The sequence below is a fragment of the Tenacibaculum geojense genome (assembly GCF_042676005.1).
Taxonomy (GTDB): Bacteria; Bacteroidota; Bacteroidia; order Flavobacteriales; family Flavobacteriaceae; genus Polaribacter; species Polaribacter geojense.
This window is the reverse complement of record NZ_JBHTJR010000037.1, coordinates 1-57,671: the sequence shown is the minus strand read 5'-3', so window position 1 is coordinate 57,671 and position 57,671 is coordinate 1. Positions and strand designations below refer to the sequence as shown.

Annotated in this window: 48 protein-coding genes (1 of these 48 running past the window's edge); 19 read left to right on the top strand and 29 right to left on the bottom strand. The window is 30.6% G+C overall.

Annotation, left to right across the window (positions count from 1 at the left end; genetic code table 11):
- Together ACFQ1U_RS06665 and ACFQ1U_RS06660 are read left to right on the top strand one after the other, a co-directional pair.
- Positions 1–402 carry the 3' portion of a tetratricopeptide repeat protein gene (locus ACFQ1U_RS06665; RefSeq protein ID WP_386106607.1) on the top strand. Its footprint begins 279 nt before the window's first position, so only the last 402 of its 681 coding nucleotides appear in the window; the start codon falls outside the window, past its left edge; it ends in the stop codon at positions 400–402.
- Between the two features lie 117 nt (positions 403–519).
- On the top strand, positions 520–993 hold the full coding sequence (locus tag ACFQ1U_RS06660; protein WP_386106605.1) for an Hsp20/alpha crystallin family protein: 474 nt from the start codon (positions 520–522) through the stop codon (positions 991–993).
- 36 nt (positions 994–1,029) lie between these two features.
- On the opposite strand, the gene ACFQ1U_RS06655 is transcribed toward ACFQ1U_RS06660, so the two are convergent.
- From ACFQ1U_RS06655 to pheT, 3 genes are all read right to left on the bottom strand, one after another.
- Entirely contained in the window at positions 1,030–1,647 is a 618-nt protein-coding gene (locus ACFQ1U_RS06655; RefSeq protein ID WP_386106603.1) for a LysE family translocator, read from the bottom strand.
- Positions 1,648–1,699: 52 nt separating this feature from the next.
- Complete coding sequence (locus ACFQ1U_RS06650) at positions 1,700–2,731, bottom strand: quinone-dependent dihydroorotate dehydrogenase (protein ID WP_386106601.1); 1,032 nt, start codon at positions 2,729–2,731, stop codon at positions 1,700–1,702.
- Positions 2,732–2,833: 102 nt separating this feature from the next.
- On the bottom strand, positions 2,834–5,260 hold the full coding sequence (pheT, locus tag ACFQ1U_RS06645; RefSeq protein ID WP_386106599.1) for a phenylalanine--tRNA ligase subunit beta: 2,427 nt from the start codon (positions 5,258–5,260) through the stop codon (positions 2,834–2,836).
- 162 nt (positions 5,261–5,422) lie between these two features.
- Here pheT and ACFQ1U_RS06640 point away from each other — a divergent pair, with 162 nt between their 5' ends.
- Complete coding sequence (locus ACFQ1U_RS06640; protein WP_386106597.1) at positions 5,423–7,738, top strand: endonuclease; 2,316 nt, start codon at positions 5,423–5,425, stop codon at positions 7,736–7,738.
- A 95-nt stretch (positions 7,739–7,833) separates the two neighbouring features.
- Positions 7,834–9,048 carry a peroxiredoxin family protein gene (locus ACFQ1U_RS06635; RefSeq protein ID WP_386106595.1) on the top strand — a complete coding sequence of 405 codons (1,215 nt, stop codon included), beginning with the start codon at positions 7,834–7,836 and terminating at the stop codon, positions 9,046–9,048.
- Here the strand turns inward: ACFQ1U_RS06635 and ACFQ1U_RS06630 are convergent, their stop codons facing one another.
- From ACFQ1U_RS06630 to guaB, 4 genes are all read right to left on the bottom strand, one after another.
- The gene (locus tag ACFQ1U_RS06630; RefSeq protein ID WP_386106593.1) at positions 9,049–9,906 is read right to left on the bottom strand and encodes a mechanosensitive ion channel family protein; all 858 of its coding nucleotides are present in this window, start codon (positions 9,904–9,906) and stop codon (positions 9,049–9,051) included.
- A 4-nt stretch (positions 9,907–9,910) separates the two neighbouring features.
- The gene (locus ACFQ1U_RS06625) at positions 9,911–12,616 is read right to left on the bottom strand and encodes a DNA gyrase/topoisomerase IV subunit A (protein WP_386106591.1); all 2,706 of its coding nucleotides are present in this window, start codon (positions 12,614–12,616) and stop codon (positions 9,911–9,913) included.
- A 45-nt stretch (positions 12,617–12,661) separates the two neighbouring features.
- Positions 12,662–14,524 carry a DNA topoisomerase IV subunit B gene (locus tag ACFQ1U_RS06620; RefSeq protein WP_386106589.1) on the bottom strand — a complete coding sequence of 621 codons (1,863 nt, stop codon included), beginning with the start codon at positions 14,522–14,524 and terminating at the stop codon, positions 12,662–12,664.
- Positions 14,525–14,637: 113 nt separating this feature from the next.
- Positions 14,638–16,113 carry an IMP dehydrogenase gene (gene guaB, locus ACFQ1U_RS06615; RefSeq protein ID WP_386106587.1) on the bottom strand — a complete coding sequence of 492 codons (1,476 nt, stop codon included), beginning with the start codon at positions 16,111–16,113 and terminating at the stop codon, positions 14,638–14,640.
- A gap of 225 nt (positions 16,114–16,338) precedes the next feature.
- Between guaB and ACFQ1U_RS06610 the strand changes: the two genes are divergently transcribed.
- Both ACFQ1U_RS06610 and ACFQ1U_RS06605 read left to right on the top strand, forming a co-directional pair.
- Positions 16,339–16,743 carry a DUF1842 domain-containing protein gene (locus tag ACFQ1U_RS06610; RefSeq protein WP_386106585.1) on the top strand — a complete coding sequence of 135 codons (405 nt, stop codon included), beginning with the start codon at positions 16,339–16,341 and terminating at the stop codon, positions 16,741–16,743.
- Between the two features lie 269 nt (positions 16,744–17,012).
- A complete protein-coding gene (locus ACFQ1U_RS06605) occupies positions 17,013–17,282 on the top strand; it encodes a hypothetical protein (protein WP_386106584.1) in 270 nt (89 codons plus the stop codon).
- 44 nt (positions 17,283–17,326) lie between these two features.
- Here ACFQ1U_RS06605 and ACFQ1U_RS06600 read toward each other — a convergent pair whose 3' ends face one another.
- The 10 genes from ACFQ1U_RS06600 to ACFQ1U_RS06555 all read right to left on the bottom strand — a co-directional run bounded on the left by ACFQ1U_RS06600 (position 17,327) and on the right by ACFQ1U_RS06555 (position 29,320).
- On the bottom strand, positions 17,327–18,070 hold the full coding sequence (locus tag ACFQ1U_RS06600) for a LytR/AlgR family response regulator transcription factor (protein WP_386106582.1): 744 nt from the start codon (positions 18,068–18,070) through the stop codon (positions 17,327–17,329).
- 4 nt (positions 18,071–18,074) lie between these two features.
- Complete coding sequence (locus ACFQ1U_RS06595; protein ID WP_386106580.1) at positions 18,075–19,775, bottom strand: tetratricopeptide repeat-containing sensor histidine kinase; 1,701 nt, start codon at positions 19,773–19,775, stop codon at positions 18,075–18,077.
- 11 nt (positions 19,776–19,786) lie between these two features.
- Positions 19,787–20,314, bottom strand: a complete 528-nt coding sequence (locus ACFQ1U_RS06590) for a hypothetical protein (protein WP_386106578.1) — start codon at positions 20,312–20,314, stop codon at positions 19,787–19,789.
- A 160-nt stretch (positions 20,315–20,474) separates the two neighbouring features.
- The gene (locus ACFQ1U_RS06585) at positions 20,475–21,194 is read right to left on the bottom strand and encodes a hypothetical protein (protein WP_386106576.1); all 720 of its coding nucleotides are present in this window, start codon (positions 21,192–21,194) and stop codon (positions 20,475–20,477) included.
- Positions 21,195–21,276: 82 nt separating this feature from the next.
- Complete coding sequence (locus ACFQ1U_RS06580; protein ID WP_386106574.1) at positions 21,277–23,703, bottom strand: TonB-dependent receptor family protein; 2,427 nt, start codon at positions 23,701–23,703, stop codon at positions 21,277–21,279.
- Entirely contained in the window at positions 23,678–25,027 is a 1,350-nt protein-coding gene (locus ACFQ1U_RS06575) for an HTTM domain-containing protein (RefSeq protein WP_386106572.1), read from the bottom strand. The genes ACFQ1U_RS06580 and ACFQ1U_RS06575 overlap by 26 nt, the downstream gene beginning before the upstream one ends.
- Before the next feature lie 56 nt (positions 25,028–25,083).
- The gene (locus tag ACFQ1U_RS06570) at positions 25,084–26,193 is read right to left on the bottom strand and encodes an imelysin family protein (protein WP_386106570.1); all 1,110 of its coding nucleotides are present in this window, start codon (positions 26,191–26,193) and stop codon (positions 25,084–25,086) included.
- A gap of 101 nt (positions 26,194–26,294) precedes the next feature.
- A complete protein-coding gene (locus tag ACFQ1U_RS06565; protein ID WP_386106568.1) occupies positions 26,295–27,488 on the bottom strand; it encodes a DUF4856 domain-containing protein in 1,194 nt (397 codons plus the stop codon).
- A 143-nt stretch (positions 27,489–27,631) separates the two neighbouring features.
- Positions 27,632–28,456, bottom strand: coding sequence for a hypothetical protein (locus ACFQ1U_RS06560; protein WP_386106566.1), 825 nt, complete (start codon positions 28,454–28,456; stop codon positions 27,632–27,634).
- Positions 28,457–28,459: 3 nt separating this feature from the next.
- Positions 28,460–29,320 carry a hydroxymethylglutaryl-CoA lyase gene (locus tag ACFQ1U_RS06555; RefSeq protein WP_386106612.1) on the bottom strand — a complete coding sequence of 287 codons (861 nt, stop codon included), beginning with the start codon at positions 29,318–29,320 and terminating at the stop codon, positions 28,460–28,462.
- Between the two features lie 180 nt (positions 29,321–29,500).
- Between ACFQ1U_RS06555 and ACFQ1U_RS06550 the strand changes: the two genes are divergently transcribed.
- Genes ACFQ1U_RS06550 through ACFQ1U_RS06535 form a run of 4 tightly spaced genes read left to right on the top strand, consistent with a single transcriptional unit; the run spans position 29,501 to position 32,376 of the window.
- Positions 29,501–30,067, top strand: a complete 567-nt coding sequence (locus ACFQ1U_RS06550) for an RNA polymerase sigma factor (RefSeq protein WP_386106565.1) — start codon at positions 29,501–29,503, stop codon at positions 30,065–30,067.
- Positions 30,057–30,575 carry a hypothetical protein gene (locus ACFQ1U_RS06545; protein ID WP_386106563.1) on the top strand — a complete coding sequence of 173 codons (519 nt, stop codon included), beginning with the start codon at positions 30,057–30,059 and terminating at the stop codon, positions 30,573–30,575. Before ACFQ1U_RS06550 ends, ACFQ1U_RS06545 begins: the two co-directional genes overlap by 11 nt.
- The gene (locus tag ACFQ1U_RS06540) at positions 30,562–31,638 is read left to right on the top strand and encodes a hypothetical protein (RefSeq protein WP_386106561.1); all 1,077 of its coding nucleotides are present in this window, start codon (positions 30,562–30,564) and stop codon (positions 31,636–31,638) included. Before ACFQ1U_RS06545 ends, ACFQ1U_RS06540 begins: the two co-directional genes overlap by 14 nt.
- Positions 31,639–31,650: 12 nt before the next feature.
- Positions 31,651–32,376 (top strand): head GIN domain-containing protein, encoded by a 726-nt coding sequence (locus ACFQ1U_RS06535; RefSeq protein WP_386106559.1) that lies wholly within the window; start codon positions 31,651–31,653, stop codon positions 32,374–32,376.
- A 37-nt stretch (positions 32,377–32,413) separates the two neighbouring features.
- Here ACFQ1U_RS06535 and ACFQ1U_RS06530 read toward each other — a convergent pair whose 3' ends face one another.
- On the bottom strand, positions 32,414–35,053 hold the full coding sequence (locus tag ACFQ1U_RS06530; RefSeq protein WP_386106557.1) for a valine--tRNA ligase: 2,640 nt from the start codon (positions 35,051–35,053) through the stop codon (positions 32,414–32,416).
- Positions 35,054–35,196: 143 nt separating this feature from the next.
- Between ACFQ1U_RS06530 and ACFQ1U_RS06525 the strand changes: the two genes are divergently transcribed.
- Positions 35,197–35,601, top strand: a complete 405-nt coding sequence (locus tag ACFQ1U_RS06525) for a DUF1573 domain-containing protein (RefSeq protein WP_386106555.1) — start codon at positions 35,197–35,199, stop codon at positions 35,599–35,601.
- 45 nt (positions 35,602–35,646) lie between these two features.
- Here the strand turns inward: ACFQ1U_RS06525 and ACFQ1U_RS06520 are convergent, their stop codons facing one another.
- Positions 35,647–36,987 (bottom strand): aspartyl protease family protein, encoded by a 1,341-nt coding sequence (locus tag ACFQ1U_RS06520; RefSeq protein ID WP_386106553.1) that lies wholly within the window; start codon positions 36,985–36,987, stop codon positions 35,647–35,649.
- Positions 36,988–37,159: 172 nt separating this feature from the next.
- Between ACFQ1U_RS06520 and ACFQ1U_RS06515 the strand changes: the two genes are divergently transcribed.
- The 6 genes from ACFQ1U_RS06515 (at position 37,160) to lipA (ending at position 41,897) form a co-directional block, all read left to right on the top strand.
- On the top strand, positions 37,160–38,350 hold the full coding sequence (locus ACFQ1U_RS06515) for a pyridoxal phosphate-dependent aminotransferase (protein ID WP_386106551.1): 1,191 nt from the start codon (positions 37,160–37,162) through the stop codon (positions 38,348–38,350).
- Between the two features lie 3 nt (positions 38,351–38,353).
- Entirely contained in the window at positions 38,354–39,361 is a 1,008-nt protein-coding gene (murB, locus tag ACFQ1U_RS06510) for a UDP-N-acetylmuramate dehydrogenase (protein WP_386106549.1), read from the top strand.
- Positions 39,362–39,587: 226 nt separating this feature from the next.
- Positions 39,588–39,794 carry a membrane or secreted protein gene (locus ACFQ1U_RS06505; RefSeq protein ID WP_386106547.1) on the top strand — a complete coding sequence of 69 codons (207 nt, stop codon included), beginning with the start codon at positions 39,588–39,590 and terminating at the stop codon, positions 39,792–39,794.
- 79 nt (positions 39,795–39,873) lie between these two features.
- On the top strand, positions 39,874–40,437 hold the full coding sequence (locus ACFQ1U_RS06500) for an RNA polymerase sigma factor (protein WP_386106545.1): 564 nt from the start codon (positions 39,874–39,876) through the stop codon (positions 40,435–40,437).
- A gap of 79 nt (positions 40,438–40,516) precedes the next feature.
- Positions 40,517–40,984 (top strand): hypothetical protein, encoded by a 468-nt coding sequence (locus tag ACFQ1U_RS06495; protein WP_386106543.1) that lies wholly within the window; start codon positions 40,517–40,519, stop codon positions 40,982–40,984.
- 37 nt (positions 40,985–41,021) lie between these two features.
- A complete protein-coding gene (gene lipA / locus ACFQ1U_RS06490; protein ID WP_386106541.1) occupies positions 41,022–41,897 on the top strand; it encodes a lipoyl synthase in 876 nt (291 codons plus the stop codon).
- A 242-nt stretch (positions 41,898–42,139) separates the two neighbouring features.
- On the opposite strand, the gene ACFQ1U_RS06485 is transcribed toward lipA, so the two are convergent.
- From ACFQ1U_RS06485 to ACFQ1U_RS06475, 3 genes are all read right to left on the bottom strand, one after another.
- On the bottom strand, positions 42,140–43,120 hold the full coding sequence (locus tag ACFQ1U_RS06485; RefSeq protein ID WP_386106539.1) for a PLP-dependent cysteine synthase family protein: 981 nt from the start codon (positions 43,118–43,120) through the stop codon (positions 42,140–42,142).
- 88 nt (positions 43,121–43,208) lie between these two features.
- Positions 43,209–43,769, bottom strand: a complete 561-nt coding sequence (locus ACFQ1U_RS06480; RefSeq protein ID WP_386106537.1) for a hypothetical protein — start codon at positions 43,767–43,769, stop codon at positions 43,209–43,211.
- Between the two features lie 43 nt (positions 43,770–43,812).
- On the bottom strand, positions 43,813–45,330 hold the full coding sequence (locus ACFQ1U_RS06475) for a helicase HerA-like domain-containing protein (RefSeq protein ID WP_386106535.1): 1,518 nt from the start codon (positions 45,328–45,330) through the stop codon (positions 43,813–43,815).
- A 114-nt stretch (positions 45,331–45,444) separates the two neighbouring features.
- Between ACFQ1U_RS06475 and ACFQ1U_RS06470 the strand changes: the two genes are divergently transcribed.
- Together ACFQ1U_RS06470 and ACFQ1U_RS06465 are read left to right on the top strand one after the other, a co-directional pair.
- A complete protein-coding gene (locus tag ACFQ1U_RS06470; RefSeq protein WP_386106533.1) occupies positions 45,445–45,939 on the top strand; it encodes a RidA family protein in 495 nt (164 codons plus the stop codon).
- Entirely contained in the window at positions 45,911–46,540 is a 630-nt protein-coding gene (locus ACFQ1U_RS06465) for a 7-carboxy-7-deazaguanine synthase QueE (RefSeq protein WP_386106531.1), read from the top strand. Before ACFQ1U_RS06470 ends, ACFQ1U_RS06465 begins: the two co-directional genes overlap by 29 nt.
- 52 nt (positions 46,541–46,592) lie before the next feature.
- On the opposite strand, the gene ACFQ1U_RS06460 is transcribed toward ACFQ1U_RS06465, so the two are convergent.
- The 7 genes from ACFQ1U_RS06460 to ACFQ1U_RS06430 all read right to left on the bottom strand — a co-directional run.
- The gene (locus tag ACFQ1U_RS06460) at positions 46,593–47,546 is read right to left on the bottom strand and encodes an acetyl-CoA carboxylase carboxyltransferase subunit alpha (RefSeq protein ID WP_386106529.1); all 954 of its coding nucleotides are present in this window, start codon (positions 47,544–47,546) and stop codon (positions 46,593–46,595) included.
- Positions 47,547–47,606: 60 nt separating this feature from the next.
- Positions 47,607–48,503 carry a DMT family transporter gene (locus tag ACFQ1U_RS06455; protein ID WP_386106527.1) on the bottom strand — a complete coding sequence of 299 codons (897 nt, stop codon included), beginning with the start codon at positions 48,501–48,503 and terminating at the stop codon, positions 47,607–47,609.
- Positions 48,490–49,581, bottom strand: a complete 1,092-nt coding sequence (locus tag ACFQ1U_RS06450) for an LptF/LptG family permease (protein WP_386106525.1) — start codon at positions 49,579–49,581, stop codon at positions 48,490–48,492. The genes ACFQ1U_RS06455 and ACFQ1U_RS06450 overlap by 14 nt, the downstream gene beginning before the upstream one ends.
- 1 nt (position 49,582) lies before the next feature.
- Positions 49,583–50,713, bottom strand: a complete 1,131-nt coding sequence (gene tgt / locus ACFQ1U_RS06445) for a tRNA guanosine(34) transglycosylase Tgt (RefSeq protein ID WP_386106523.1) — start codon at positions 50,711–50,713, stop codon at positions 49,583–49,585.
- A gap of 55 nt (positions 50,714–50,768) precedes the next feature.
- Positions 50,769–51,659, bottom strand: a complete 891-nt coding sequence (gene rluF / locus ACFQ1U_RS06440) for a 23S rRNA pseudouridine(2604) synthase RluF (protein ID WP_386106521.1) — start codon at positions 51,657–51,659, stop codon at positions 50,769–50,771.
- Between the two features lie 71 nt (positions 51,660–51,730).
- Positions 51,731–52,675 (bottom strand): PorP/SprF family type IX secretion system membrane protein, encoded by a 945-nt coding sequence (locus ACFQ1U_RS06435; RefSeq protein ID WP_386106519.1) that lies wholly within the window; start codon positions 52,673–52,675, stop codon positions 51,731–51,733.
- A 5-nt stretch (positions 52,676–52,680) separates the two neighbouring features.
- Positions 52,681–57,671: T9SS type B sorting domain-containing protein (locus tag ACFQ1U_RS06430; RefSeq protein WP_386106517.1), on the bottom strand; the 4,991-nt coding region annotated here is incomplete at its 5' end.

The window sequence follows — 57,671 nt, the reverse complement described above, 5'->3', positions numbered from 1 at the left end:
AGAGAACATCACGGTAAAACATACTTTTTTAATAAACTTGATAAAAATGAAAAAACACCAAGTGAATATTTAGCCGATAATAATTTTGAAAAAGCACTTGAAGGGTACTTAGCTATTAAAGAAAAAGATAGTTTAAGTAAAATAATAAGAGAACGTAATTTAAATAGCTTAGGATATAGATACTTAAGAAATGATAGTGTTCAGAAAGCGATTCAGGTTTTCACCATCAATACTAAATTATATCCTAATAGCTCCAATGTATATGATAGTTTGGGTGATGCATATTTAAAAGCTAAAGACACAACAAATGCTAAAGAAAATTATAAAAAAGCCCTTAGCATTAATGCTGAAAATGAAAACGCTAAAAGAAATCTTGAAGATTTAACAAAAAATGACAAATAGTAAGTGTCATTCTGAAAAAATGTCATTATAAACAACTAAATGCTAGCATTTTAAACAATGGTATTTTATTTGATAAATATTTAAATAAATATTGTTTAACTAAAATTGTTTTATGTTATGAGTAATTTAGTATCAACATCAAGTAATGGAAGTTTAACAAAAAGAAAAGAACAAACAAACTTCCCAAATTTTTCATCTTTACTAGATGATTTTTTTACTAATGATTTATCTAATATTATTAACACAAGTATTCACAAAGTGCATACACCTATGGTTAATATTTTAGAAAATGATGAATCTTATGTTGTAGAAATGGCTGCTCCAGGAAAGCAGAAGAGTGATTTTGAAATTGATTTAAATGATAATGTTTTATCAATTTCATCTGAACTTAAAAAAGAAACTGAGAGTAATAATTTTAATTATGCACGAAAAGAATTTGAATTCACCTCTTTTAAAAGATCATTTACGTTACCCGATACTGTAGATGATTCTAAAATTAAAGCTAACTACACTAACGGACTGTTAACCATAACACTCCCTAAAAAAGAAGAAGCTAAAAAGAAGCCACCACGAAGAATAGACATATCTTAACAACAAATAAAGAGCAATTTTAAAATTGCTCTTTTTTTAACTTATTAAAATATATACTGCAATACTAATAAACACAACTATTTGCATCCATTTTAAAAATGCTCCTATATTACTATTCTTTTTAATGTAACTAGATATTTCTCCTGCTAAAAGAGCAATTCCAGAAAATATCACAAAAGAAACAAGTATAAAAATACAGCCTAATACATAAAACTGATATACTGAATTTAACTTTTCAGAAAATAAAAACTGTGGAAAAAAAGCTAAAAAAAAGATGGTTACTTTCGGATTTAATACATTCATCCAAAAACCAGTTTTAAAAAGCGAAAATGTTGATTTTTTTTCTATTGTATTTGTAGAAAAAGTAATAGTTGAATCACTTTTAAAAACCATATAAGCCAAATACAGTAAATAACAAGCACCAAAAAGTTTAATTACAAAAAATAAATTCGGATTTCTTTTAATTACTTCAGAAACACCAAAGGCAACTAAAGTTGTATGAATAATACATCCTGTCATTAAACCTAAAACAGTGGCCAATCCATAGTTTTTTCCATTAACTATGCTTTGAGTGAGTACAAAAATGTTATCTGGTCCGGGTGAAATAGCTAGCGTAGCTGTGGCTAACGCAAATGATAAAAGTGTTTCAATCATTACTTATAAATAAATCTTATATCAATAAATTTAAAAAGAAAGATTTTAAAAACTATCTTTTTAAAATTGCTTTATTTATTTTTTTGATCAAGCTAGGCCCTTCATATATAAAACCTGTATAAACTTGAACTAAATCTGCCCCAGCTTCAATTTTTTCTAAAGCATCTGCAGCAGAATGAATACCTCCTACTCCAATAATTGGAAAAGACTTGTTAGAATTGTCTGCTAAATATTTTATAACCTTAGTACTTCTATTTTTAATAGGTTGACCACTTAAACCACCATTACCAATTTCTTGTAAACGACTATTGGAAATTAGTAAACCTTCTCTATTCACAGACGTATTAGAAGCTATTACACCATCAATTTTAGTAGTTGCAACTAAATCTATAATTTCATCTAATTGCTGGTTGTTTAAATCTGGTGCTATTTTTAATAAAATAGGTTTCTGAACAGTTTCTTTTGCATTTAATTGTTGAACTTCAGTAATTAATTCTTTTAAATAATCTGCATCTTCTAATTTAGCATGGCTACTAACATTTGGACAACTTACATTTAATACAAAATAATCTACATATGGATGTAAACCTTTAAAACACTCAACATAGTCTTCTGTATAGTTTTCAGGTGCCGTAGCTGTATTTTTTCCAATGTTTCCACCAATAATTACTTTTCCTTTATTCTTTTTAAGTTGTTGAATGGCCATTTGTAATCCTTCATTATTAAAGCCCATCCTGTTAATAATTCCTTGATCTTCTTTTAAACGAAATAATCGTTGTTTTGGGTTCCCTTCTTGTCCTTTAGGAGTAACGGTGCCTATTTCTATAAAACCAAAACCAAAATCAGCTAATTCATTATATAAAACAGCGTTTTTATCGAAACCTGCTGCTAATCCTACTGGATTTTTAAATGTTAGACCAAATAAGTTTCTTTTTAATCGTTTATCGTTAACTTGATATAAACTTTTAAACAATATTGAAACACCAGGAATTTTTGATATAAATTTTATCAATGAAAAGGTAAAATGGTGAATTTTTTCTGGGTCAAAAAGAAAAAAAATTGGACGAATAATTAATTTGTACATGTTTGCTTTTAGATGATTTTAAGTAGCTTTTTAAATACTTGTTATTATTTTTGATGGTAGATATTTATATAAAAAATGCCTCCTAAAAAGGAAGCATTTATATTATCTTAATTCTGCACCAACATTTTTTTCGAATGTTTGTTGTAATTTCTGCATTATTTTATCAATTTGCTTGTCATTTAATGTTTTCCCTTCATCTTGTAACACAAAACTAACAGCGTATGATTTTTTACCTTCTGGTAACTTATCTCCTTGATATACATCAAATAAATCAACCTCTTTCAATAATTTTCTTTCTGATTGAAAAGCTAAGTTATAAATTTCTTTAAAGGCAACAGTATTGTCAACTAATAAAGCTAAATCTCTTTTTACTGCAGGGAATTTTGGTAAATCTGCTACTTTAATTTTCTTATTACCTGATAAACTTAAAATATTTTCCCAATTAAAATCTGCAAATAATACTTCTTGTTTTATAGAAAACTCTTTTAAAACTTTACGGGTAACAACACCAAAATCTACCAATTTAGTTTTTCCTAAACTTAAACTAATACCTTCAGCAAAAACATCAGATTTTACAGGTGCAGATTTAAATTTAGTAATTCCTAAACGAGTTAATACAGCCTCTACTACTCCTTTTAAATAGAAAAAGTCTGAAGTTTGTGTAGGTACTTTCCAACTATCTTTTGTTCTGTTTCCTGAAACAAATAACGTTAAATGCTTATCTTCTTGATAACCACTTTCATATTTGTGGTATGTCTTTCCAAATTCAAAAAACTGTAAAGAACTATTTTTTCTATTAATATTATAGGCAACGCTTTCTAAACCACTGAATAATAATGATTGACGCATTACTTTTAAGTCATTACTTAATGGGTTTAACATTTCTACGTTAAACTCTTCTTTTAATGTTTCTGATAATTGTGTGTATTCTGGTTTTGTTAATGAATTTGCCATGGTTTCATTAAAACCTAAACCTACCAACTGATCTCCAACAACATTTTCTATTTTCACAAACACATCATTATCAAAGGAGATTGATGTGTTTAATTTATGAGAAAATTCAATGTTATTATATCCATAAACTCTTAATATTTCTTCAATAACATCTGCTTCACGCTGAACATCCACACGGTAAGAAGGAATAACTAAACCTAAGCCTGCTTCAGTAACGCTGTTTATCTTGATTTCTAAAGAAGCTAAAATATTTTTGATAGTTTCTTTCGGAATTTCTTGACCAATTAATTTATAAACACTGTCAAAAGATAAGAAAACTTCAAAGTCTTCTGTTTTCTCAGGATAAAAATCCATAATATCTGATGACATTTTACCGCCAGCATATTCTTCTATTAATAATGCCGCTCTTTTTAAAGCATATTTGGTTAAATTTATATCAATACCTCTTTCAAAACGGAAAGATGCATCTGTATTTAAACCATGGCGTTTAGCTGTTTTTCTTATAGAAACTGGATTAAAATATGCGCTTTCTAAAAATACAGTTGTGGTACTTTCGGTAACTCCTGATTTTAAACCTCCAAAAACACCTCCTATACATAAAGGGTTATCTTCAGCATCACAAATCATAATATCTTCTGACGAAAGCTCACGTTCAACTTCATCTAACGTAACAAACTTAGTTCCTTCTGGTAATGTTTTAACAACTACTTTACCTCCTTTGATCTTTCCTCCATCAAAAGCGTGTAAAGGTTGACCTAATTCATGTAATACATAATTAGTAATATCAACAACATTGTTTTTTGGAGCAATTCCAATGGCCTTTAATCTGTTTTGAATCCACTCTGGTGAATCTTTTACTTCAACATCGGTTATAGTTATTCCACAATAACGCGGAGTTAAATCTTTATCTAAAACTTCAATATCAGTTTTTAATCTTCGTTCATCAACATGAAAATCAGAAACAGATGGTGAAATTAATTCTAAATTTATATTCTGTTGTAATAAACCGGCACGCAAATCTCTGGCAACACCAAAATGACTCATCGCATCTGCACGGTTAGGCGTTAAACCGATTTCGAAAACATAATCAGTTTCTATATTAAAAACTTCAGCAGCAGGAGTACCTGGAACTAAGCTTTCATCTAAAATCATAATCCCATCATGACTGCTACCTAAACCTAATTCGTCTTCAGCACAAATCATTCCATGACTCTCTTCTCCTCTTATTTTTCCTTTCTTAATTTTAAATCCTTCACCTTTCTCATCATACAGCATAGTACCAATTGTTGCTACAGGAACTTTTTGACCAGCATCTACATTAGGTGCACCGCATACTATTTGAACAGGTGTTTCTCCTCCAATATTTACAGTAGTAACTTTAAGCTTATCTGCATTAGGATGTTTCACACAAGTTAAAACTTCACCTATAACTACACCTTTAAGGCTTCCTTTAATACTCTCAATGGTTTCAATTCCTTCAACTTCTAATCCTAAATCAGTTAAAAGTTCTCCTGTTTTTTCAGGATTCCAATCTAGCTGTAAAAATTGTTGTAACCAGTTGTATGATATTTTCATTTTAAGTGTTTGATTTAGCCTGCAAATTTACATAAAAACAAACGAATAAATCAATTGAAATTTATTTGCTCATTAACAACCATTTGTTAACAATTTGATAATATTAACCTATGTTAATTTTTTGTTAATTTGCAAACTGAAAACCCAAAACAACCCAATTAAATGAAAAAAACATTACTTTTTATTGCGCTTTTAGCATGTTTTAATGTGTTTGCGCAAATTCCTTCATATTATAACAATGTGAATTTAAATTTATCAGGTAATTCTCTAAAAAATGAGTTAGCTACCAAAATAATTAGTACACACACTACTAATTTATCTTATACACCTGGTGTTTGGGAGGCACTAAAACAAACTGATTTAGACCCTAATAACCCATCTAAAGTATTATTAATTTATGGTTATAGTGATTCTGATGGTAATTATGTTACTGACAGGTCTCGTAGTAAAGACGCTAACGGTGGTACTGCTGGCTCTCAATGGAATAGAGAACATGTATATCCAAAATCTTTAGGAAATCCTAACCTAGGTACATCAGGGGCTGGATCTGATGCACATAGTTTAAGAGCTGCTGATATCAGCTTTAACTCACAAAGAAGTAGCAAAAAATTTGCTGACGGTAGCGGTAATGCTGGAAATGTTTCTGGAGGATGGTATCCTGGAGATGAATGGAAAGGTGACGTTGCTCGTATGATGATGTATATGTATTTACGATATGGAAGCCAATGCTTACCTACTGGAGTTGGTGTTGGAAGTACAGTTGCTTCTGATAATAACATGCTTTTATTATTTTTAGAATGGAACGCTGAAGATCCTGTTTCTGAATTTGAAAAACAACGTAATCCTATTTTAGAAAATTTACAAGGAAATAGAAATCCTTTCATAGACAATCCTGCTTTTGCTACTGAAATTTGGGGAGGTCCACAAGCTGAAGACTTATTTGGTAATGGTGGAGGAAGTTCTGATACACAAGCACCTTCTACTCCAACTAATTTAGTTGCATCAAATATTACACAAACTACATTAACTTTAAACTGGAATGCTTCTTCAGACAATGTTGCTGTTTCAGGTTATAATGTATACAGAGGATCTACTTTATTAGGTAATGTTACCGGTACTAGTGCCAATATATCTAGTTTAACAGCCGGAACTAATTACACTTTTAATGTAAGAGCTTTTGATGCAGCAGGCAATATTTCTAATAATAGTAATACTGTTTCTGTTACTACTTCGAGCGCATCTGGTGGTGGAAGTGGCGCTAATGAATTGTTTATTTCTGAGTATGTAGAAGGATCTTCAAATAACAAAGCCATAGAAATTGCCAACTTTACTGGTAATACTGTAAATTTATCTGGATACTCTTTAAGAAAAGCTACTAACGGTAGTGGATCTTTTAGTAGTGTTTTAAACTTAAGTGGATCTATTGCTAACGGTCAAGTATACGTTATTGCTTACAGCAGTGCCTCTACTACAGTTAAAAATAACGCAGACTTAGTTACTAGCAATAGTGCATTAACTTTTAATGGAAATGATGCTGTAGCATTATACAAAAACACAACACTTATAGATGTTGTTGGTAACCCTAATAGTAGTAGTAATTTTGCAAAAGATAAAACTTTACAAAGAAAATCATCTGTTAACAGTCCAAATACTTCATATGTCTCAAGCGAATGGAATGTATTAAACCAAAATACTTTCTCTGGTTTGGGTTCACACAGCGTTGATGGTGGTAGTTCTGGTGGTGGAGATTCTACACCTCCTCCTACTTCATATTGTAGTTCTAAAGGAAATAACGCTAGTTATGAATGGATTGATAATGTTGTTTTAGGTGGAATTAGTAATGCTACTGGAAATAATGGAGGTTATGCCAATTTTACAAGTAAGGTAGGAAATTTATCTTATGGCAGTAACACTATAGTTGTTAGTGCTGGATTCAGTAGTTCTTCATATACTGAATTCTGGAAAGTATGGATTGATTTTAACAAAAACGGAATATTTGAATCGTCTGAACAAGTTGTTAGTGGGTCATCATCTAGTTCTGGTAATTTATCATATACCTTTTCTGTTCCAACTTCAGCTAGTAGTGGTTTAACTAGAATGAGAGTTTCTATGAAATGGGATGCTGCTCAAACAGCATGTGAAACTTTTTCTTATGGAGAGGTAGAAGATTACACTGTTAATATTGGTGGTACTGCAAAAAATAGTAATACTAATGATATTAAAATTGATGGTAAATTAGGTAACGAGCCTAAACTTTTTGCTGCAGATGTATACCCTAATCCAGCTAGAAATTTCATTAATATTCAACTTAAAGACAACAGAACTGCTACTTACAGAATTATGAATGTAATTGGACAAACTGTTAAAAGAGGAAATCTTGAAAGAACCGTAGATGTTAGCAACCTAAATAATGGCATGTACATTCTTGAAGTTAATGATGGACAACGAAAAATTCATTCAAAGTTTCTTAAAAAATAAACTTTACTAAACATTTGTTAAAAGACCGCCAATGGCGGTCTTTTTTTGTAAGTTACTAATTAGAATTACGAACAAACAACAAAGATTTTTAAGTAATGAAAAATATACTATTAGCTATTGTAGCTGTAACAATTATAAGCTGTACATCATCTAAAGAAAATAGGTTTTTACAAAATGGAGCTTATAGAGGAATTTTAAGACTTGATAATAATAAAAAAATACCTTTCAATTTTGATGTTACATCTAAAAACACCTTAACCATATTTAATGCTGATGAAGTTATTCATGTTGATGAAATCACCTATCATAATGATTCTATTACAATACAAATGCCCATTTTTGAAGGTTATATAAAAGCTATTATTACTGAGAATAATACATTGTTAGGTAACTTTATTAAACCAACTAGTAATCGAATAGTTCCTTTTGAAGCAAAACTCGATAAAAATAGATTTGATAAAACAGCTAAGCCTATAACTAATATTAGTGGTAATTGGGAAACTACATTTAGTCCTGACAACAATAACAGCAGGTATATTGCCAAGGGTATATTTAAGCAAAATAATGAAAAAGTTACAGGTACATTTAGAACAACTACTGGAGATTATCGATATTTAGAAGGAACCGTAAGCGGTGATAGCTTATACCTTTCTACTTTTGACGGTGCTCATGCATTTTTATTTGAAGCAAAGGTAACAGACAGTACTTTAACAGGTACATTTTATTCAGGAAACCATTGGAAAGAGCCATTTGTAGCTAAAAAGAATGATAATTATGAATTACCTGATCCTGATACATTAACATCTTTAAAAAATAAAGACCAACGATTTACATTTAGTTTTCCTAATGAAAAAGGAAAAATGATCTCGTTAGATGATGAAAATTTTAAAAACAAAGTGGTTGTAGTTCAAATAATGGGTAGTTGGTGCCCTAATTGTTTAGATGAAAGTAGGTATTATTCTGATTTTTACAGAAATTACAAAAATAAAGACCTTGCTTTTGTAGGACTAGCATTTGAAGTAGCTAAAACTCCTGATGAAGCTTTTGAAGCTATAAAGAGGTTAAAAGAAGGAACTGGTATTGAATATCCAATACTTTTAGCTCAATATGGATCTTCAGATAAACTAATGGCTCAAGAAAAATTACCAATGTTAGACAAGGTTTTATCTTACCCTACTACTGTAATTATTGACAAAAAAGGAAAAGTAAGAAAAATACATACAGGATTTAATGGGCCTGCAACTGGAGAAAAATATTATGAATTCACCTCAAACTTCAAGAATTTAATAGAGAAGTTATTAGCAGAATAATTATTCTGCTTTAATTACTTCAGTAATAGGAATTGGTAAATGAACTCCTTCCGAAACGAAGCGTTTATGTACCAATTCTTTTAAATCACATTTAGTTTTAAATTCTAAAAAAGGTTCATTTATCCATACATAAGCACGCATATGAATGTGATTTTCATGTACATCAATTACTCTTACCTCTATTTGAGGCTTATCTACCAATACTTCTTCTGGAGTTCTATTATCCATTACATTTGGCAGTTTAAGCGCCTCTTCTTGTATAATTCTTCTCGCTAAATCTATATTTGCTTTTAAACCTATTTTAAAATTATTAAAACTTAAAATATGAGAATCTTCAATAGTATGATTTAAAATAGAATCTGTACTAATTACCGAATTGGGTATAATTAACCTCTTATTTTCAAAATTATTAATAACGGTATGTCTCAACGTAATATCTTCAACAATACCAACTCTAGAATCATCTAATTTAATATAGTCTCCTACCCTAAAGGGTTTAAAAATTACAATAAATGCTCCCGCAATTAAATTAGATAAGGCTGCTTGTGCAGCAAAACCAATAATAGCTGCTAAAATTCCGGCTCCAGAGAAAATTAAATTTGCTTTATTTCTAAATAGTGGGATGCTATACACTATAAAAACAAAAGCTATAAAACCAACTACAAAACTTACAGAGTTACGTAAAAACTGAATACTAGTTCTACCATATCTATCTTTTTTACGTGAGATAATTTGTAAAATTATAAAACGAGCAGCTCTAGAAACAACCCATGCCAAAACTACAACCACTAGAATATAAAGCAGTATATCTAGTGGTTTGTTTGATGGTGAAAAAATATTTTCTAAGGTTGTATTCATCTAATTAAAACAATGATGTTTGATCATCATCTTTTCTATTTTCCTTTTTCTTTTTTAAAGCATTTTGAAGTGCTTTATTGGCTTTATCTTCTTTAACAGTATCAAATTCTTTCTTAGGTTGTTCTTCAATAGCCAACTCGAGTTCCGTATCTAACACTTCTTCTTCAGTTACCTCAATTTCTTCTACAGGTTCTTCTACCTCCTCTTCATAAGGCAATGAATCTAGTAAGTTTATTTGCCTAATTTTATCAGTAGTTAACTGATTTCCTAATGCTTTAATTCCTTTAACAGCTATAAACTCTTCAAAGTTTAACGTAATTTTTTCTAAACTTCTTTTTGAAAATACTACCTCAGCTATTGGTCTAAAGTCCGTAGCTACAATTTCTAACTGACTTTTTTCATGCTCGGATATAAAAATTTCTTCTTTATCTGGTGTTTCTATTAAAAAACGTTTCACAAAATAACGTTCTTTATTACCATCAAAATAAACTGCTGAAATAGGTTTTTTAGGGTTCCACTTTTCTAAGACAATCATATCATTATCAAAGTGCATTTCTAAATTAGGTGCTACAGCCTTTATTTTACCCGATTGTGTTGCTATTAGTATTTTATCTTCTGCTTTAAATTCTCCTAACAACTCACCTCTTTGATCTACATTTAAGCGTTGAACCGTTTCATCAAACCAAATTTTTCTTGGCTTTAGTGTGGACACTCCTGCTTCTTTGAATTCTATTTTTTTAATAGGATGTTTTGATACTAAATTACCTCTAACAGAACGTCCTTTAATAGCTAAATCAGCAAAATCAATATCCCATTTAAGCTTTTTAATACTACCTACAGAACGTAATAATATGGTAACAACTTCAGCCTCGCCATTAGGATTGGCTGTGAAGTATAATACCTTAGATTTATCGTTATCGTTTGCTAAATTGTACTCTTTATCTCTTGTTACAGAGGTTACATTAAAACGTTTCATGTATGATGGCCCTTTAGTTCCATCTTTATAAATCATATTGTAAACTGAACGTTTGTCTTTTTTCTTAAAAACAGCTACATGAATAATTCCTTTACCTACAAAAGTTTTAGAATCTACTTTTGTAACCATCATGCTACCATTGTCTCTAAAAACAATAATATCATCAATATCAGCACAATCACAAACAAACTCATCTTTCTTTAAAGAAGTACCAATAAAACCTTCTTCCCTATTAACGTAAAGTTTAGAGTTTCTCATCACTACTTTAGTAGCTACAATGTCATCAAAGATTCTTATTTCTGTTTTACGTTCTTTTCCTTTTCCGTATTTAGTTTTTAGTTCTTTAAAGTAATCAATAGCATAGGTTATTAAATTATCTAGATGATGTTTTACTTCTGCTATTTTTTCTTCTAAACTTTCTATAAACTGTTTTGCTTTATCAATATCAAATTTTGATATTTTTTTAATTCTGATTTCGGTTAAACGAACGATATCTTCTTCAGTAACTTCGCGTTTTAAATGTTTTGTATGAGGTTTTAAACCTTCATCAATAGCTTTAATTACACCTTCCCAAGTTTCAACCTCTTCAATGTCACGATAAATTCTATTTTCAATAAATATTCTTTCTAAAGAAGAAAAATGCCATTGTTCTTCTAACTCATTTAACTGTATTTCTAATTCACTTTTTAGAAGCTCAACAGTAAAATCTGTAGATTTTTTTAACACTTCTGTTACTCCTATAAAGTGAGGCTTATTATCTTCAATTACACAACATAATGGTGAAATTGAATTTTCACAACTAGTAAAAGCATATAAAGCATCAATAGTTTTATCTGGAGAAACATTAGTTGGCAGATGCACTAAAATCTCTACATTAGCAGCAGTATTATCTTCAATACGTTTGATTTTAATTTTTCCTTTATCATTAGCTTTTAAAATACTGTCAATTAAACTAGTTGTAGTTGTACCAAACGGTATTTCTGTAATTACTAATGTTTTTTTATCTAAAGCAGATATTTTGGCTCGAACTCTAACTTTACCTCCTCTTTTACCATCATTATAATTGGTAACATCTGCAATTCCCCCTGTAATAAAATCAGGTACAATTGTAAAGCTTCTACCTTTCAAATATTTTATAGAAGCATCTATTAATTCTACAAAATTATGAGGTAAAATTTTAGTAGATAATCCTACTGCAATACCTTCTGCTCCTTGCGCTAATAGTAACGGAAACTTTACTGGCAGGTTAACTGGTTCTTTCTTTCTACCATCATAAGACAATTGCCATTCTGTTGTTTTGGCATTAAAAACAACATCTAAGGCAAATTTAGACAAACGTGCTTCTATATAACGAGAAGCTGCTGCACGGTCACCAGTTAAAACATTACCCCAGTTACCTTGCATATCTATCAATAACTCTTTTTGCCCCATTTGTACCATTGCATCTCCAATAGAAGCATCACCGTGTGGATGGTATTGCATGGTATGACCAACAATGTTTGCTACCTTGTTATATCGTCCATCATCTAAATCTTTCATAGAATGCATGATACGACGTTGTACAGGTTTAAAACCGTCTTCTATAGATGGAACTGCACGTTCTAGAATTACATACGAGGCATAATCTAAAAACCACTCTTTGTACATACCTGTAACTTTGGTAATACTTTCAGCGGCTTCTTGATGCTCGTTATTTAACTCTTCTTCGTGTTCGTAATTGTTGTTTTCTTCCATTAAGATGTTTCTTAATTAATATTAATTGATAGCAAATAGTATTGATTATTTATCTTCAGTAGCAATTAAATCTAACTCTACTTTAAGGTTATTAATGATAAATTTTTGCCTGTCTGGTGTATTTTTACCCATATAAAACTGTAACATTTGTTCTATAGACATATCTTTATCTAACATTACCGGGTCTAAACGCATATCATCTCCTATAAAATGAACAAACTCATTTGGAGAAATCTCCCCAAGCCCTTTAAATCGAGTTATTTCTGGTTTTCCTCTTAGCTTTTCAATAGCTGCTTGTTTCTCTTCTTCAGAATAACAATAAATAGTTTCTTTTTTATTTCTTACTCTAAATAATGGTGTTTCTAAAATATACAAATGTCCTTCTTTAATAACTTCAGGAAAAAACTGTAAGAAGAATGTAATTAACAACAACCTAATATGCATACCGTCAACATCAGCATCGGTAGCTATTACAATATTATTGTACCTTAAATCTTCTAAACTATCTTCAATATTTAATGCAGCTTGTAATAAGTTAAACTCTTCATTTTCGTAAACAATTTTTTTAGACAAACCGTAAGAATTTAATGGTTTTCCTTTTAAACTGAATACTGCTTGCGTGTTTACATTTCTTGACTTTGTAATTGATCCTGATGCAGAGTCTCCCTCGGTAATAAATAAAGTAGTATCTAAATATCCTTCTTTTTTGGTATCTCCAAAATGAATTCTACAATCGCGTAATTTCTTGTTATGTAAACTAGCTTTTTTAGCTCTGTCTCTAGCTAATTTTCTTATTCCAGATAATTCTTTACGTTCTTTCTCTGCCTGCAATATTTTTTTCTGAAGCTTATCTGCAGTCTCCGTATTTTTATGTAAATAATTATCTAATTGCGTTTTTACAAAATCGTTAATATAAGTTCTTACAGTAGGTAAATCTCCACCCATATCTGTAGAACCTAACTTTGTTTTAGTTTGACTTTCAAATACAGGCTCCATTACCTTAATAGAGATAGCTCCTACAATTGATTTTCTAACATCTGAAGCATCAAAACTTTTTCCATAAAACTCTCTTACGGTTTTAACAACTGCTTCTCTAAAAGCACTCAAGTGTGTACCTCCCTGTGATGTGTTTTGACCATTCACAAATGAGTGATATTCTTCTGAATATTGAGTTTTACTATGTGTTAAAGCAATTTCTATATCATCGCCTCGTAAATGAATTATTGGGTATAACATGTCATCAACATTGTTATTATCTTCCAATAAATCTTTTAATCCATGTTCAGAATAAAACTTTTCTCCATTAAAAACTATGGTTAAACCTGGATTTAAATACACATAATTTTTTAGAAGCTTGGTAATATACTCGGGACGGTATTTATAATTCTTAAAAATGGTTTCATCAGCAATAAAAGTAACTTTGGTTCCTTTTCTGCGAGAAGTTTCTTCTAAAGTCTCTTGATTGGTTAAGTTACCTTTTTCAAATTCTGCAGAAGCTGATTTACCATCACGTGTAGATTCTACTCTAAAATAAGTTGACAACGCGTTTACCGCTTTGGTACCAACTCCATTTAATCCTACCGATTTTTTAAAGGCTTTAGAATCATATTTACCACCTGTGTTCATTTTAGAAACTACATCTACTACTTTACCTAATGGTATTCCTCTACCGTAATCTCTAACAATAACTTTATTTCCTTGCACAGAAACTTCGATGGTTTTTCCACCTCCCATTACAAACTCATCAATAGAGTTATCTATAACTTCTTTTACTAATATATATATTCCATCATCAGGTGAAGAACCATCACCTAATTTACCAATATACATCCCAGGTCGCATTCTAATATGTTCTTTCCAATCGAGCGAGCGTATATTGTCTTCGGTATATTGTGTTTCTTGAGCCATAAATTGTGAGTGAGTTTTGAAGTGTTAGCTAAAATAACATTTCACATTAAAAAATAAAAAACTCTGTTAACATAGTTATTAACAGAGTTTTTAAATGATTTATTTACAGCAAATTATCTTCTACTATAATTTGGTGCTTCTTTGGTTATTGCTACATCATGAGGGTGGCTTTCATTAATTCCGCTTGCTGTAATTCTTACAAACTTACCATTGTTTTTAAGAGTTTCAACGTCTTTAGCACCGCAATATCCCATTCCGGCACGTAAACCTCCAACAAACTGATGTATACTTTCTTGTAATTCTCCTTTATAAGGAACTCTTCCTACAATTCCTTCGGGTACTAACTTTTTAATATCATCTTCAACATCTTGGAAATAACGATCTTTAGATCCTTTTTTCATGGCTTCTACTGATCCCATTCCTCGATAAGATTTAAACTTTCTTCCTTCGTATATAATAGTTTCTCCAGGACTTTCTTTTGTTCCTGCTAATAAAGATCCTAACATTACACAATCCGCTCCTGCAGCTATTGCTTTAGGAATATCACCTGTATAACGTATACCTCCATCAGCAATTACAGGAACTCCAGTACCTTTTATTGCTGCTGCTACTTCTAATACAGCTGAAAATTGTGGAAAACCAACACCTGCTACAACTCTTGTTGTACATATAGATCCTGGACCAATTCCAACTTTAACCGCATCTGCTCCTGCTTCTACTAGGTATTTTGCAGCTTCAGGTGTGGCAATGTTACCTACCACTACATCTAATTCTGGAAATTTAGCTTTAACTTCTTTTAAAACAGAAACTACTCCCTTTGTGTGGCCGTGGGCAGTATCTATAATAACTGCATCTACCCCAGCTTTTACTAATGCTTCTGCTCTTTCTACTGCGTCACCTGTAACGCCTAGTGCAGCAGCAACACGAAGTCTTCCGAATTTATCTTTATTAGCAATAGGCTTTTGAGTTAGCTTTGTAATATCTCTAAAAGTAATTAAACCTACCAGTTTATCATTATCATCAACTACTGGTAACTTTTCAATTTTATTTTCTTGTAAAATAATCTCAGCATCAGTTAATGATGTTCCTGTTTCTACTGTGATTAAATTTTCTGAAGTCATTACTTCTGTAATAGGTCTTTCGTTATTTTTTTCAAAACGTAAATCTCTATTCGTAACAATACCCACTAATTTATGATCGTCACTAACTACTGGAATACCACCAATACTATGCTCTTTCATTGCATTTTTTGCATCAGCAACAATAGCTGTTAATGGTAAAGTAATTGGATCTATAATCATACCACTTTCGGCACGTTTTACCTTTCTAACCTCTAAAGCTTGTTGTGCAATAGTCATGTTTTTATGTAAAACACCAATACCACCTTCTCTTGCAATAGCAATAGCCATAGCACTTTCTGTAACGGTATCCATAGCTGCTGATACTATTGGAACGTTGATAGTGATGTTTTTGGTAAATTTAGTTTGAATATTAACCTCTCTGGGTAGTACTTCTGAATAGGCAGGAACTAATAATACATCATCATATGTTAATCCTTCACCTACAAATTTTGAATCGTGGGCCTTCATATTGCAATCAATTGTTGTGTTGTTAATTAATTGCATGCAAATATACTGTAAAATTATTTATTAGCAGTTTAACTAAGTGTTAATCTATCTTAACAAGATTAATCACTTATACTTTAATTTCTTACGCTCATGGTTTTATGCTAATAAACAAGCCAATAAGCTAGTAACTTTATATCGGATATGAGAAGTATCTAAAAAATTAGTCTAACTTAAAACTTATTTATTATGCAAACTTTAGAAGAAAAAAAATCGTTATTAGCTTCTGCTTATTTAGCAAAAGGAACAATCGGAAATGTTGGAATGCCTGGAGCACCAATAGCTCATTTTTCATTGGTGGTTAACGCTGCTTCCGGAACAGCAACTGGCTTAGTAGAAATTACACAAGCTATTGATGCAAAACCTATTGAAGTAAAAGTTAATGGAACTATTAGACACACTGGCTATGGAAATGTTACCAAAATAGTGAATTTAGAAGGTGAATATGTGGTTTCTGTTCCACCTCCAGCAATTGGTAGTTACTTACAAAAGTTTTCTGCTTATTTGGATATTGATAATAGCTGGAATGGGACTGGTGGATTTACTTATGGAAACCAACATATTAAAGATGTACCTGTAACTGCAGAAAACTAACCAAACTTAGCTTTAAAAGCTATTAATGAAGAGTCATTTTTTATTTAAGAAATGACTCTTTTTTATTTGGGGCTTTAACCATTATACGCTTATGCTCTATAATTAAACACTCATGGCATTTTTCTAAATAAAGCCTTAAGTTATAAGTAATTTTATAACAGATTAAGATTTGAGGGGATTTTAATCAACAATGGGGATTTATAAGATGGAAAAGAGGCTTGATGGAATAAATCACATCAGCCTCTTATCCTTTAAAAAAAAGCTAAACTATGAATACAATTGACTGGAATGACTTAGCCTTAAAAGCTACTTTTTTAAACGAAGATCAATTTACAAAGGAAATTGCTAGCTGTACTAACTTTAATTTTAAAGACTTAAAAAAAATTATTACCGAAAGTAAAATAACACATCAAAACTTAATTAAAACATTAAAATTAATCTACGATGTGACCGCAACTAATAATGAAAAGGCTAAAGCTATTTTAAATATAGAAAACGGACTTATTTTTGTATTAAAGCTATTTCAAAAAGTGCTATAATCAAAAAATCGAAAGTTGTGAAACTTTCGATTTTATTATTCATATTATCTAAAAATTGTATTATCTTTAATAAATGCATTTTTGTAACGTTCGCTAAAAGAAATTCTATCTCCGTTTTCTAAAATTATAAGATTATCTTCAAAATATATTTCTTTAATCTTTTTAACGTTCACTAAAAAATTTCTGTGAACCTGTTTAAAATCTGGATTAGATAACATTGCCTTTAACTTTGTTAATGATAATTTTATAAGGTAATTACCAGAATCACATTGTAAACTACAATACTTTTCTTTTACTTCAATGTAGTTAATAGAAGCTACATCTACTTTAACTACACTTCTTTTCTTTTTAATAAACAAATACGAAGGACTTAGCACAGCATTTTCTGATGCTAAACTAATACTATTATTTTGTTGGTAACAAGATTCTATAGCCAACTCTAATGAAAACAACAGTTCTAATTTATTGTATGGTTTTAATAAATAAACTAATGGGTTTGTTAGTTTGGCCTCATCAAAAACTTCTTTTCCTTGCATGCTTGTTAAAAATAAAAAAGGTACGTCTATACCTTGTTTATTTAATCGCTGCGCAAGTGCTATTCCTTCGGGTTTACCGTTAATCATGATGTCAAGTATAATTACATCAAAAAAACGATTTTTTATTAATGATTCTGCCTCTTCAATGTTTTTTGCATGAGACACATCATAGTCATTATCTTCTAAAAAAGAGGATAATTCTAAAGCTTCTTCTTCTAAATCTTCTAGCAATAGTAATTGTAAATTCTTCATTTTACTACTCTTTTACTGTTTGTAATACTATTTGTATAGAAGTTCCCTGTCCTATTTTACTATTAATAATTAATTTTCCGTGGTTCTTTTTAATTAATGTTTGGCATAATAGCATACCCAAACCTACACCTTCTGATCTATTTATTTTATCAATAGTTAAATCTTCTAAATCTTTAATTTTAGTTAATTGCTCATCAGAAATACCTTGTCCAGTATCTTGAATTTCTATGATACAATTCTCGTTGTTTAGAAATGTTTTAACACCTATTTTCCCTTCTTCTGGTGTATATTTTAAAGCGTTGTCTAATAAATTACGTAACACTATTTTTAAAGATTCTTTATCTACCTTAATTAATAATGAAGAATCTAAATTTGTGGTTAACTCAATATTTTTAGCTTCCGCAATATGCTCAAAATCAAAAACGCTTTGTTCAATCAATGGTTTTAATGGATAAACATCTTTATTAAAACTCATTTGATTGTTTTGATCTAAAGACCAATGCAATACGTTATTTAATAAATGACTGGTACTTTCTGTTAAAGCAATTGCTGTATTATTTGTTTCAAAAACAGCATCATATTCTTTATTTTTTAATTGCTTTTGTAACTTTAAATGTTGGCGTTTAATTGTATTTATTGGTGAACGTAAATCATGTGAAACCACAGAAAACAAATAATCTTTTGTTTTATTAGCTACATTTAAATCTTCTTTTTGTTTAGAAATAATAGCATTTTGCTTTTTTAATTTCCTATAAAAAAAGCCTAAGCCAGCTATAAACAATAATAAACCAGAAGCTCCAAAAAGCAATCCGCGTTGAACTGCTTCTTTTTGCTTTATTTCAGCTTCTTGTATTGCTATTTCTTTATCTTTTTGAGCTACAGCTACTTCTTTATCTTTATCCGCTAACTCAATAATTCGATCACGATTCCAAATAGAGTCTTTCCATTTCACATATTCATTAAAATACTTAACACTCTTCTCAAAATTCTTTCTGTTTTTTTCTATTATAGCCATATTTTTTGAAGCATTATGTTTCATTTCTATATCTGTAAAAGTAACAGATAAGTCATATGCTTCTTTAAATAATGGGATGGCTTCATCATCTAAATACTGTTCATAATACACATTAGCTAAATCCATTTTAGCTTTAATTATTGCCGAAGTATCTTTTAGGTTTAAAAGTTGAAATTCTTTATCAAAAAATTTTTTAGCTAATTTATATTTTTTAATGTGCATATAAGAAACAGCCAGATTATGAAACATAACTTTTTTTATTGCTACACTAGCTGTAGAACTATTTAACAACCAATTTTGTATTGCTTCAATAGCTTCTTCATATTTACCTAAACGAAGATAGATATTACCCAACAAATAGTTTTTAGTTTGCCTGTAGTCTTTATCTTCAGAAATATCAAGAATACTTGATAAGGATTTCTTATTCAGCCCTTTTACAAAAGCACTGTAACCTAAAATACAACTGAAAAAATCTTTTTCAGTTGTATTTTTTGATAGTGTTATTGCCTTATTACTATATGCGTAACACGAATCATATTGGCCGTTTCTGTAGAAATCAATAGCCTTACAAAAAGTTACTTCTTTAGTATTAGAGCAAATTGAATCTCCTTTTTTTTGTAAAAAATTTTTATTTTGCGATAAGACAGAAAGACTAAAGAAAAAACCAATAAGTATAATAACTTTTTTCACAAAGTTCATTTTTATAAAGTTGGAGGAGGTGGAGTTGCTGGTGAACTTACAGTTCCACGACTCAAATCTGGATCTAAGTCACCTTGAGCTAAAAATAATACTTCATAATCACTTCCGTCTTCAACTGTATAATTAAACTCTAAAGCATACACATTGCATTCATAAGAAGATGATCCTTGAGCTTCAAAATCATAACAAACTGCAAAAGAACGAGTTGAAAACTTAGTATTTGTAGACTGAACAAGACCTGCTGATTTAATATCTTCAAAGTTAGCTAAAACAACTGTAGCATTATTTACATCTCCAACTAATGGAATTGCCTGAGTTGGAGTATATCCTGAATAGTTTCCTTGACAAAATTCTGCAACAGATTTAGATATTAAAGCTCCTGTTGGGATATAACATAAAGCATAAACTGAGTAATTGTTGTTACCGTTACTAAAAACAGTTACTGCAGGATAATTTGATTCTGGGTTGTAATCTACTGTAGTGTTTAAATTAGTTAACACTGGGTTTGCTCCTATTGTAATAGATGCCATAGTTTTTAAAATTTATTTGGTTATGATTATAAAAATACAATAAAAAATGAATTATAAAAGAAAAGGTGGGATTGTTAACATACGCTAACTCCCACCCTACTAATAACAAAAAACCTTAACTAATTGTTTTTGAAAAAAGTATTACTAATCAACTAAAAAACTAACAAACTTTGTCGTATTTACTTTGCCATATATTTTCATTAAAATTTTTACCTAAGGCAATACCGTAAAATAAAGTTAAACCAACCACACCTTTAAAATAAAACATAAATAACATGATTGTATAAGGTAAACTAACTTGATTATTAAAAATAAAATTATTGGTTAACACCGTTAAACCAATACTTAATAGTAGAAAACTAAATAGTAAATTTCCAACATTTTTAATTGGCCAAAATAACAATTTACGTAACGGATGAAGATCATTACCCCATTTATGAATTAGATAATAATAATCATTCCCCATTGGTGCCAATAAAATTGGATCATCTGCTTTTTTTAACCTGAATAAAACAGATGGAGCAATAATTTTAAATCCATTTAACTTAATATTATGTTTTCTTTCTAATTCTTTAATTTTTGTAATTGCTTCTGCGGGGTAATCACCTTTAAAAAATTTAGTCTCTAGAAAACGTAATCTGTAATCAACACATACCTTCTTTATCTGACTAATGTGATAAATTTTGTTTGCTTCTACTTTATCTATATCAAACTTATTGGTAATTGATGTACTATTATTTTTTAACTTTTGTAACGTTTTATTTCTTTCTACATCAATTTCATTAAAAACTTGGGATACCCAACTTAATATATTTTCTGAGTGTAAAGACTTTTGTCTAGCGTGAACTAATTTTTCTTCAATATTTACCGATTTCATCATAACTCGTTCTTTGTTATAAATTTACGATAAAAAAAACCTGTTGTTGTAACAGGTTTTTGAATGGTTTTTATTTAGAATTATTCTAAATTTTTATTTGTAAAGTTGTATACCAATTTCTTGGAGCAGATGGAATAATTCCTGGTCCAGGATACCCCGTTGCTCTTCTAGTAAAGTATTTTTCATTTAATAAGTTATTAATACCTGTTTCTAATTTAAAATACTTGTATTTATAAGATAAAGATAAATCTAAAACATTGTATGCTGGTATTAATCCGTTTACACCGCTTAAACTAGGTAAAACTGAATTTGATGCATCTGTAAACTGTTCTGATAAATAGGTATATTGTAAGCTAGAAAGAAAGTTTTTATATCCAAATTTAACGCCTGTTTTTAAGTTTAAGTCTGGAACAAATTCTACCCTATTATTTTGTACACCATTTTCTCTTGAACTAGTATATTTTGAATTTATAAATGATGTATTTATAAAAAAATTAAAGCTAACATCATTATTAAACTTAAATAATTGTTTTAAGTTAACATCAAATAAACTCTCTATCCCTAAAATTCGTGCATCACCAACATTTCCTCTTTCTTGTTTTGTATTTCCGTCAGATTGACCTTTTGTAATTAAACCAATTCTATTATTGTAAAAAAGAGCAAATAAACCAACATCATAAGAAACTAATTTATCATAATTACCTCGTACTCCAATATCTGCAGTATAGCCTTTCTCATCTGTAATATTAGGATTTATAATAAATGATGGGTTAACAATGTTTAAGTCTGAAAAAGTAACAGAACGGTAGTTTTGAGATATATTACCATAAACCTCTAAAAACTTACTAGATTTATAGCTAGTACCTAAACCAAATAACACAAAAGATCGCTCATTAGATTCGTTACTAGCTATTGTTTCATTTAAAATTACATTACCTGCACCATCTGTGTTTATTCTTTTAAAAAATCCATCACTACCCGTTTTAATATATTCAAAACGAACTCCTGGTGTTATAGATAGTTTATCATTCAGATAAAATATATTTTCTCCAAAAACAGCTATGTTTTGATTAGGGTTTTTATAGTTTGATTGTGATCCATAATTTGGATAATCATCTATAGCTGAATTAAAATCAGCATCACTCCCGTTACTACCTGGACCTTGAATGGATGAGTTTTCAGCATTGTAATATTTTGTACCAATTAAAAAAGTAGCATTTTTATTAAAAATTGAATATTTATCTAATAATCTTGCTTCAAATCCAAAGTTTTTAAAATCTCCGGTTATCAAATCTCTTTCATTACCAGTATCTATTTGATTAACTCTGTTTGTTCTAAATCCTAAAGCTTTTCTAGAAGCATCCAAACCAAAGAAATTAAAAGTAAAATTAGTATTTTCAGAAAACTGATGCGATAATTTAAAATTATAAAGCAACCAATCTATTTGAAACCAATTTCTTACTCTATTACTTTGATATGGATTTTCTTCAAACATAGCATCGGTTAAACCGCCTGCTTGCTGTGCCAAATATGTTAAGTAGGTTAACTCTAACTCAGCGTTGGTTTTTTCTGATATTTCAAATCCTAAGTGTGCAAAAGCATTTTTAGAACTAAATTCAGAGTTTGGTCTAAAACCATCTCCTTGCTTGTAATTGTAATATCCGTAATAACTTAATTTATTTGAAGTACCGCTTATACTTGTGAAATTAGTGTAAAGGTTATAACTACCAATAGTAGAACGTGTTATTATTTCTAATGATTTATTAGGATTTGGCTTTTTCATTATAAAATTAACAAGTCCTCCAAATTGAGTTCCATATTGTAAAGATGCCGCACCTCTTACAATTTGTATTTCAGATAAAGCTTCTGCCGGTGGCGAGTAATAACTTTCTGGATAACCTAAAACATCAGCACTAATATCATAACCATTTTGACGTGTATTAAAATTTGATGTTCTGTTTGGATCTAAACCTCTACCTCCAATGTTTAACTGTAAACCAGCATCGTCATTTTGAAAAATATTAAGTCCAACAACTTGACTGTAAATTTGACGAGCATTATTAGATGCTAACGCTGCTGTAGATTGACTTACTAAAACTACTTCTGTTTTTTTTCCTGCATAAATAGCTGTTTCTTCTACATCTTTAAGTCTTTTAAGTTCAAAAACTCTTCTTTTTTGTGCTTTAATTTCAACTTCTGATAGTTTTTCAGAAAATGAGTTTAATACAATGTTGTACGTTGTTGTTTTTGGAGTAACTAATACTTGTTGTAACTCATAATCATCTAAATAAAACAGTAAACTAAATTGTTCTTTTTTAGTGGTAAATTGATAATAACCGTTTGCATTTGTAATTGCTAACACATTACCAGAAGCATCAAAAACTTCTACTTTTTGTAAAGGTTTGTTTAATTCGGAAGTTACTTTTCCGTTAATTTTAGTTTGAGCATTGATTAGTGTGGTATAAATCAATAAAATAGCAAAAAAACTATAATCCTTTAATTTTAATTTCATTTGTAAAAGGTAAAATCCAATCTTTATGTTTAAAACTTTCTTTTTGTTGGTATAAATCTACATCTGGTTTAATAAAACGTGTGCTCATTCTCCCATTAAGAGCCACGTAACTATCTACATAAACGGCAATATTTTTAATTCCTTTACTTTGGTAATAATCTCCTAAGAAATGAGCAAATTCCAAAATAAAATCTGGCTGAAAACTCATTTGTTTTTCTTGAAAAGAGGTTAAAAATTCGCTATTATTTACGCTAAAACCTTGATTTGTCTCTTTATTTACAATTTTAAAATTCGTATAACCAGCCTTTTCCATTAACATAACCCTCCATGAAAATCGGAACCCTTCCTCTGTCCAAAACAATTCTCCAGGATATGCTAAATAACGCCATGGCAATAAAATTTGAATTGCCAAAAATACTGCAATTATAGTAGATACTATGTTATTTCTGTACTTATATTTAGATGTAGTTTCTGTTGTTTTGAATTTAAATATTGAGGAAATCTTATTAATAATTTTTTCATGCAAAGAGGTATCAAAAAAGATAAGAGTAGATACAATCATGATATAAGGAAACATTCCAATAGGAAAAAGTACTCTGGTAAATACGTGAAAAAACACTACCAAAACAAAAGCTAATAATCGTGTTCTTTTGTAAAGTAGCAAAAACGGAATAGTTAAATCATATGCTGCACCACTCCAACTCATTAAGTAATGAAACCATTCTTGTTGCATTAAATTTCCACCAACAAGTGGTAAATCATATTTAGAAGGCAACCATATTTTTAATGGCATTGCTCTAAACAACCAATCTGAATTTAATTTTGCAAGCCCTGCATAAAAATAAACAATACCTAGCAGTAATTTAATAGTATCTAATGTCCATTTAGGAATGTATTTATATTCTTTTTTTGAAATAAATGCATCTACAGAAAAACGAACATTTGCAGGTAAAAAAATCAGAACAAAACTAACAATACTAACAAAGTAGTAATGATTTAAATACGTTGTTTTATCCATTAACTCTATATACGTAAAGCTTAAGAAAAAACAGATAATTGCCGTTCTGTATTTAAATCCTATAGCTATTAATAAAGCAGACAAACCACAAAAAGCAAAAAGCAAGTACGTATAATTACCTAAAGGTTTTGCCCATTCAAAACCATAAAATGAAAAGAAATATTTGGGTTGAATGTAAAGCTTATCAATCCAACCGTTATACCAAAACCTTATGATACTTAATAGCATCATAACACCAAATAAAACACGAAAAACCGCTAAAGATGCGGAGTTAATTTGTTTTGATAAATAGGCTTGAACAGACATTATTATAGTAAAAAAGCTGCTTATTTAAAGCAGCTTTATATTAATTATATTGTTAATTAGTCACCATCAGCATCTACATAATCAACGCTAATATCAAAAGCTTGTAGCATGTCAACTTTAAATAATACAACAAGTTTTTGTAACTCATCATACGTTTCTGTCATTAATGCATTATTGGTATTAACTTGAGAATAAAAGTTGTTGTTTAAACTATTTAATTTAGTTTCTGCTGTAGCTAATTGATTTTCTATAGATGTTACAATATCGTTACGGTTTAAGCTAACTAAATATGTTTTAAAACTCTCTCCTGTTGAAGATGTATTATAAGCTTTACCTTGAAATACATTTTTTACTGCTTTATAAGCTTCAAAAGCTAATTCTTTAGATACATTTTGATTGTAAAAAGCTTCTACTTTTTCTGGTAAAGGCTGAGAATTTGTAGAAAAAATTCCTGCTGGAATACCAACTTTGTTGGCTCTTAATCTTTTCTCATAATAGAAAATAAAATCGTTTACTAACTTATTTAAAGAACTTGATGCAGTGTTTCCTGAAGCTGTAATAAATGAATTTTTATAACTTCCGTTCCAATCATTATTAATTGCCGTTGTAACTTCTTGCATTTTAGCTACAACATCTGTTATATAAGCTTTGTAGTTATCAGCATTGGCATCTGTAGTGTATTTTGCTAAAATAGCAGCATCTGTATCCGCTACACCATAAATTAAATAGTCTAATGCAGCAAAACCTTGTGCATCATGATTGTTTGCACTATTTAAATCATATGTACCACTACTTATGTTATTTTCTACATCTTGAACGGTTAACGGATAAATATTAATAAAATTTACAAACTGTAACTCTTCCGCTTTTCCAATTTCAAACATAGCAACGTGTTGCCAAGTTTTATAGGCATTTAACCAAGATGAACGTAATGCTGTTAAATTTTCTTGACTTGGTGTTGTAGTAAATGTAGTAGCTGCTGTTTGTAGCGAATTAATTTTTGAAGAAAAGTCATTAAAAGCAGGCACTATTATATTGTTTGCTAAATTGCTTAATAATTGTTCTCTGTCAAAATTATCAGAGTTTACATCTCCTCCTTCTGTAGCACTAGAACATGCATAAAGCGCCAGTCCAGCTATAAAAAAAGTAAAAATTTTTTTTAACATATTATTTCTATTTATTCTAAATAAAATCCTTGCAAATATAAAAAGTAGGTATGATTTATACCTACTTTTTAATTAATTATTTTTATTTAGAATAGATTTAATTAAAGAGCTTCTTCAACTGTAAATCCAAATTTTGTAGCTATTTGAGCAGAAATGTTATCTAACGTTTCAGCAGAAACATCCCAAAAACCATTTCCTTCCTCTAATTCTGCTAAAAAAGCATCTACTTCAGCTCCTGTAAAATAAGAAGTGTCTGTAGTAGTATCTCTGGTAAAACGTAATGATTGAATAAATCCGTAACCTTCAGATAAATCATGAAAAGCACTACCTAAGTCGTTGTTAGCGATATTTGTTTTTCCAGCTTGTAAGTAATACACGGCTCTAATTGCAATAACTTTTGAAATTGCTGTTCTTATAATTGCAGCTTGTTCATCTCTTAAATCATAATCTTTAGCAACTATAGCAGCTCTACCTAATTTAAAAGCTTCGTAGATATCATTTGCAATTCCTGCAAAGTCTTCATCATTTTCTACTCTACTTAAGTATTTATTTAAAAAGTTATCTGCTCCTAACTCAGGAATTGCTGGGTTTGCTTCTGTACCATATAAGTAACCATAAGCTTCATCCCATTTATGTTCCATAGTAGTATAATTTGCATCACCAGATAAAGTACCGTTATCATTATCTTCAACGTTTGGTTGAGCATCTAAAACACTTGTACTTAAATAATTGTTTAACATTTGATCAACCATTAAAGCGCCTATTAAAGATTTAGCAAATGCTTGATTGTATTCTAAACCTTTAGCATTTACATAACGAATACTTCCGCCACCATTTTCTTGAATTTGACCAGCAACTCCAGCTTCTGCATTAGTTTCCCAATTAGGAAACACTTCCGTCACTTGACCTTCAATCCATCCGTTAAACTTTGCTTTAATTGCAGTTGCTTCAGTAGTATTTGAAGAAAAATAATCTGTAGAGGCAGCAGTTTTACTAATAATATTTTTTGATGAAGCATTTAATACAGCATTCTCAAAGTCTGCTCCGCCTTCTTCATGAGCAAACATTGATTCTAATTGCTCTTGTGTTACCGTATTATCAGAAAAAGAACTTACTAATTCTTCTGCCATTTGAATACGAGTTGTTTGACCAGAGAAACTTACTGTAGATGATCCGTTTCTTGAAAAACTATACGTTGCAGGAGCAGTAATTACAGCAGCTTCGTCATTATCTTCTGAACATGATGTAAATACGAACGCAGAAATCGCTAACATTGAAAGAACTATTCTTTTCATTTTTATTTAGATTTAATTTTAATAAATTTTCAGCAAATGTATTGAAGAAATACAGGTAGACAAAATTTATTTGGATTTATTTTAAATAAAAATAAGATAAGAAAACTAAAAACTGATATTCAATAAGTTATCAGACTTTTATTTTAATCATAAATGTATCTACGTAAGTTTTTACGTATTATTTGACGATACTGAACCAACTCAGGAAACTGATAAAAGAAGTTCATTTTCAATTCTGCAACAGTTTCTGGGTCTTCAATTTTATCATGAAGAACAAAAGCTGTCCAGCTTTCAGCTATATCCTCTTCAGGACTCTCTGCTGCATAATCTGTAAGAAAATCAGTATAATTTTCTTGATATAAACCATACAGTTTTTCAAAGCATCTTTTAGATTCTGTAAAACAGTATTTTTTTTGAATAGTATCCCATTCACTTAACAAACTACCAGTCCAAAATTCAGAAACAAACAAATTAATGTAACTATTTTTTAAGGCCTCTCCTTCAATAGTTATATAAGGTTCATTAGGTTGTTGGTTTGCTTTTCTAGATGGTTTTATTTGTGTATTGTTTAACGTAATTAAATGACCAAACTCATGTACTAACGTATATATAGATTGGGCTCTACGCTCACCACTTTCACTTTTAAAGTTTACGTCTGTAACATCTATTAATAGTTGCCACTCGCTGTTATTTTCATTAAGAGCACCTAAAGCTCCTGTTTTTTCATCTTCTCCGTCAGTAAATAATACTAAACGCTTAATGTATTTCTGAGTAATCTTTTTTGGAAAAATTGTGTAGAATATGTTCCAATTATACTGAGCTAAATCTGTTTGTGGTGTTTTAGTATATTCCAACAGCACCCCGTTCCTAATTTGCCACTCACCAATATTCTTATCTTTAGGAACAGGAATATCAGGGTTTCCAAAATAGGAGGTTAATAAAAATGCTATAAGAACTTTAATTTTCATCTTTTAATAAAATACTTCTAATGCTTTATTATATGCGCTTTCAAAACTCATTGGCTTAATGTTAGTTTCAACTTTATTGGCTGTAAAATAAGATAATAATTTTTCTGTAGGCATATTACCTGTTAAATCGTCTTTAGCCATTGGGCAACCACCAAAACCTTTAATGGCACCGTCAAAACGTTTACACCCTGCTTTATAAGCACTATCTACTTTTTCATGCCAAGTAGTAGGTGTAGTATGTAAATGAGCTCCAAACTCTATAGCTGGATATTTTGGTATTAAATTAGAAAACAAATAACTTATTACCTCTGGGGTTGAGCTTCCTATGGTATCTGACAAAGATACAATTTTTACACCCATAGATGCAAGTTTTTCTGTCCACTCACCTACTATATCCACATTCCAAGGATCTCCATAAGGATTTCCAAATCCCATTGATAAATACGCTACAACCTCTTTATTACTTCTGTAAGCTATTGACAAAATTTCTTGCAATGTTTCTACAGATTGAGCAATTGTTTTATGCGTATTTCTCATTTGAAAGTTCTCAGAAATAGAAAAAGGATATCCTAAATAATCAATTTCTTCAAACTGACAAGCATCATTAGCTCCTCTAACATTTGCAACAATAGCTAATAATTTACTAATTGTTGAACTCAAATCTAAACCTGCTAAAACTTCAGCTGTGTCTTTCATTTGAGGTATTGCTTTTGGTGATACAAAACTTCCAAAATCTATGGTATCAAATCCAACTTTTAATAATGAATTTATATATCTAATTTTAGATTCTGTTGGAATAAAATGACTTTTTATTCCTTGCATTGCATCCCGAGGACACTCTATTACTTTAATCCTTTCAATCATTATGCCAAATATAATAGATATTTTAAAATCTTGTAAATGAAAGTTGTTAAACATTATACACAATTAAATACCAGTAATTTACATAGTAATAATTAGCATTTTTAATTAAAAAATATAATAATTTTAAAAAAAGTGTCACAAATAAGTAACTTGTAAGTCTTTTGTATAGAATTGATTTTTTTGAAAGACCAAAATCAACATATAAACCAACTAATCGATCAATGTAGAAAGCATGATAACGGTGCACAATTAGAAGTGTACAAATGTTATTACAAAGCTATGTACAATACTTCTTATCGTATTCTAAATGATGAATTTGAAGCAGAAGATATTATGCAAGAAGCTTTTTTGACTGCATTTACAAAAATAAACACATTTAAAGGTGAAGTTGCCTTTGGCGCATGGTTAAAAAGAATAGTTATTAATAAAAGCCTTACGCAACTCAAAAAAAATAATAAATATGATGAAGTAAAACTTGAGGTAGTAGCCAACAATACCATTTCAGATGAACCTATAAACTACAGTGCATTTAATACAACTGCTGTTTTACAAACTATAAATACATTAAAAGATAATTATAGAATTGTTTTAACCCTAAATTTAATTGAAGGATATGATTATGAAGAAATTGCTCAAATATTAAAATATACCAATGAAAATGTAAGAACTACAGTTTCTAGAGCTAAGAAAAAGTTAAAACAAGCATTATTAATTCAGCAACAAAACAACAAAGTATATGCAAGATAATTTTGACACCTTTTTTGCAAATTCTGATTTTGATATTCATGAACCACACAGTGGGCATGAAGCACGTTTTTTAAGAAAGTTAAAGCAACCTAAAAAGAAGTTTAGTATTTCTTATAAATGGATGAGTGTTGCCGCAGCTGTTATTTTATTTTTAGGATTTTACTTAGGAAGTTCTCATCAAAAAAGACAATATGACCTAGCCGATGTTTCTCCTAAAATGGCAGAAGCTCAAGACTTTTTTGTTACTACCATTAGTAATGAATTAAAACAGGTTGAAAAATTTAGAAACCTAGATACCGAAATTATAATTGAGGATGCTCTTGAAGAAATTGAAGAACTTGAAGATCAATATAAACTATTACAAAAAGACCTCAATAACACTTCTAATAAAAGCCCTATAATCCAAAACATGATTCATAATTTTCAGCAAAGGCTCTCCGTTTTAGAAACCTTGCTATCACAATTAGAATTAGTTAAACAAAACAAACCTCAAAATGAAATTATTTAAATACACACTCTTACTATTTTTTATGTCTTTTAGCTTAATAGCTAACACTAAAAAGAAGCACGAAAAAACTAAAACCATAAAAAAACAATACAAAGTAAGTAGTAATGCAACTTTTTTTGTAAGTAATAAATATGGTGATGTTCATGTTACTACTTGGGATAAAAATGTAATTGATATTACTGTTAAAATTAAAGTAACCGGGGGTGATGTTGATAAGGTTGAAGATAAACTTAACAGTATTACCATAGATTTTGAAGGCAATAATAGCTTAGTAGAAGCCAGAACAAGAATAGAAAGTATAAAATCTAATTGGTCATGGTGGGGAAATAGTAATAACGTAAGTTATAAAATTAACTATTACGTTAATATGCCAAAAACTAACAATGCAGATTTAAATAATAGATATGGTAATATAGAAATAGATGTTTTAGAAGGAAAAGCAAATTTAAATTGTGACTATGGTAATATTTATGCTGAGAAATTATTAAACAACTACAACAGTATAGAATTAGATTATTGTGGAAATTCAGAAATTGAATACATGAAGTCAGGAACTGTTAATGCTGATTACTCTAAACTAGAAATTGGCTCTTCTGAAAAAATTAAATCAAATATAGATTACACCACTTTAAAAGTAGGTAAAACAAAAAACATTGATTTTAATAGTGACTATGGAAGTATTACTATTAATGAAGCTGATAATATTACTGGAAATTCAGATTACGCGGGAATGAAAATAGGAACTGTATACAAAAACTTAAAAATTAATACAGATTACGGTAGTATCAAAGTAAGAAATCTTGCAAAAGGGTTTGAAGATGTTACCATAGATGGTAGTTATGCTGGAATTAAAATAGAAACTCCTTCTGATAATAATTTTAACTTCATAATTAATATTGGTTATGGTGGTTTTAATTATCCAGATGATAAAGTAGAAATATACAAAAGCATAAAAAAAACCACTAAAAAATACTACGAAGGTAGTTTTGGAAACAAAAACACTTCATCTAACATAAATATAAAATCAAGCTACGGAAGCGTATCAATAAAAACTAATAATTAAAAAACTATAAAAATGAAAAAACTACTAGTACTATCAACCGTATTGTTAACTTGTTTTACCGCTTGTTCACAATGGTGGGGCGGAGAAAAAATTAAAGGAAATGGAAATGTTATTAACGAAAAAAGACCTATTGACTCTTTTGAAAACGTTACTGTTGGTGGCTCTTTTGATGTTTATTTAGTGGACGGAAAAGAAGGTCAAGTAAATTTAGAAGGAGAAGAAAATATCTTACCATATATTATTACTGAGGTAGATGGTAAAACACTAAAAATTAAGTTTAAAAATAATACGAATATAAAAACAACAAGAAGATTAATTGTAACTGTACCTTTTGAGCAAATTAGCGCAGTTTCACTAGGCGGATCTGGAAATGTAGTTGTTAAAAAAGAAATAAAAACCTCAAACGCTTCATTTTCTATCGGCGGATCTGGAGATATTGAAGCAATGGTAACTGCTAGTAATATAAAAGGAAATATTGGCGGATCTGGAAGTATAAAGCTATCTGGTTCAACCGATGATTTTAAATGTTCTATAGCAGGTTCTGGAAGTATTCATGCTTATGAATTAACTGCGGATAACTTAAAAGCTAACATTGCTGGTTCTGGAAGTATTCAAACCTCTGTTAAAACTAAAATTAAAGCAAATGTAGTTGGTTCTGGAAGTGTATATTACAAAGGAAATCCAAAATATGTAGATTCCAATGCAATTGGATCTGGAGATGTTATTAAAAGAGATTAAATAAAAAACTCAGCCAATTGGCTGAGTTTTTTATTTTTTATTGTAAAGCTTTTAAACTTGCTTTAATTGTTTCTATTTTAGCCAATGTATCACTTTCTTTTTTACGTTCTAAAGCAATTACATTTTCTGGAGCATTACTTACAAAACGCTCATTAGATAATTTCTTTTGAACTCCTGTTAAAAAGCCTTCTGCCCTTTTTAGTTCAGCATTTAACTTTGTTATTTCAGCCTCTACATCGATATTATCAAGCGAAATAGGCACAAAGTACTCATTAGACTTTACTCTGTAAGAAGAAGCACCCTCTACTTTTTCTGTCACATAATTTAACTCAGATACATTACCTAACTTTTTAATTACGGCATCAAATTGAGTAGACACTTCTTCATTATTAATTACAGATAACGCTATAGTTTCTTTAAAAGATATATTTTTCTCTTTTCGAATTGTTCTAATACCAGAAACAACATCTGAAGCAAAGTCAAAAGCAGTTATTAACGATTCGTCACTATCTACTATAGTTGGATACTTTGCAATAATTAGCGCCTCTTCAGGTGATCTATCAGCAATTAATTGCCATATTTCTTCAGTAATAAATGGCATGAAGGGATGCAATAACTTTAAGTTATCTTCAAATATCGAAATTACTTCGTTATACGTAGTAAGATCAATTGGTTGTTGATACCCTGGTTTAACTATCTCTAGCAACCAACCACAAAAATCATCATAAATCAATTTATACATCGCCATTAAAGCATCACTTAAACGGTATTTAGTATAATGATCTTCTACTTCAGCTAATGTTTTTTGAAACTTTGCTTTGTACCATTCGATGGCAATTTTACTTGCTTCTGGTTGCGCTATTTTATCAGAAGTTTCCCAAAGTGTAGTTAAATAAAATGCACTCCATACTTTGTTTCCTAACCCTTTACCCTGCTGACAAAGAGCTTCATCAAACAATAAATCGTTTCCAGCTGCTGAGCTTAATAAAAGCCCTACTCTTACTCCATCCGCACTATAATCTTCTATTAATTTTAAAGCATCAGGTGAATTACCTAACGATTTACTCATTTTTCTTCGTTGCTTATCACGTACCAAACCTGTTAAATAAACATTTTCGAACGGACGAGCATCTTTATACTCATATCCAGCAATAATCATTCTAGCTACCCAGAAAAATAAAATATCAGGACCTGTAACTAAATCGTTTGTTGGATAGTAATACTTAATTTCTTCGTTTTCAGGATTACGGATTCCATCAAAAACCGACATTGGCCATAACCAAGAAGAAAACCAAGTGTCTAAAACATCTGGATCTTGACGTAAATCAGAAGCCAAAAGTGATGAGTTTCCAGTTTTTTCTTGCGCTAATTTTAAAGCTTCTTCTTTAGTTTCAGCCACAACAAAATCTTCTTTACCATCACCAAAATAGAAAGCAGGAATTTGTTGTCCCCACCATAATTGTCGAGAAATATTCCAATCACGAATATTTTCCATCCAGTGACGGTAGGTATTTTCAAACTTCTTAGGATACAATTTAACATCTCTACCTTCACCTAAAACAGCTTCTAATGCTGGTTTTGCTAAATCTTCCATTTTTAAAAACCATTGATCCGATAATCTTGGCTCAATAACGGCTTTTGTTCTTTCTGAAGTACCAACTTTATTTGTATGCTGTTCGGTTTTTATTAAGAACCCTTTTTCTTCAAGTTCTTTTGCGATTTCTTTACGAACAACAAATCTATCTTTTCCTTGGTAATGTAATCCAAATGAATTTAATGTAGCATCTTCATTAAAAATATCAATTACTTCCAGATTGTGTTTATCTCCTAAAACTTTATCATTTTCATCGTGAGCAGGTGTTACTTTTAAACATCCTGTACCAAACTCAACGTCAACATATTCATCTTCAATGATAGGAATTTCTCTATTGCATAATGGAACTATGGCTTTTTTACCCTTTAAATGGGTAAAACGATCATCATTAGGATTGATACAAATTGCAGAATCACCTAAAATTGTTTCTGGACGTGTAGTAGCAATGGTAACTTTTTCATCAGAATCAACTATATCATATTGTAAATAATATAAATTCCCTTGACGCTCTTCATAAATTACTTCTTCATCAGACAAAGTAGTTTTAGCCTCAGGATCCCAATTAACCATTCTGTAACCTCTGTAAATAAGTCCTTTATTATATAAATCAACAAAAACCTTAATTACAGCTTCGCTCATATCGTCATCCATAGTGAACTTTGTTCTTTCCCAATCACATGAAGCTCCTAACTTTTTTAATTGATCAAGAATAATTCCACCATATTCATCTTTCCATTGAAAAGCATGTTTTAAAAATTCTTCTCTTGTTAAATCGCTTTTCTGAATGCCTTGTTCTTTAAGCTTAGCAACTACTTTAGCTTCCGTAGCAATAGACGCGTGATCGGTACCAGGTATCCAACATGCATTTTTACCTTGCAAACGTGCTCTACGTATTAATACATCTTGTATAGTATTGTTAAGCATATGCCCCATGTGTAAAACACCAGTAACGTTTGGTGGTGGTATTACAATTGTATAAGGCTCTCGATTATCTACTTCTGAATGAAAGTAGTTGTTCTTCATCCAATACGCATACCATTTATTTTCTACTTCTTGTGCGTTGTATTTAGATGGAATGTTCATTTTTGGCATCATTTTTGAAATATGTTTTGCAAAAATACAACTATCTATGACGTATGGAAAAATAGTGGTTGATTTTTTAAAACTAAAAAAAATAGTATTTTTGTAACAAGGTAACCCCTAATAAACAATTTATTAAAATAATTATGAAAACAATTTTATCATTTATCGCAGTTTGTTTTATTACATTAACAGTATCTGCCCAAGAATTTAAGTTTGACACTGAAACTATTGACTACGGTAAAGTAGCTATAGGATCTGAAGGTAAACGTACTTTTGAATTTACAAATGTTGGAGATGCTCCATTAATCATTAAAGATATCAAATCAACTTGTGGTTGTACTGTACCTAAAAAACCTGAAAAACCAATTATGCCAGGTGAAAAAGGACAAATTGAGGTTTCTTATGATACTAAAAGACCAGGTGGTTTTTCTAAAGCAATTACAATTTACTCTAATGCAAAACAAGAGAGAAAAATGTTAAAAATTAAAGGATTTGTTGCTAAAAATGCTGGTCCTGCTAAAGAAAAATCAGTAGTTGAAAAAAGCTAAACTACCTTATATAAAACAAGAAAGCCTTGCACATGCAAGGCTTTTTTATATTCTTTCTTTTAATTTAAACTCAAACTTTAGTGTCATTCCCAATCTTTCTACCTCTATATTGATTCTTTTATTCGGTTTGTTTATAAACATATCATTTATTTCATTTAAGGTAAGATTATGAGCATATTTTCCATTTATTTTTCTAATAATATCTTCCGGTTTAATGCCTGCTTTGTCGGCAGGGGAATCTTTTAATACAGTTTCAACCTTATATGATGATTTAAATTTATAACTATAACTTGTAATAAATGATACTGTTTTATTATTAGATGCTTCACTTTTACTACCATAACTATCAATAACCCTAGATGCATTTTCTTCTTTAATTAATTGTTGACCATTGTAGACCACTGTTAAACCACTCATATTGTAATAAAATCCTTTTTTTAATGAAGAACTTTTTTTGAATGTAATCTTTTCATTAGGATAATCAATCCAAACCTTAAAACGTTTTAAAACATTTCCTCCAATACTACCATTTCTTCCTCTAAACTTTCTTGCATTAAATGTAGAAGCAGAATCTAAAAAGGAAACAGTAGGTTTTTTAATTTCAAAATCACCTAGATAAATTTTGGGTATTTTACTTCTATTACCATAAATAGTTCCGCTTAACCCTTCCCCTAAAATATCTAAGAAATATTTTTTTGGCGTTTTAATATCTTTATGTGTATCCTCAAATAGCCATACAGCATCACTTCCTCCAGAATCAATTAAAAGTTTAACATCTGTTAATTTATCATTGGTAGTATCAATTTGTATTTTGGTATTTATATAAGGTTTGTTCCTGTAAAACTCTAGAGGAAATTCTTCACATTTTTTACATTTTTTGTAAGTGTATTTTTCTGGACTGTAAAAAGTTATAACTTTTTGATTATAATTTATTTTAGCTATTACGCTTTTTAATAAATCATAACCTATGATTCCGTGAATTGTAATTCCCATTTTAGAAGACATATTAAACCCATCTTTTAAAATGATATACAAATCTTGATTAGAACTTATTAAACTTTTTATTTTGAATCTATTATTCTTGGATAAATAGGCTTCTACAGGTTCTCCACTTCCCAAACCTCTTAACTCTATTTTAGAAATACTATTAAGACCTAAACTATCATTTTTTGTTAAATTGAATAATATAGTTTTGTTGACTCCTGTATCTAACACAAATGATAATTCTTTGCCATTTATTTCTAAAGGAATCACAATTAAGTTGTTAATCAATTTAAATTTTACGTGCTGCTTAACATCTTCTTTTCCATAAAAACGAAAACCTCTTTGAGAATATATATTGTAAGAAAATAAAAGAAGAATTAGGGATATAAATATATTTTTCAATAAAACTAGTTTAATTTTAACTCAATATACGACTCTATTTTATTATTCGCCAATAAATTAAAAATTTTAACCTTTTTAAAAATTAAAACATTACTATTTAAATCCAATTCATTTAGCTAAATGAATAATATTTTGCAAATTTGCGTTTCAAACAACTATAAAAATTACAACAATGCCTTCTATTTCTAACAAAGGAAATTCAATGCCTCAATCACCAATTAGAAAATTGGTACCATATGCTGAAAATGCAAAAAAAAACGGAGTAAAAGTTTATCATTTAAACATTGGTCAGCCAGATATTAAAACTCCTCAAGTAGCTTTAGATGCTGTAAAGAACAATGATATTGAAGTTTTATCATATGCTCGATCTGAAGGTTCTGAAGTGTATAGAAACAAACTAGCTAATTATTACGCAAATAATAACATTCACGTTTCTGCTAACGATATAGTTGTAACTACTGGCGGATCTGAAGCTTTATTGTTTACAATTGGTAGTATTACAGATCCTGGAGATGAAATTATTATTCCTGAGCCATTTTACGCTAATTATAATGGTTTTTCAATTGCTTCGGGTGTAAAAGTTGTTCCTGTAATTTCATCTATAGATAGTAATTTTGCGTTACCAAAAATTGAAGATTTTGAAAAGTTAATCACTGCAAACACCAAAGCTATTTTAATTTGTAACCCAGGAAATCCAACTGGTTATCTATACTCTAAAGAAGAAATTGAAAAATTAAAACAAATAGTTTTAAAGCATGATTTATTTTTAATTGCTGATGAAGTGTATCGTGAATTTGTTTACGATGGTGCAACTCATAACTCTGTTATGAAAGTAGATGGTTTAGAACAAAATGCAATTATGATAGACTCTGTATCTAAAAGATATAGTATGTGTGGTGCTAGAATTGGATGTATTGTTTCTAAAAACCAATACTTTATTAAAACTGCTATAAAATTTGCACAAGCAAGATTAAGCCCACCAACCTACGCTTTATTAGCTTCAGAAGCTGCTTTAGACACACCACAAAGTTATTTTGATAATGTTACTAAAGAATATGTAGAAAGAAGAAATACATTAATCAGTGAACTAAAAAAAATAGATGGAGTAAAAGTTGCCGAACCAAAAGGTGCTTTTTACTGTGTAGCCGAATTACCAGTTGAAAATACAGATGATTTTGCTCAGTGGATTTTAGAAAAGTTCAACTATAATAATGAAACTGTTATGGTAGCTCCTGCAAGTGGTTTTTATTCAACTCCTGGTGAAGGTAAAAATCAAGTTAGAATTGCCTATGTTTTAAATAAAGAAGATTTAATTAAATCGGTAACTATATTAAAACATGCTTTAGCAGCATACAATCAATAAAAATTGACAATTCAAGAAAACATATCTTTAAAAAACTACAACACGTTTGGTATTCAAGTTAATGCCAAACGTTTTGTTTCTATTACTTCAGTATATCAATTACAACAATTATTAACTGTAGAAAAGGACATTTTTATTCTTTCTGGCGGTAGTAATATGCTTTTAACAACTGATATTAACAAATTAGTGGTTCATATTAATATTGAAGGAATTTCTATAGATAATGAAGACGAAAATGCTGTATATTTAACCGTTAATGCGGGTGAAAATTGGCATAATTTTGTACTTTGGGCAATAGCTCAAAACTACGGAGGTATTGAAAATTTATCCTTAATTCCAGGAAATGTTGGTACCTGCCCTATTCAAAATATTGGAGCATATGGTGTGGAGGTGAAAGATGTAATTACTAAAGTTGAAGCTATAGAAGTTGATAGTGGTAAATTGGTAAGTTTTTCCAATAAAGAGTGTCAATTTGGTTACAGAAATTCAATTTTCAAAAACAAAGCTAAAGGTAAATACATTATAACTGCTGTAGGATTTAAACTCACTAAAAATCAACATCAATTAAATACAAGTTATGGTGCTATTGAGCAAGAACTTTCCGCTCAAAAAATAGTCAATCCAACTATTAAAGCTGTTTCTGATGCTGTTATTACTATTAGAAAAGCAAAACTACCAGATCCTAATGAAATTGGTAATAGCGGAAGTTTTTTCAAAAACCCAGTTATTGATGTAGATTTATTTAAAACACTTCAAGAAAAGTATCCCGAAATACCCTCTTATCCAATATCAGATACTGAAATTAAAGTACCTGCTGGTTGGTTAATAGAAAAAAGTGGATTTAAAGGAAAACGTTTTGGTGATGCTGGTGTACACACCAAACAAGCCTTAGTTTTGGTAAACTATGGAAATGCAACTGGTCAAGAAATATATAATCTAGCAAAAAATATTCAGCAAAAAATATTAGAGCTTTTTCAGATAGAATTAGAAATAGAGGTTAATGTTATTTAACCTCTATTTTCTAAATACGTTATTATGATTCGATTTTACTTTTATTGTTCTCATTAACGGTTTAGTTTCAAAAATACTAACTAAAAACTCTATAAATTCTTTTACAATATTCAAGATCATCTTATTAAATTATTGGTATTTATTTGTTAGACACTAATTTATTTTAAAAGTCACAATAACTCTAAAAATTATAAGTTTACGTATCTTTGTAGCAAAATTATATTTCATGAAATTAATTTTAATTACAATAGGATTATTAGCATTAGGTGTTGCTGGAATTGCTATAAAAATATGGGCAAAAAAAGACGGTAAATTTGCAGGAACATGTGCAAGTCAAAACCCAATGTTAAATCAAGAAGGTGAAGCTTGTGGTTTTTGTGGAAAAACACCAGACCAGTTTGATACTTGTGCAGAACCACAACACCAATCATAACTTTTAACAAACAACATTCGTTTTATAAATTACTAATTGTTAATTTTATAGCAATTAGTAATTTTTTGTTTTATATCTATTGGAAATACCTAAAGAAACGCTTCTTCAACATATTCAAAAGGCTAAAAATGGCAATCAAATTTCTTTTAATTTTTTGCTAGACACCTATTGGCCTCTAGTATATGCTTATCAATTAAAAAGAACTTTAAATGAAAATGATGCGGAAGACATCACTATTCGTACTTTTTCTAAAGCATTTGATAAGATTAAAACCTTTGATGAGCAATATCAATTTCAAACTTGGTTAATTACTATATCTAAAAATATTCACGTTGATTTAATTCGTAAAAAAAACACTTCTATATCAATACAAACTACTAATGCTCAACAAGATGAAGTAAATAAAATTATTGATGATGCTCCTTCGCCAGAAGATAAAATTATAACAGAACAAAATTTGGCAAAGCTTTTGAAAGACATCAAACAGTTAAAGCCAAAATATCAAGAAATTATTAATTTAAGATACTTTCAAGAGTTGAGTTATAAAGAGATTGCCGTACAAATTAACGAGCCTATAAACAACGTAAAAATAAAGTTGCTAAGAGCAAAAAAGCTATTGGCAGAAATAATAAAAAAATCATAAAATAATTTCATATATTCGCATGATTTTGAATTTTTCATAAAAATCAAACACAATAATCCCTAAATAAACAAACAAGAAAATGCAACTACGATTTTCAACCTCCCAAATCAAAGTACTTTTAGTATTTGTAGCCTTTTTGTTTTTACAAAACACTTACAGCCAAACCGAATCAGAAACCATTAAAAGCGCCTTTTCTGATGCTAGTTTAAACACTCGTGGTAAATTAGTAGATGAAGGTAATGGACGTTTTAGATTTGATTTTCATGATGTATATGAAAGTGATTCTAAAGCTAAATATCTTCAAGGATTAGGTTACCATGGTGGCGGACCAAGCTGGTTAGGTATTATTTACGGAGCTTTTAAAATAGGTGAAAATGATTTAATTGATAGTATTGATATGAATGTAGAAGTAACAGGAGTTACTTTTTATAGCGCTACTAAAGATCAATTAGACAGTATTCAGCGAGTTATTACCTTAGTAAAAAGTAATGAACAACTTTTATTAAAAGCTATTGATAAAGCAAAAGAGTTTGATATGATGCTCTAAAAGATTCTTCGTAAATTTGCATTTCAAATTCATACGAATGTCAAACACAACAACTATAACACCTACACAAGAAAGAGTAAAAAAACCTAAATGGCTTAGAGTTAAATTACCTGTTGGTAAAAAATACACAGAGCTTAGAGGTTTAGTTGATAAGTACAAGTTAAATACTATTTGTACAAGTGGAAGCTGTCCTAATATGGGAGAATGCTGGGGAGAAGGTACTGCTACCTTTATGATATTAGGAAATATTTGTACACGTTCTTGTGGTTTTTGTGGTGTAAAAACAGGAAGACCAGAAACCGTTGAATGGGATGAGCCAGAGAAAGTAGCTCGCTCAATTAAGTTAATGCAAATTAAGCACGCTGTAATTACCTCTGTAGATAGAGATGATTTAAAAGATGGCGGTTCTATAATATGGGCAGAAACTGTGGACGCTATTAGAAGAGCAAATCCTAATACTACTTTAGAAACTTTAATTCCAGATTTTCAAGGGAATGAAAAACTAATTGATAGAATTATAGAAGTTCACCCCGAAGTGGTATCACATAATATGGAAACCGTTAGAAGATTAACTCGTGAAGTTAGAATACAGGCTAAATATGAGCGTAGTTTAGGTGTTTTAAAATACTTAAAAGAGAACGGTATGAGAACTAAATCTGGTATTATGTTAGGTTTAGGTGAAACTGAAGAAGAAGTAATAGAAACCATGAAAGATTTAAGAAATGTTGGTTTAGATATTATTACAATTGGTCAGTACTTGCAACCTACAAAAAAACACTTACCTGTAAAAGAGTTTATTACTCCTGAACAATTTAAAAAATATGAAGAAATTGGTTTAGAACTAGGCTTTATGTATGTAGAAAGTGGAGCCTTAGTTAGATCATCATATAAAGCACACAAACATGCTAGCTAACTTTTTATTGAGGATTTGTTAAAAATAACCCTATTAAAAGTTAATAAAATGTAAATTTTTCATTTTAATAGCAAATCTAATTGAAATAATTGTAATTTTGGCACGTAAATTGAACACAACATTATAGCAATGTAATATATATTGTTTTCATTGTGTAAATTATTTGAATTAGTTGATTAAACGAAAGCCCGCTCTATGAGCGGGCTTTTGAATTTTGAATATTTTAATATTATAAAATAAAACTATTCTATATATCCCATTTTTTTCATCCATTCATCGTTAAACATTTTTCCAACATAACGACTACCGTGATCGTGGAATAAAACAACTACAACATCGTCTTTCTTAAATTTATCTTTTAGCTGAAGTAATCCTTTCATAGCAGCACCGGCAGAATTTCCAAGGAACATTCCTTCCTCTTTGGCTAATAATTGTGTATAAACAGCTGCATCTTTATCTGTAACTTTAGTAAATCCATCAATAATATCAAAATCTACATTTTTTGGTAAAATATCCTCACCAATACCTTCTGTTACATACGGATAGATTTCATTTTCATCAAAAACTCCTGTTTCATGATATTTTTTAAAAACAGAACCATACGTATCTATACCCCAAACTTTAACATCTGGATTTTGCTCTTTTAAGTATTTACCAACACCTGAAATAGTTCCACCAGTACCAACTCCTACTATAAAATGTGTAATTTTACCTTCTGTTTGTTTCCAAATTTCTGGACCTGTACTTTCATAATGAGCTTGAGCATTACTTGGATTATCATACTGATTTACATACCAAGCGTTTGGAGTTTCTTCAGCTAAACGTTTAGATACAGAATAATAACTTCTTGGATCATCTGGTTCAACAGCAGTAGGACAAACTACTACTTCAGCACCAACAGCTTTTAAAATATCTATTTTTTCTTTACTTTGTTTATCTGCCATTACAAATACACACTTGTACCCTTTTACAATAGCTGCCAAAGCTAATCCCATACCAGTATTTCCTGAAGTTCCTTCAATAATAGTTCCGCCTGGTTTTAACCTACCATCTGCTTCAGCATCTTCAATCATTTTTAAAGCCATACGATCTTTAACCGAATTTCCTGGGTTAAAAGTTTCGTATTTAGCTAAAACTAAACATGGAATTTCTTCTGCTAATTTGTTAATTTTTACTAACGGTGTATTACCAATAGTTTCTAATATGTTGTTTGCGTATTTCATTTGCTGAATTTTGAACTGCAAATATAATGGGTTTATATTTATAGGATGTATGAAATCTAAAAATCCCGCTAAAAGCGGGATTTTTTTGTTAATTAAACCAAACTGTAAAGGTTTTAATTTTTGCCAAATCTGGTATCTGTTCTAAACTTACTTTTTGTAAATCAAATTCTTTCAAGCCCAAGTCTTGTTTATCAATAGTTATAGTAGCATTTAAATCATCAATAAATAACGTTGCTGATGAAAATGAAGATTCTACTTTACTAATGGTATTGTTACTATTAATTTCAGCAAAAGTTGCGTTAATATTTAAACCTGATGCTGTTTTATATCGCTCATCAAAAATTTGAACACTTTTAATAGTAGAAGTAGAATCTAATTGATCTTGAGGCACTAAAGTAAGGAGATGCTTCCCTCCTTTTTCATAAATTTCATACTTATCATCATCTTGAAAATAATTATTTCCTTTAGCTCCTTCACTTAAAATTTTAACTATAGAATCATTTTTAAAAATAGTTTCTAACTCTTCAACCGTAGTTTTTGGTGTTAATTCTCCTACTTTATCTTTTGCTACATTAAATTTATCGTTACTACATTGCATAAAAGCTATTGAAATAATAGCTACACATAATGGCTTTAAAAATCTTTTCATCTAATCGGTTTTGTATAGTTAACGTATTTTTATTGGTTTTAGTTTATAGTACTTTTTTAAGAATCCCAAATACACTTCTTATAAAAGTTGCACTAGTTAATACTTTTACAACAGGGTTTTGCCTTATACTTCTACTTCTTGAAGTTGATCTTCTACTTAATTTTTGACGCTCTTTTGCTGCCTCTTCTTCAGATTTTTCTTTGTTAATTCTATCAATTTTATCATTTAATAGTTCATAAGCACTTTCTCTGTCTATTGTTTTATTGTACTTAGCTATTAACTTAGAATTATCTAAAACGTCATTTAGTTCTTTTTCTGTTAAAACATCCATTCTACTCATAGGTGCTCTTAACATAGTTCTGGCTAAAGGTGTTGGAATACCTTTTTCATTTAAAACCGAAACCAAGGCTTCTCCAATTCCTAATTGTGTAAGAACTTCTGATGTTTTATAATATTCTGAATCAGGATAATTTTCAGCTGCTAATTTAATTGCTTTTCTATCTTTAGCCGTAAAAGCACGTAATGCATGCTGAACTTTCATTCCTAATTGCGCTAACACATCTTCTGGAACATCCTTTGGATTTTGGGTTACAAAATACAACCCAATACCTTTAGAACGTATAAGCTTAACAATACTCTCTATTTGACTTAATAATGCTTTTGATGCTTCATCAAATACTAAATGAGCTTCATCTATAAAAATAACCAGCTCTGGTCTTCCACTATCGCCTTGTTCCGGAAATGTTTCATAAACTTCAGCTAATAATTGTAGCATAAAGGTAGAAAACAATTTAGGTTTATCTTGAATATCCGTTAAACGTAAAACTGAAATTACGCCTCTGCCATTTTCATCAATACGCGTTAAATCATCAACTTCAAAAGATTTTTCTCCAAAAAATAATTCACCGCCTTGTTGTTCAAGCTCTATTATTTTTCTTAAAATTGCTCCTGTACTTGCTGATGATATTCTTCCGTATTCTGCAGAAATTTCTTCTTTTCCTTCAGCAGTAATAAATTGCAACATCTTTTTAAAATCTTTTAAATCTAAAAGAGGTAACAAATTATCATCGCAATATTTAAAAATAATAGCAACAATTCCTGCTTGAGTTTCTGTTAAATCTAAAATTCTTGATAATAAAACAGGTCCAAATTCAGATACTGTTGCACGTAAACGAACACCATCTTGCTCGGAAATGGTTAAAACTTCTATAGGAAATTGTTGTGCTTTAAACGGAATACCAATTTTTTGATGGCGTTCATCAATTTTAGGATGCCCTGGACTTGCCTGTGCCAATCCACTTAAATCACCTTTTACATCCATTAAAAGTACCGGAATACCTTTTTCTGACATGTTTTCTGCTAATACTTGTAATGTTTTAGTCTTACCAGTTCCTGTTGCTCCTGCAATTAAACCATGTCTATTTAAGGTTTTTAAAGGAATATTTACCAAAGCATCTGTTATTGTCTCTTCACCTAACATACCTGCGCCTAGCGTAATAAAGTCTCCTTTACATTGATATCCTTGAGTTATATGGTTAAAAAAAGCTTCCTTTTGACTCATTCTGTCTTATTTTTTGATAAAAATACTATTAAAATCAGCATTTCAAAAAAATGGTACTAAATAATTTTACATAGTTTAATTTCTATAACTTTGTGTTAATTCACAATATTTTATATGTTTTTAAACAAAATAGTGCTCATTTTCATTGGTTTATTATTTTTTTCCTGTAGTCATCAAAATGAAAAACCTAGCCAAAAACCAAAAGAACTTGTTTTTCATTCTTCAAAATTAGAACGCAAGAAAAATGCTCCCTTTTCTGAAGCTGTAGAAGTTGGTAACTTACTTTTTTTGGCAGGTCAAGTTGGTATTAATCCTGAAACTGGTAAACTACCCGAAGGCGGTATAGAAGCTGAAACTAAACAGACCTTAGAAAATATAAAAGATGTGTTGTTAACTCATGGTTCTGATATGAAACATGTGATAAAATGTACAGTAATTTTAAGTACTACCGACGATTTTGCGGGATTTAACAAAATTTTCCGTGAATATTTTCCTGAAAATAAACCTGTAAGAACTACATTTGCAGCCGATTTATTGGTAGGAGCCAAAATTGAAGTTGATGTAATAGCGGTAAAAGTAGATGGATTTAAAAACACAAGAATTAATTAATACAGGAAAAATGCTTCCTTTAATGGAAGAATTTTACACCATACAAGGAGAAGGTGCTCACACAGGAACTGCAGCTTATTTTATTAGAATTGGAGGCTGTGATGTTGGTTGTCATTGGTGTGATGTTAAAGAAAGTTGGGATGCTAACTTACATCCACCTACCCATACAGACTTAATTGTTGAAAATGCTAAAAAATATGCAGAAACGGTTGTAATTACTGGTGGTGAGCCTTTAATGTGGAGCTTAGACTATATTACAGCTCAATTACAATTAGCAGGTATTAAAACTCATATTGAAACCTCTGGAGCTTATAGTTTTTCTGGAAAGTGGGATTGGTTTTGCTTATCTCCTAAAAAAACAAAATTACCTATAGAAGAATGTTATAGAGAAGCTGATGAACTTAAAATGATTATTCATAATAATAATGATTTTAAATTTGCTGAAGAACAAGCTGCTAAAGTGGGTAAAAATTGTCAGTTATTTTTACAGCCAGAATGGAGTAAAAAAGAAAAAATGACTCCCTTAATTATTGATTATGTTATGGAAAATCCGAAATGGAGAATTTCATTACAAACACATAAATATTTAAATATACCATAAAAAAACCTCACTAAATAGTGAGGTTTTTTTATGGTATATATGGTTTTGCACACTACTCTTTGTATACTCCCATGTTTTCAAATTTTTCCATACGTTGACTTACTAAAGATGCATGATCTAAATCTTTTAACTCTTTATAAGCTTTTACTATTTGTTTTTTTACAGCATCAAAAGCACCTTCTCTATCTGAGTGAGCTCCGCCTAAAGGCTCTTTAATAATAGCATCAATTAGCTTCTGTTTTTTCATATCATCAGCCGTTAATTTTAATGCTTCAGCAGCAACCTCTTTATATTCCCAACTACGCCATAAAATAGACGAACATGATTCTGGTGAAATAACAGTATACCAAGTGTTTTCCATCATATATACTCTATCACCAACACCAATACCTAAAGCTCCTCCAGAAGCTCCTTCTCCAATTACAATAGTTATAATAGGAGTTTTTAAGCGAGTCATTTCAAAAATATTACGAGCAATAGCTTCTCCTTGTCCACGTTCTTCAGCTTCTAATCCAGGATATGCACCAGGTGTATCTAAAAAAGTTACTACAGGAATACCAAATTTCTCTGCCATTCTCATTAAACGTAATGCTTTTCTATATCCTTCTGGATTAGCCATACCAAAGTTACGATACTGACGTGTTTTTGTATTATAACCTTTTTGCTGACCGATAAACATAAAAGATTGATCTCCTATTTTACCTAAACCACCAATCATGGCCTTATCATCCTTTACCGTTCTATCACCATGTAACTCCATAAAGGTATCTCCACATAAAGCTTTGATATAATCTAAAGTATAAGGTCTATTTGGATGACGAGATAATTGTACACGCTGCCAAGGTGTTAAGTTTTTGTATATATCTTTGCGGGCTTTTTCTAATTTTTTTTCAATTTTGCTACAGGTTTCTGTAACGTCAACCTCACTTTCTTTTCCAATCTCATAGCATTTTGCCAATTGATCTTCTAATTCTTTAATTGGCATTTCAAAATCTAAATATTCCATTGTGTATAAAGTTTGATTTTTTTACTATTCTTAGTTGTTTGTAAAAACAAACATACTAAATTATCGTTGTAATTTCTTTTTAATTGCTGAAGAATTTTTGAGTAAACCATTTAATAATACTACAAAAAGTACTATAAATGCACCGTAATAAAACTCTGTATTCATTTGCTCTTTCTCTCCAAAAACTATGAGTGCCAATACAATAGCATACACAGGTTCTAAGTTGATAGTAAGCATTACCGTAAAGGGTGTTAAATATTTCATTACTTGTACAGATACTATAAATGCATAAGCTGTACAAACACTACTTAATATGAATAAATACATCCAATCAGTTGATTTTAAAACAAAAAAATCGGTTGTAAATGAACCTTTTAACCATAAAAATAAGGTTACACCTAAAGTACCAAACATTAATTGGTAAAAAGATATTACACTTGGTTCATATTTTTTAACAAATAAACCATTTAAAACTGCAAATAACGCTGATAAAGATGCTGATATTAATGCATAAACTATTCCTAAAGTATACTGACTTTCAAAATTGAAAATTATATAAAGTCCTATAATAACTAATACACCCAAAATAATTTCGATTGCTTTTATACTTCTTTTAAAGAAAAAAGGTTCTATTAGCGATGTAAAAAAAGCTCCTGTGCTCATTGTAACTAAAGCAACTGATACGTTTGATACTTTAATAGCCTTAAAAAAAGTAATCCAATGAATTGCTATGATAATTCCAGAAATTGAGAATTTTAAAATTGCTTTTTTATCTATTCTAAAAGATTTCTTTTTAAATAAGAAATAAATTCCAATAAAAATGGTAGCTAATAACATCCTATACCAAACTAATGGAATAGCATCAATAGAAATTAAAGCACCCAAAATGGCAGTAAATCCCCAGATAAAAACTATTAAATGAAGTAATAAATAGTTTTTTAATTTATTTTCTTGCATTGATGTATAAATATATTGCTAAAGATCCAAATACTATATTAGGCATCCATACATTTAATAAGGCATTAGCACCTGCAACGGCTCCTAAAACTTCTCCAATTTTAAGAAAGAACACGTATACAAACATAATACTTAAACCAATAGCTAGGTTTACCCCCATTCCTCCTCTTCTTTTTTTATGAGCCAATGCAACGGCTAATAATGTAAGTATATAGGAAGCCAATGGTAAAGATGTTCTTTTATAATATTCTACTAAATACGCATTTAGGTTTTTAACACCTCGTTTTTCTGATAAATCTATAAATGCAGTTAATTCATCTGAAGGCATTTCTAAAGCAAATGTAGATTTGTAATTAAAATCTTTAGGGGTAAAAGCAAAAGTAGTATCTAACTTATTACCCATATCAATAATATCTTTGTTTGGTAATACTTCCCTACTTTTCCAGTTTAGCAATCGAAACGCCGTATCTTGTTCTCTCCATGTTAAATTATCAGACTCTAACTTATATTTTAACTTGATACCGTTATATACTTCTGTAGAAAAATTATATCCTTGATTTCTTTTTAAATCAAAGTTTTGTACAAAAATATACGTACTATCATTTAATTGTAGACTAAAATTCCGAACAGTACGCTCTTGATATTCTTTACTTTTACTTTTTAAATATTTTTTTTCGAACTCTTTACGTGTTTTACTACTATTAGGTACAATGTAGTGATTCATAAAAAGAGCAAAAACAGTTACCAATGTTGCGCCAATAAAATAAGGATATAAAAAACGCGTAAAAGAAACCTGTGAACTGTTTATAGCTATAATTTCTGAGTTATTTGCTAAACGAGATGTAAAAATTATTACCGCAATAAACAATGCCAACGGCATAAATGTATTGGAATAATATATAATAAAGTTTTTATAATAATCATTAGCTATTTCAAAAAAAGTTAAGTTTTCATGACGTAAAAACTTATCAATCTTCTCAGAAATATCAATAGCTACCGCAATTGGTATTAAAATTAACAACGTGAATAAAAAGGTTGCTAAATAACGTTTTAATATGTACCAATCTAGTATTTTCAATTTATAATCGTTTGTCCATTTGTTTTACCATTTTATCTTTCCACTCGGCAAAATCTCCTGCTAAAATATGTTTTCTAGCTTCACGAACCAACCATAAATAAAATCCTAAATTATGAATTGAAGCTATTTGCTTACCTAACAATTCTTTAGAGGCAAATAAATGACGTAAATATGCTTTTGAATACATCGTATCTACAAAAGTAATTCCCATGTCATCAATAGGAGAAAAATCATTTTCCCATTTTTTATTTTTAATATTGATAGTACCATGTGCTGTAAATAACATTCCGTTTCTTGCATTACGTGTAGGCATAACACAATCAAACATATCAACACCAAGTGCTATGTTTTCTAGAATATTAATTGGCGTACCAACGCCCATTAAATAACGTGGTTTATCTTCTGGTAAAATAGCGGTAACAACCTCTGTCATTGCATACATTTCTTCAGCTGGCTCTCCTACTGATAAACCTCCAATAGCGTTACCATCTGCTTCAACTGATGCTATAAACTCTGCAGACTGCTTTCTTAAATCTTTATAGGTACTACCTTGAACAATAGGAAAAAGCGTTTGGTTGTAACCATACTTTGGTGGCACTTTTTCAAGATGATTTATACATCTTTTTAACCATCTATGCGTCATGTGCATAGAGCTTTTTGCATAATTGTAATCACAAGGGTAAGGTGTACACTCATCAAATGCCATAATAATATCAGCACCAATAGAACGCTGAATCTCCATAACATTTTCAGGTGTAAAGAAATGTAAAGAGCCGTCTATATGACTTTTAAACTTTACGCCTTCTTCATTAATTTTTCTTCTTTCTGATAAAGAATATACTTGATAACCACCACTATCTGTTAAAATATTACGATCCCAATTCATAAACTTGTGTAAACCTCCTGCTTGCTCAAGAATATTTGTTTTTGGACGTAGGTATAAATGGTAAGTATTACCCAGAATAATATCTGGATTAATTTCATTTTTTAATTCTGATTGATGTACACCTTTTACAGATGCAACTGTGCCTACTGGCATAAATATGGGAGTTTCTATAGTACCATGATCGGTAGTAATTACTCCTGCTCTGGCTTTACTCTTTGGGTCGGTAATTTTTAAATCAAATTGCATAGTTGGCAAAGATACATAATTGAATTAATGGAAAAACTTAATTAGTTATTAAGATTTAAAATCTCTTTCTTTTTCTTCCGAATTGAGGTTTTGACTTTTGCGAGGATTTACCTTTTTTTCTAAACGAGCTACTTTTTTTATTAAACTCATTTCTAACCGGTTGATTTGATATTTTCTTACTCTTTTTAACGGGTTTTTCTTCTGGTATAGATGCTTCCTCAGTTTTTACGGAACTTGCGACTAACCTGTTAATTTCATCCATTTCATGGCTAGTTAGTTCTCGCCAATCTCCAGGTTTTAAATTCCCTAAAGTCACATTCATGATTCGAGTACGTTGTAATTTCGTAACTTCATAACCCAAAAACTCACACATTCTTCTAATTTGCCTGTTTAAGCCTTGTACTAGAATAATTTTAAAGGTATTTGTGTTAATTTGAGCTACTTTACATTTTTTTGTAACAGTTCCTAAAATTGGAATTCCGTTACTCATACGTTCCACAAAATTGTCGTTTATTGCTTTGTCTACAGTTACAATATATTCTTTTTCATGATTGTTTCCTGCACGTAAAATTTTATTTACAATATCTCCGTCATTGGTAAGAAATATCAAACCCTCAGATGGTTTATCTAATCTTCCAATAGGAAATAGTCTTTCTGGGTGACCAACAAATTTTACAATATTTTTTTTCTCTTTACTATCTGTTGTACAAACAATACCTACAGGTTTATTTAATGCAATGTAGAGTGTTTTAGGTTTAGGTTTTAACGCTCTTCCGTCAATTTTTACTATGTCTCCTTCAAATACTCTATTTCCTAATTGAGTAGGTTTATTATTTATAGTTACTCTACCTGCTGTAATTAACTTTTCAGCTTCTCGTCTTGAGCACATTCCTGTACTACTAATAAACTTGTTTAAGTTGGTAGATTTTTTATCCTGCTGTTCCATTGGTACAAAAGTAAACTAAAAATCCTCAAGAACATTCTTGAGGATTTTTAGTTTTATATATTTTTTAAATTTTAAAACATCATCATTTTCTGTGTACATCGTGCTAAACTTGGTCTTCTATCATAATCAAATCCAAGCGTAATCATATGGGTTCCATATGTAAAATCTTGAATATTATTTACATTTAGGCTTACACCATATGATAAGTAAAATTTATTCTTTTTTAATCCAACTAAAGGCGCTACAGATAATGGTTCACCAAATTGATCGTTTAAGAAGGTATAACTTGCACCTATCCAAACATAACCATCTCTAATTCTTTTACGTAATTTAACGTTTACGTCATTTCTAGAACGAGCACTTGCTTCAAAATATTCTACAAAAATAGAGGGTTCTATTTCCACCTCTCTATTCACTCTAAAACTATAATAGGAATATAATGAATACTTTCTTAAAACTTCAGGCTCTCCTGAAATAGTGTTTAGTACTTCTTGATCTAAAATATTATTAACATTTACACTAAAAGCAAATCTATCAAAACGGTATAGCATACTCACATCAAAATTAGATTTACCTTCAGAAATGTTACTTAATACTTCACCCGTATTATTATCACGTGTGTCAATACCAAATTGTACAAAAGTATAGGTCATACCAAATGATAAAAAACTATCGTATAAATCACTTAACGTTAAGTGACTTGCAAAAGATAATTTGGCTCCTTGTTGAGAGGTATTACCATTACTATCATTAAAAATAGTTAATCCGCCTCCAAATCTCTCTGCGATTCTTGCTTCTACAGTTATCGACTGGGTGTTTGGCGCATTTTTTACACCAATCCATTGGCTTACTCCATTTAATCTGATTTGTAAACCCGATCCAATACCCGCATAAGACGGAGAAATCATGAACGGATTGTCCGCCATATGATTGATATATGGCGGTAAATCTCTTTCTTGAGCTGTAACTGCTTTAGTGCTGAGGATTAAAAGCAGTGCTACTATTATTTTTTTCATATATATTATCTTCTTCTATATAATGTAAAGTGACCCATCATTTTCTTACGCTCATTGGTTAACTCTTTAAAATCAATAGTATACCAATAATCTCCAGTTGGTAAAGGTCTTCCGTCGTACATTCCGTCCCAACCTTGTTGTGATCCTTCAAACACTTTTAATTGTCTTCCGTATCTATCATAGATGTACACTTTAACATCATGATAATCTTCTACATTAATTGGGTACCAATATTCGTTATCTCCATCACCATCTGGTGTAAAGAAGTTAGGAATTTCTATCGTAATAAATTCACCTAAAACAGTAACTGTAAACTCACATCCTCTAGCATCTCTTACCGTGATTGTGTATTCACGTGTTTGTGAGATGATAAATTCTGATTGGAAACTAAATTCGCTACCATCTATACTAAATTCATACGGTCCAACGCCTCCTACCGGATTTGCAATTAAAATATTTACCTGACTTGTGTCGATTGTTAATCCTAACTGCTCGATGTCTTCTACCTCTATCTGATCAATAGTTTCGATACATCCGTCAATATGTTCAACTTCTAAGGTATAGAAACCTGGAGTGTTTACAACAAATACTCCTGTATCGTTTGTTGCTACTTCTGGACCTGATAAAGTAAATACAACTTCATTAGTATATAACTCATCAACTATACCTGTTATTGTAACATCACCCGAACAATCATATGCTACGGTGTGTTGTAACTGCATGTTAACAGTTTCTTCTGTAACAATAGTCAGGTTATCTGCTGGTCTACAATCATTAGCGTCTCTTACAATTACAGTGTATGATGTACCTGGCTCTAAGTTATCAAATGTATAGGTATTTGTTCCTGCTGGTAAATTTATAAATGCATTACCGTTTAAACTTACTCTGTATGGACCAGTACCTCCGTTAATTTCTACAGTGAATGATGGTGCTGGGTCTTGAATACAAGCTTGTTCTACAACAGTTCCTACTAATGATACAGATAACTCTTGAGGCTCTATAACTTCAACTGGAATAATCGTGAAACAACCTCTTTCATCTTGTACTGTTACATTATAAATACCCGCTGGTAAATCTACAAACACATTAGATGATTGGAATCTGCCTGGTGCACTGTCTATTTCATACACTAAAGTTCCTGTACCTCCAGTTGCATCCACAGTTATTGTTCCATCTGAACTTCCATAACAACTTACCGGTGTAGATGAAGCTGTTGCTATTAATTCTTCTGGGTTAACAATTTCATGGGTAGCAGTTGTTTCAATACAGTCTACACTTGTAACTCTAATGCTATATACTCCAGGACCTAAGTTTGTAAATGTATTAGATGCTTGTGGACCTTGAACTACAACACCACTTTCTAATAATTCGTAACTATAATTTCCTAAACCTCCAGTTGCATTAGCTGATAACACACCATTTGTTTCATTATAACATGTTATAAATCCTCCAATTGTTTCGATTTCAACTGCTAAAGGCTCTAAATCGGCAACAGTAATAATATATGGAGCAGAAATACATCCGTTTGCATCTCTTACAAAGAACTCATGTTCTCCTGCTGTTACAGCAAATACATTACCTGCTACAAATGTTACTCCATCATTACTATATTCATAAGCTCCTGTTCCTCCATTCCCAGTAACCGTTACATCTACAGTTGGATTAGTACAACTTATAACTCCATTTACTGATGCTACTGCTGAAACATCTGATGGTTCAGTAACCGTATAATTAAACTGTTCACTACAGTTAAATTCATCGTATACCGTTACAATATAATCTCCTGCACCTAAACTTGTAAATACATTAGATGTTTGTTGTGCTGTAACAGAACCGTCAGGATATGTTAAGCTATAAGTATATGATGGTGGATTACCTTGACCTCCTGTTACACCAACAATTTCAATTGCTGCCATTTGATCGCCCTCACATTGGTTAAATGCTGTTTGATTAATAGTAGCATTAAATGGTGCCGGTGGCGTTAATGTAAAGTTGTCTACAAATACACATCCTCCAGCATCTCTTACAGAAACTTCATAGTCTCCAGCTTCTAAACCTGTAATAATGTTATTAGTATCGAAAGCTTGTACTGTTATTCCGGTAGTTAAATTTACCAATTGGTAAGTATATCCACCCCAACCATCAACTCCGTTAATTACTACTTGCCCACTATTTGTTGTGATACAACTTATTAAGCCAACATTTAAGTTTGCCGTTAATGGTGCATTTGGTTCATTAATAGTAACTGGATTAGAGGTTACTGGACAGAAAGGACTGTCTGTCATTAAAATCTCTACAATATACTCACCTGCCGCTAAACCAGAAACTATAGTAGTAGAGCTTCCTGAACCATTACCGCCAATTCCAGTTGTTAGTCCTGTAGCTCTATCAATTACATCATAGGTAAAGTTTCCTGTATAAGGTGAACTTGTACTAAATTCTATAGAAATTTCACCATTAGCATCTCCAACACAAGCAACATCATTAACTGTTTGAACATTTACATTAAATGTTGGTGGTGTATCTACTTGATGTACTATTGTAAATGTACATCCTGTATCTGGGTTAAAGATTGCTATTTCGTAAACTCCTGTCCCTAATCCTGTAAATGTTTCTGGGTTTGGCATTGGTGCCGTTTGTGTAACTGTTGAATACGTTGTGCCATTAATTCCTGTTACGCTGTATTCAACATTTGGTATTGCTGAAACCGACGTGTAATTAATAGTTATATCTTCTCCAGTTGCACAATCTATTGCCTTATCAACTGTTACACTTGCATCTGTTATTGCATTTAATGGTGCTACTACTTGTGTAGCTGTTGCTATACATCCGTTATCATCATAAACCGTTACAGCTACCGAACCGCCTGCTTCATTGGTTACTACAAAACTGTCATTAGCACTGTCTTGAGTAATATCATCAGATGTATCTCCAGGAGTACCATTATCATAAACAAATACATAACGTACATACGTACCTGTTCCGCCTCCTGCACTAGTATTTACTACTGCATTATCCGTAACATTACCTGTTGAACAACCAAACTCTGTAACCGAAGTTCCTAACGTTACATCTGGATTCTCTAAAATAGTTACTTGAACTGTAGTAGTACAATCATTTGTTCCCTCTCCGGTAATATCATAAACACCTGCTGGTAATCCTGAATACGTTAAAGTAGTCATATCAATACTACCAGAATATGGACCACCACTTACAACAATTATACTGTAAGTTAATGGATTGATACTATTGTTTACCTCTGTGATCTGAATTACTCCATCAGTGCTACCAAAACAAATATTATTTACACTTGCCACCGCACTGAAATCTGGCTGAATAGCTGGTGCAACCACTACGTCAACCGTAGTTGAACATACTGGGGTAGCGGCCATATCAAACACTTCTACTGTGTACGTATCTGCTGTACTTACATCAAATGTAAATGTAGTTCCACCTGTTGATGTTTGTGCTACGATAACTGCTGATGAACTATTAACTACTGAATATTCATAGGTACCTGAACCTGATGTAATATCAACAGTAATAACTCCATCTGGACTCGCTGAACAATCTATATTCTTTGTCTGAATAGCTGTAAAAGCTAAATCTGGACTGATAGTTACTAATGGACTCGTTAACGCTGTACCTGGACAATTATTGCTATCTACAACTGATACGCTATAATCTCCTGCTCCTACATTGGTAAAGGTGTAAACTCCTGTTCCTGTTCCACTCGATACTACTGAACTTGTACCTGTATTGGTTAAAGTAAACGTATAAGTACCTGTTCCACCTGTTGGTGTTACTTCTATACTTCCGCCTAAACTTGCATCACATGAATTATCAATATGTGTAACTGTAAACTCTACTAAACTAGCATCTGGAACCGTTTCTGTTACAACTTCCTCACAGCCATTAGCATCTCTTACTGTGATATTATAAGTACCTGCTGTTAAACCACTAAACACATTGTTTGTGCTGAAACCTACTGCTGGTGAAGTTCCTGTTACTGGTGTTAAACTATAAGTATAACCACCCCAACCATCTGATCCGGTTGCTGTGATACTTCCGTCGGATCCTCCGTTACAACTTACAGCAGTAGCACTCGTTGATAAAGCTAACGGTGCCGTTGGCTCATCAATAGTTACTAATGGCGTAGTTACTGGACAGAATGGACTATCAGTCATCGTTACCTGAACATAATAAACTCCTGCTGCTAAACCAGTAATGCTTACTGGTGTACCGCCTACTCCAACACCTGTTATTCCTGTTGAAATACTTGTAGCATTATCTATAACATCATAGTTGTAGTTTCCTGTGTATGGTGAACTTGTACTGAAATCAAACGTAAAAGATCCTTCATTACTTCCAACACATGCTACATCACTCGTCTTATTAACATCCATATTAAACGTTGGTGCTTCCTCTACTAAAATAGTAGTGCTTAAAACACATCCTGTTATTGGATTGGTGATTGTTACCGTATAAGTATCCGCTGGAACTCCTGTGAAACTTACTGGTGATGTTCCACTTTGTGTATCTGTATGTGCAGTTGTTGAACCTGTAATTGTTACATCTGCATTGATGGCACTTACACTTGAATCAAACGTGATATCTAAATCTGCTCCGCCTAATGGTAAAACTCTACAGTCTACGTCTTTTGTTACTACGTAATCTGCATTACTTAATCCATTAAATGGTGCTACCACTTGTGTAGCTGTTGCTATACATCCGTTGTCATCATAAACCGTTACAGCTACCGAACCGCCTGCTTCATTGGTTACTACAAAACTGTCATTAGCACTGTCTTGTGTAATATCATCTGTAGTATCGGCTGGTGTATTATTATCGTATACAAATACATAACGTACATACGTACCTGTTCCGCCTCCTGCAGTAGTATTTACTACTGCATTATCCGTAACGTTACCTGTTGAACAACCAAACTCATCAACAGTTGTAGTTAATGTTACATCTGGGTTCTGTGAAATAGTTA

Coding starts and splice junctions, on each gene's coding strand:
- ACFQ1U_RS06655 (WP_386106603.1), bottom strand. CDS start 1,647: ATGATTGAAACACTTTTATCATTTGCGTTAGCCACAGCTACGCTAGCT.
- ACFQ1U_RS06495 (WP_386106543.1), top strand. CDS start 40,517: ATGCAACTACGATTTTCAACCTCCCAAATCAAAGTACTTTTAGTATTT.
- ACFQ1U_RS06530 (WP_386106557.1), bottom strand. CDS start 35,053: ATGAACATTCCATCTAAATACAACGCACAAGAAGTAGAAAATAAATGG.
- ACFQ1U_RS06475 (WP_386106535.1), bottom strand. CDS start 45,330: ATGAGTCAAAAGGAAGCTTTTTTTAACCATATAACTCAAGGATATCAA.
- tgt (WP_386106523.1), bottom strand. CDS start 50,713: ATGCAATTTGATTTAAAAATTACCGACCCAAAGAGTAAAGCCAGAGCA.
- ACFQ1U_RS06580 (WP_386106574.1), bottom strand. CDS start 23,703: ATGAAATTAAAATTAAAGGATTATAGTTTTTTTGCTATTTTATTGATT.
- ACFQ1U_RS06485 (WP_386106539.1), bottom strand. CDS start 43,120: ATGAAATACGCAAACAACATATTAGAAACTATTGGTAATACACCGTTA.
- ACFQ1U_RS06630 (WP_386106593.1), bottom strand. CDS start 9,906: ATGAATACAACCTTAGAAAATATTTTTTCACCATCAAACAAACCACTA.
- ACFQ1U_RS06650 (WP_386106601.1), bottom strand. CDS start 2,731: ATGTACAAATTAATTATTCGTCCAATTTTTTTTCTTTTTGACCCAGAA.
- ACFQ1U_RS06555 (WP_386106612.1), bottom strand. CDS start 29,320: ATGATTGAAAGGATTAAAGTAATAGAGTGTCCTCGGGATGCAATGCAA.
- ACFQ1U_RS06505 (WP_386106547.1), top strand. CDS start 39,588: ATGAAATTAATTTTAATTACAATAGGATTATTAGCATTAGGTGTTGCT.
- ACFQ1U_RS06620 (WP_386106589.1), bottom strand. CDS start 14,524: ATGGCTCAAGAAACACAATATACCGAAGACAATATACGCTCGCTCGAT.
- ACFQ1U_RS06590 (WP_386106578.1), bottom strand. CDS start 20,314: ATGGCATCTATTACAATAGGAGCAAACCCAGTGTTAACTAATTTAAAC.
- ACFQ1U_RS06600 (WP_386106582.1), bottom strand. CDS start 18,070: ATGAAGAATTTACAATTACTATTGCTAGAAGATTTAGAAGAAGAAGCT.
- ACFQ1U_RS06640 (WP_386106597.1), top strand. CDS start 5,423: ATGAAAAAAACATTACTTTTTATTGCGCTTTTAGCATGTTTTAATGTG.
- ACFQ1U_RS06470 (WP_386106533.1), top strand. CDS start 45,445: ATGTTTTTAAACAAAATAGTGCTCATTTTCATTGGTTTATTATTTTTT.
- ACFQ1U_RS06535 (WP_386106559.1), top strand. CDS start 31,651: ATGAAAAAACTACTAGTACTATCAACCGTATTGTTAACTTGTTTTACC.
- ACFQ1U_RS06635 (WP_386106595.1), top strand. CDS start 7,834: ATGAAAAATATACTATTAGCTATTGTAGCTGTAACAATTATAAGCTGT.
- ACFQ1U_RS06540 (WP_386106561.1), top strand. CDS start 30,562: ATGAAATTATTTAAATACACACTCTTACTATTTTTTATGTCTTTTAGC.
- ACFQ1U_RS06525 (WP_386106555.1), top strand. CDS start 35,197: ATGAAAACAATTTTATCATTTATCGCAGTTTGTTTTATTACATTAACA.
- ACFQ1U_RS06455 (WP_386106527.1), bottom strand. CDS start 48,503: ATGCAAGAAAATAAATTAAAAAACTATTTATTACTTCATTTAATAGTT.
- ACFQ1U_RS06660 (WP_386106605.1), top strand. CDS start 520: ATGAGTAATTTAGTATCAACATCAAGTAATGGAAGTTTAACAAAAAGA.
- ACFQ1U_RS06465 (WP_386106531.1), top strand. CDS start 45,911: ATGGATTTAAAAACACAAGAATTAATTAATACAGGAAAAATGCTTCCT.
- ACFQ1U_RS06480 (WP_386106537.1), bottom strand. CDS start 43,769: ATGAAAAGATTTTTAAAGCCATTATGTGTAGCTATTATTTCAATAGCT.
- guaB (WP_386106587.1), bottom strand. CDS start 16,113: ATGAAGGCCCACGATTCAAAATTTGTAGGTGAAGGATTAACATATGAT.
- rluF (WP_386106521.1), bottom strand. CDS start 51,659: ATGGAACAGCAGGATAAAAAATCTACCAACTTAAACAAGTTTATTAGT.
- ACFQ1U_RS06545 (WP_386106563.1), top strand. CDS start 30,057: ATGCAAGATAATTTTGACACCTTTTTTGCAAATTCTGATTTTGATATT.
- ACFQ1U_RS06435 (WP_386106519.1), bottom strand. CDS start 52,675: ATGAAAAAAATAATAGTAGCACTGCTTTTAATCCTCAGCACTAAAGCA.
- pheT (WP_386106599.1), bottom strand. CDS start 5,260: ATGAAAATATCATACAACTGGTTACAACAATTTTTACAGCTAGATTGG.
- ACFQ1U_RS06565 (WP_386106568.1), bottom strand. CDS start 27,488: ATGAAAAGAATAGTTCTTTCAATGTTAGCGATTTCTGCGTTCGTATTT.
- ACFQ1U_RS06585 (WP_386106576.1), bottom strand. CDS start 21,194: ATGATGAAATCGGTAAATATTGAAGAAAAATTAGTTCACGCTAGACAA.
- ACFQ1U_RS06560 (WP_386106566.1), bottom strand. CDS start 28,456: ATGAAAATTAAAGTTCTTATAGCATTTTTATTAACCTCCTATTTTGGA.
- lipA (WP_386106541.1), top strand. CDS start 41,022: ATGTCAAACACAACAACTATAACACCTACACAAGAAAGAGTAAAAAAA.
- ACFQ1U_RS06570 (WP_386106570.1), bottom strand. CDS start 26,193: ATGTTAAAAAAAATTTTTACTTTTTTTATAGCTGGACTGGCGCTTTAT.
- ACFQ1U_RS06625 (WP_386106591.1), bottom strand. CDS start 12,616: ATGGAAGAAAACAACAATTACGAACACGAAGAAGAGTTAAATAACGAG.
- ACFQ1U_RS06610 (WP_386106585.1), top strand. CDS start 16,339: ATGCAAACTTTAGAAGAAAAAAAATCGTTATTAGCTTCTGCTTATTTA.
- ACFQ1U_RS06515 (WP_386106551.1), top strand. CDS start 37,160: ATGCCTTCTATTTCTAACAAAGGAAATTCAATGCCTCAATCACCAATT.
- ACFQ1U_RS06605 (WP_386106584.1), top strand. CDS start 17,013: ATGAATACAATTGACTGGAATGACTTAGCCTTAAAAGCTACTTTTTTA.
- ACFQ1U_RS06575 (WP_386106572.1), bottom strand. CDS start 25,027: ATGTCTGTTCAAGCCTATTTATCAAAACAAATTAACTCCGCATCTTTA.
- ACFQ1U_RS06460 (WP_386106529.1), bottom strand. CDS start 47,546: ATGGAATATTTAGATTTTGAAATGCCAATTAAAGAATTAGAAGATCAA.